The organism is Kitasatospora sp. NPDC057198 (genome assembly GCF_042670125.1).
Classification (GTDB): Bacteria; Actinomycetota; Actinomycetes; order Streptomycetales; family Streptomycetaceae; genus Kitasatospora.
The window spans coordinates 1-46,233 of the sequence record NZ_JBHUWH010000011.1 but is presented as its reverse complement, the minus strand read 5'-3'; the positions used below and the strand labels follow the sequence as shown (position 1 = coordinate 46,233).

The window sequence follows — 46,233 nt, the reverse complement described above, 5'->3', positions numbered from 1 at the left end:
TCCCACGCCTCCCGCTCCTCCGCCCGGCCGTCCACGGGCCGCCTCAGTAGCCGCCGCCGGAGGGCATGCTGGGCATGCCGCCGTTGACCGGCATCGCCTTCGCCCCGCTCGGGGTGGCCGCGAACCAGGTGCCGTCCACGCCCTGGCCCTTGGTGTCGCCGGGCTTGGTGTCGGGGCTGTAGCGGTACAACGGCCAGCCGTCGAGGGTGAGTTGGTGGCTGCCGTCGGGGCGGGTGACGGTGGAGACGAGTTTGCCGTCGATGCCCTTGAGGTCGGCGCTGCCGCTGCCGTTGGCGAGTTCGGGCGGCCACAGGGAGGCACAGGCGTCGGTGCAGTGGGTGGCGGAGGGGTGGTTGGTGTCCTGGTCGAAGCGGTACAGGGTGTGACCCTGGCCGTCGGTGACCAGGGTGCCGAGGGTGGCGTCGTGCGCGGTCGCCAGGGTGCCCTGGCTCTGTCCCGGGTTGCCGGTGCGGGCCGCCGAGGTGCTGCTGCTTCCGCTGCCGCCGCTGCTTCCGCAGCCGGCGACCAGGGCCGCGGCGGCGAGGGTACCGGCGGCGAGCAGGGTGAGGCGGCGGCCGCGGGGGGCCGTCCGGCCGGTGGTGGTCATCGGGGTGCTCCCGTCCGGGAGGTGGCGTTCCGGTCCTGGTTCGACCGGTTCGTCCGGGGGTACGTACGGCAGGTCCCGGGTGTTCACCGCCCACGGCCGCCGGAATAGTTCCGCAGGTGGCGGGGTTGTGCCGGGCGAAGGGCCCGAACGGCGGGGCCGGAGCTGCGAGAGGCAGGTGGCGATGATGAGCACGGTGGAATTGACCAAGGACAACTTCGACGAGGTGGTCCAGGGTGAGGACGGCAAGGGTTTCGTTCTGATCGACTTCTGGGCGGCCTGGTGCGGCCCCTGCCGCCAGTTCGCGCCGGTCTTCGAGCGGGCGTCCGACAAGCACGAGGACATCACCTTCGCGAAGGTCGACACCGAGGCCCAGCAGGAGCTCGCCGCGGCGTTCGACATCCGGTCGATTCCGACCCTGGCGATCATCCGCGAGGGCGTCCTGGTCTTCGCCCAGCCCGGCGCGCTCCCCGAAGCCGCCCTGGAAGACCTGATCGGCCAGGCCCGGAAGCTCGACATGGCCGAGGTCCACGCCGGCGTGGCGGCCCAGAAGGCCGCCCAGAACTGACTGCCCCGGCCCGGCCGGGCAGCGTCGAGGCCCCCGACCACTGCGGTGGTCGGGGGCCTTTTCGGGGTGTCGTCGGCGCGGGGGCCGGCGCGGGGGCCGGCGCGGTCAGTGGAGGGCGGCGGTCATCTCCCACTGGAGGAGTTCGGCGCCCTCGGGGCCGGCGGTGACGCGTTGGCCCTCGGCGGCGGTGATGCGCAGGGCGTCTCCCTGGTGGAGGAGGCCGGCGCCTTCGACGGCGGCCTCGCCGCGGGCGGCGTAGAGGTGGACGAAGGGGGCGGTGGCGAGTTCGAGGGTCTCGTCGGGGCGCAGGCGGGTGACGTGCAGGGCGGCGTGCTTCTGCCGGATGCCGATGGCGCGCTGGTTGGCGTGCTTGGCCATGCCGGACGCGAGGGTGGTCCAACCGCCCCGGGAGAGCTGGTCGTTGATGTCGAGCTGCTCGTAGCCGGGGGCGATGCCCGCGGTGTCGGGGATGGTCCACATCTGGATGAAGTGGACCGGGTCCCGGTGGGCGGGCTCGCCGGTGAGCGTCCAGGAGTCGTTCTTCTCGCTGTGCAGACTCGTGCCGTTTTAAGCGCTCCGCGCCGGGCCCCTCCCGGCGCTCATCCGCTGGGCGAGGCCGGGGTAGATGACGCCGTTGTGGCCCTCGGAGTCCTGGTGGACCAGGCCGCCGTCGAGCACCCAGGTGATGATCTCCATGTCCCGGTGGGGGTGGGTGTCGAAGCCGGTGCCGGGGGCGACGGTGTCGTCGTTGGAGACCAGCAGCAGGCCGAAGTGGGTGTTGGCCGGGTCCCAGTGGTGGGAGAAGGAGAAGGAGTGCTTGGAGTCCAGCCAGCCGGCCCGGGTGCGGAAGCGCTCGTCGGCGCGGCGCAGGTCGGTCGTGGATGCCATCGGGTCCTCCTCCGTCGGGTGCCGGGGGCGTTCGCGGTGTCCCGCTCCCGGTATTGTTGAATTGTAAACCACCCGTGGGGCCGCCGGCGTTCCCCGGCCCCCGGCCCCCGACTCCCGGCGTGCTGGCGTGCGACTGTCAGTGGTGCGGAGCACACTGCTGCGGGACCGTGTTACACCGAGTCTCCGGATGGGTTCGACGATGAGCGACGTACGGAACGGGCAGGGTTTCCTGCTGGCTGTCGGCACCAAGAAGGGCCTGTTCCTGGGCCGCAGCACGGACCGCGAGAAGTGGGAGTTCAGCGGCCCGCACTTCCCGATGAACGGGGTCTACGCGGTGGGCATCGACCGCCGCGGCGGCCGGACCCGGCTGCTGGTCGGGGCGGACAGCAGCCACTGGGGCCCGTCGGTGTGGTGGTCGGACGACCTGGGCGCGAGCTGGCAGGAGCCCGCGCAGCCCGCGGTGAAGTTCCCGGAGCGGACGGGCACCGCGCTGGAGCGGGTGTGGCAGCTGCAGCCGGCCGGCGACGAGGCCCCGGGCGTGGTGTACGCGGGCACCGAGCCCGCCGCGCTGTTCCGCTCCACCGACGGCGGCGAGAGCTTCACCCTGGTCGACGGGCTGTGGGACCACCCGCAGCGCGAGCACTGGGGCGCGGGCTACGGCGGCCAGGGCATGCACACCGTCCTCACCGACCCGCGCGACCCGGACGCGCTGCTGGTGGCGGTCTCCTCCGGCGGCGCCTACCGCACCGCCGACGGCGGCCTGAGCTGGCGGCCGTCCAACCTCGGCGTGCGGGCCGACTTCCTGCCCGACCGGTTCCCCGAGTTCGGCCAGTGCGTGCACAAGATCGCCCGGGACGCCGGCGACCCGGACCGGCTCTACCTGCAGAACCACGGCGGGGTCTACCGCAGCGACGACGCCGGGCGGACGTGGAAGTCGATCGCCGGCGACCTGCCCGCCGACTTCGGCTTCGGCGTCGCCGCGCACCCGCACACCCCCGGCACCGCCTACCTGTTCCCGCTGGAGGCCGACTACGCCCGGCTGCCCGTGGACCGCCGCTGCCGGGTCTTCCGCACCACCGACGCGGGCGAGACCTGGCAGCCGCTGACCACCGGCCTGCCCGCCGAGGAGCACTACGGCGTCGTCCTGCGCGACGCGCTGTGCACCGACGACGGCGACCCGGCGGGCGTCTACTTCGGCAACCGCAACGGCGAGGTGTACGGCTCCCCCGACGGCGGCGACCACTGGTCGCTGCTCACCTCCCACCTGCCGGACGTGCTGTGCGTCCGGGCGACGGCGCTCGGGTAGGCCGGGCCGGCCTCAGGAGTCGGCGGCGCGCAGGCGGTCGCTGACGGTGCCGAGGCTGTCGGCGAGGGCGGCGAGCTGGGCCGGGGTGAGCACGTCGATCAGCGCCTCGCGGACGGCGGCGACGTGGCCGGGGGCGGCGGCGCGCAGCGCCTCCCAGCCCCGGCCGGTGATCTCGGCGAAGACGCCGCGCACGTCGCTGGGGCAGGAGCGGCGGGCCACCAGGCCCGCCTTCTCCAGCTGGGTGACCTGGTAGGTGAGGCCGCTCTTGGAGGTGACCAGGCGGTCGGCCAGGTCGGTCATCCGCAGCGAGCCGCCGGGGGCGGCGGAGAGCTGGACCAGGATCTCGTACTGGGTGTGGGAGAGCCCCGCGTCCTCCTTGAGCTGGCGCTCCAGGCGGCGGGCGACCAGGTTGGTGGCCGCGACGAACCCGCGCCAGGCGGCCATCTCGGTCTCGTCGAGCCAGCGGGGTTCGTCCATGCCCCGGAGTCTACTCCGGTTGTTCAAATTCGAACTGAGGTGTACCTTCGGAGCCACGAGGTTCAAATTTGAACTACAGGCCGACCGCAGGAGGACGGATCCATGAGCACCCCCGCCACCGGGCGCATGCCCGCCCTCTACCTCTCGCACGGCGCGCCCCCGCTCGCCGACGACGCCCTCTGGCCCGGCCAGCTCGCCGCCTGGTCCGCCGACCTGCCCCGCCCCTCGGCGATCCTGATGGTCTCCGCGCACTGGGAGGAGGCCCCGCTGGCGATCGGCGCGGTCGACACCCGGCCGCTGGTGTACGACTTCTGGGGCTTCCCCGAGCACTACTACCGGGTCCAGTACGCCGCCCCCGGCGCGCCCGGACTCGCCGCCTCCGTCCGCAAGCTGCTGAGCGCCCCCGGCACCCCCGTCCAGGACGTGCCGGACCGCGGGCTGGACCACGGCGCGTACGTCCCGCTGGTCGAGATGTACCCGGACGCGGACATCCCCGTCCTCCAGGTCTCGCTGCCCACCCTGGACCCGCGCAGGCTGATGGAGGTCGGCCGCAGGCTCGCCCCGCTGCGCGACGAGGGCGTGCTGATCGTCGGCTCCGGCTTCTTCACCCACAACCTGCGCGCGCTCTCCCCCGACGGCCGGGTCACCTCCGTGATGGCCGAGTTCGACGACTGGGGCCGCCGCGCCCTGGAGGCCCGCGACCTCGACGCCCTGCTCGACTTCGAGCACAAGGCCCCCGCCGGACGCCTCGCCCACCCGCGCACCGAGCACTTCGCCCCGCTCTTCGTCACCCTCGGCGCCGCCGAGGCCGACCTCGGCGAGCAGCGCAGCGTCATCGACGGCTTCTGGATGGGCCTGGCCAAGCGCTCCGTCCAGTTCGGCTGAGCCGGCCTCAACTCCCCCGGCCGGAGCCGCCTTTGCCCGTCCTTTCCCCAGCGTTCGACAGAATGCCCGGTGACCGGGAGACCGGAGGAGGGGGCGGCGAGAGGTGTCGGAGACAACACGGGGGACGGCGCCGGGGACGGCGCCGGGGCGAGGACGGGGGCGGGGCCGGGACGGGCGCTGCGGGGCCGGTACTGCCTGGCCGCGATGGCCGCCGGGTGGGGGGCCGGCTGGCCGGCGGTCCAGAGCTCGGACAGCGTCCGGGAGTTGATGGAACGCTGCCTGGACGGCCCCGGCACACCCGCGTACGTGCTGCTGCTGGCCTGGGGCGGGCTGGTGCTGAACGCGGCGGCGATCTGCTGGGCGGCCCTGCTGACCGTCCGGACGCTGCGGGAGCGGGACCGCCCGGTCGGCCCCGGCGGCTTCCTGCTGTTCGCGGCCCTGCCCGCGGCCCTGCTGGCCGCCGTCCTCCAGTACGGCCTCCTGGAGGACGCCCGCGCGCACAGCGGGCCGCAGCGCAGCCCCTGCGAGGGCGCGCCACTGGCCCCCGGCCGGACCGTCGGCAACCTTCCGGGGCCGGACGGCGTCCGGAGCTGACAGGAGGACAGCCGGAGCGGGACGGGGTGGGACGGGCTTGGACGAGGACCGGGTGCGCTGGTGGTTCCGGACGCGCTACAGCCTGCTGGCGACCGGAGCCGGCTGGGCCTGCACCGTCGCGGCGGCGTGGGCCATGGCCGCGTTCCAGGCCGAACTCGGCCGGCACTGCTTCGGCACCCTCCGACTCCCCGGGTACGCGTTCGCGCTCGCCCTCGGCGGCCTGCTGGTGGGCACCGCCGCCTTCTGCTGGGCGGCCTGGCAGATCGTCCACGCCCTGTTCCACCGACCGGAACGGGAACGGGCCGGACACACCGTGCTGGCCGCCGTGGTGCCGCTGGTCCTCTTCGGCCTGCTGGGGCAGGGGGCCGCGCTGTACGGGGCCGAACGGTACCGCAGCCCGCACTCGACCTGGTGCCCCATGGGCGCACCGCTGCGGGACCCCGCCCCGAGCGGGGTTCAGTAGCCGCAGGTGAAGCGTTCGCCGTGGTGGACGGGGTGTTCGAGCTCGTCCACCAGAGCGGCGGCGAGATCCGGCAACGAGAGGCTGGACAGGCCGTCCGGGGTCGTCACCAGCTCGTCGGCGGCAGTGCGGTAGGTGCCGGTGCGCTCGCCCGGCAGCAGGTTCTGCGGCGGGCTGAGCACCGTCCAGTCCAGGTCGCGGACGGTCCGCAGGTAGTCCAGGGCCCGACCGTGCGCCCGCATCAGCTCGAACTGGCGGGGCGTCACCGCCGGGTCGTCCCACAGCGGCGCGCCCGACGCGGTGAGCAGGCTGCCGGCGCTGCCGACCACCAGCAGGCGCGGCGCCCCGTCCGCGAGCCCCCGCAACCCCGCGACCAGCGCGTGCGCGGCAGGCTCCACCAGCCGGCCCCGCCCCGGACCGTCCCCGCCGCCGACCGCGCTCACCATCACCTGCCGCCCCGCCGCGACCCGCGCCACGTCCGCCGGATCCAGCACGTCCCCGCGCTCCACGCTGATCGCCAGCCCCTGGTACTCCTCGGGCCGCCGCACCACCGCCGTCACCCGGTGCCCCCGGGCCAACGCCTCGGTCACCACACACCGGCCGATCGCGCCGTTCGCCCCGATGACCGCGATCTGCATGCCCGACCAGCCTCGCTCTCCACGCCCGCGACCCTGACGTTTCATCAGACCATGTGAACGCCCCGGCGCCCGGCAACCCGCTGCGCGGGGCGGAGGGGCGAAGGCGCGGAGGGGCGGGAGAGCGGGAAGCCGGGAAGCCGCCGCGCGCGGCGGAGGGGACGGCAGGACCGGGGCAGCCGCCGCGTGGGGCGGGAGGGTGTGTCGCCCTCGGGTCGGCTGCCCTGGCCGGGCGCGGCGGGGTTTCAGCGGCCGGGCGTCACTTCGTCCAGGACGCCTGGAACTTGAGCAGGTCGGTCAGGTCGGTGTAGCCGACCTGGGCCGGGGCGTTGTTGGTGCCGGAGAGCCCGATGATGCTGCAGCCCTTGACCTCCATGCCCTTCTTGACGCCCTGGAACTTCGGGCCGGGGCACTTGGGCACCGTGATCGAGGCGGGCGGGTCCATGAAGATCCCGTTGTGGCCCGCGGTGTCGACCACCACGAACTTCGAGCTCGGCGCGGTGAAGGAGAGGCTGGCGTCGCCGAGGTTCTTGATGGTGTAGCTGACGTAGACCAGGGTGTGGCCCTCGGCGTTGGCGGTGGACGCCTTGGCGTCCTGGAGGTCCTTGATCGAGCCGATCTCGACCCCGGTGACGGTGATCTGGAGCTTGGTGGTGACGTTGGCCTGCTTGTCGGCGAAGTCGACCGTGGCGGACTGGCCGATCTTCACCGACTGGGCGGCCGGCTTCAGCTTGCCGCCGCCCGCGGCGTCGCCGCCCCCGGTACCGCCCCCGGCACCGCTCCCGGCCGCACCCGCCGACGAGGTCGCCCCGCCGCTCGTCCCCCCGGCCGCCTTGCCCGTCGGGGTGGCTCCGCCACCACCCGTGCCGCCGCCCGTACCGCCGCCCGTGGCCGGGGCGGTGGCCGCCGCCGTGCCGCCGGCCGCACCCGCCTCGTCGCCGGAGCCGCTGCCGTCCGGCTCGCAGGCCGTCAGCGAGAGGGCGGCGGCCGCGGCCACGGCGGCGACGGTCATTCTCATGGTCTTCGTACGCATGGTGCGCCAGTTCTTGGGCGCGCTCCCGCGGAACCGTTGCCGGCCTGCCCATGCGGTGGCGCCCGATCCAAAGTGGTTCGGAGACATGGGTACAGCGGGCAAGAAGCCGTCCCCCCCGATCTGGCTTGTCGCCAGGGACCTTACCAGCCATCCGAATTGACGAACGGCGCTCTCCGGTATTCCCGTCGGGACCGGTGGGCACAGGCATGGGACGTGCACGGCATACGGGGTGATAATCGGACGGAAAATCAGTTCCCCCGACACCGGATATCCGGTGCGGAAAACGGAATTTCCGGACTTCCGGTGCGCACGGCAATGAGTGACGAACGCCACCCTGCCAGGGCGCGCAGGAGCGCGGGGGCGCGGGGGCCGCTCCGGTGGAGCAACCGGGGTGGCGGGCGGCCCGGCCGAGGCGGGGTCAGCGGATCTCGTCCGGCAGCGGCTTCGTCCAGCCGCCCAGCCAGGTCTGCGCGGGGCTCGGCTCCGCGCCGCAGGCGGGTCCGGGCTGCTCGGCGGCGGGCGCGGGAGCGGCTCCGGTGCGGCGGTCGGCTCCGGAGCCAGGAGCGGGGGTGGAATCGGGGCCGGGAGCGGGGGCGCAGCCGGTGAGGGCGAGGGCCGCGATCGCTGCTGCGGCAAGGATTCCGACGGGGCGTGCGGACACGGAAGCACCCTGGTTCGTCCACACCGGAGCGGCCCGGTCGAACGCCCGCCCGCCCGTTCCGGCACTTCGCCGGGCCGGCTGCGGCCGCCCCGTCGGGAACGGCGGCCGTGCGGTGCGGCGGGCCGGGCGAGGGCGGAGCTTTGCCCTAGATTGCCCGGTTATGGGAGACAGTGGCGTGATCGGTCGACGGGTGCTGCTCAAGGGGGCCGCCGCGGCCGGTCTGGCGGTGGCGGCGGGCAGCGGGACAGCGGCAGCAGTTGCGGCGGCAGCGACAGCGGCGGGGCCGGGCGGCTTCCCGCAGCCGGTGACGGTCCGGCGGCGGGCCGCACCGGGGCGGGTGCCATCGGTGCTGGAGCAGGTGCTGGACGTCCGGTACGCGGAGGTCGGGGTGCCCGGGTACGGGCGGGTCACCGTGCGGGCCTACAACGGGGGGTTCCCGGGGCCGACGCTGCGGGTGCGGGCCGGGGACACCCTGCTGCTGACGCACGTCAACGGGCTGCCGCCGAACCCGGCCGGCGGCATGCGCGGGGCCCGGATGCCGCACCGGCCCAACAGCTTCAACCTGCACGCGCACGGGATGCACGTCTCGCCGTCCGGCCTGGCCGACAACGTGCTGCGGGAGTTCGCGCCGCGCGCCGCGCCCGGCGACCCGGAGCCTCGCTACCGCACGGTGCTGCACGTCCCGGCCGACCACCCGGCCGGGACGTACTGGTACCACCCGCACCTGCACGGCTCCACCGCCGAGCAGCTGGCCGGGGGCATGGCGGGGGTGCTGGTGGTGGAGGGGGACGTGGACGAGGTGCCGCAGGTGCGGGCCGCCGCGGACGTGGTGGTGTGCGTCAACGAGCTGAAGCTGCGCGGCGGCCGGGTGCCGCCGTTCACCTCGGGGTCCTGGACGGCGGGGGTGCCGTCGGTGTTCACCGTCAACGGCGCGGTCAACCCGGTGCTGGCGCTGCGGCCCGGCGAGGTGCAGCGCTGGCGGCTGGTCGGGGCCACCGCCTTCACCGCGCTCGACCTGCAACTGTCAGGGGTGGGAGGCGAGTTGACCATGCACCGGATCGCCCAGGACGGAATCACGCTGCCCGCCCCGGTGCCCGCGCGGACGGTGCCGCTGGCGATGGGCAACCGGGTGGACGTGCTGGTCCGCGGCGGGGCGCCCGGACGGTACGAGCTGCGGGCGGCGCGGGTGCCGGTGCCGCTGCTGACCGTCGAGGTGGCGGGCGAGCCGGTCGACCCGCCGATGGGCCTGCCGGACGCGCTGCCGCCCGGCCGCCCGTTCCTCGACGAGCGGGAGGTCACCGGCCCCCACCGGGAGGTGCTCTTCCACGTCGACCCGGGCGTCTTCCCGCAGCCCTTCCCGGACGCCTTCCGGGTGCTGGGCAGCGGCGCGACCCCGCCCGCCGCCCCGGCCGGCGACCCGCACCGCGACCCGGCGTACGGCCTGTACGACCCCGACCACGTCAACCACGTGCTCCCACTGGGCCGCACCGAACGCTGGACGGTGCGCAACGGAGAGACCGCCCCCGGCTTCAACCACCCCTTCCACCTGCACACCAATCCGTTCCTGGTCACCCACCGGGACGGCGTCCGACTGGACCCGCCGGTCTGGCACGACACCGTCGGCCTGGCCGGCGGCACGCCCGGTGAGTCGGTGACCTTCCTGGTCCGCTACGAGGACTTCACCGGCCGCGCCATCGCGCACTGCCACCAGCTGCACCACGAGGACCTCGGCATGATGCAGACCGTGGAGTACGTGGAGCACGCGGCACCCGGCGCGCCCACCGGCTGACGGCCGCGTCCGCGCCCGCCGCCGCTCCCGCCGCTACTCCCGCTCCGGCCGCGCGCCCCGTCCGATCTCGGCCAGGGACTGCTCCATCGCCGCCCTGGCCCGGGTGAACCAGTCGGCGATCACGGCGGTCTCGTCGGGCGTGTAGTCGGCGAGCAGGGCGCCGATGCGCGCGTAGAACGGGCCGTACACCTGGAGGATGCGGGCCTGCGCGTCCTCGGCCATCAGGACGCGGACCCGCCGCCGGTCGTCGGGGTCGGCCTCGCGGACGGCGTAGCCGGCCTTCTCCAGGCGGTTGAGCACCCCGGTCACCGCGCCCGTCGTCAGCCGGGCGCGCTCGGCGAGGTCGCCGGCCGCCAGCGGCTCGCCGGCCATCGCCGCCTCGATGACGAAGCCGAGGCAGGTCAGGTCCGTGACGTTGAGCCCGAGCCGGGCGGCGATGTCCTGCTGGCCGAACTGGGCCAGCGCGATCATCCGGTCCATCGCGTACTGCGCCTGTTCGGGCGTCGCCGGGGGGCGCGGCTTGCCGTTCACGCCGGATCTCCTTAGCATCTAAGTAACTTAGTTCGCGAGATAAGCTGATTCTTCAGTCGTGCGGCACCACCCGCCCACCCATCACATCAAACGGAGAGACATGAGCGCACACGGCGACCACGACATGGGGCACACCGTCGCGGGCTGGACCGGGTCCCTCCTCGGCATCCTCGGCTTCACCGCGGCGGGCGCGGCGTTCGTCCTCGGCTCGGCCGCCGGGCTCTGCGGCGGCGGACTGCTCATGGCCCTCGGCGCGGTGGCGAGTTGGCTCCTGCACCTGGCCGGCTGGGGCAAACCCGCCGGACCGCGCCCGCCGCACCACCGGCACTGGCGCACCCGCGACCCCGGCGCCCGCCACGGCCACCCCGACTGCCTCGGCTGCCGCCTCGCCGGCCGCCGCGGCCCGGCCCACCTCCCGGCCCGGCGCCCCGACAGCACCCCCGGCCGGAGAACCGGTGGCCGCCAAGGCGGGGTGACCCGAGGACGCCGGGATGCCGCCGCACCCGAGGCGCAGGGGCGGCCGACCCGATCGGCGCCGCTCCTGCCACCCGGTACGGGCATCGACCTCCGCGTGCCCGCACTCCCCCGACGAACCACGAGGCGGCAGGAGTTCACCCCCGAGCAGTCACATCGGGTGCGGTTCCTCCGAAGGGAAGCGCACGCCCTCGGCCTGCTGGTGGCTGGTCGCGGAACCTGTCAGAGTGCCGACGTGACCGTACTTCTGGGGGACAGGAACGGGCTCGCCGCCGAGCTGGGCGAGTGGGAGCACTCGTTGCGCCGGGTGGACCTGTGGGCCGCGGGACAGTGGCTGACCTGTGATGACAACATGGCGTTCGTCGGACAGTTCCGCTCCGATGTGATGGACACCGTGGCGTGGCTGCGCTCCGATGCAGGCTCGCCGCTGCCGTTCGACGGGCTGTCCCCGGAAGCCACCCACCGGCGTCTCACGGACCGGGCCGGCGCTGACGACGAGACCGCGGAGGAGTACGAGTTCCGCAGCCGGTTCCGGGTCTTGAACTGGGGACCCACCACCGACAACGTGATCGCCCACCTCTTCCGCGACTCGGACCGCTTGGTGATCACTCTTCAGTTCTGGCGCGAGGAACATCTGGTCAGGAATCCAGAGCAGGCGGGCAAGGTCTTCGTTGCGGAGGTCCCGTTCGAGGAGTTCGTCGGGATCCTCGAGGGACTTGCGGCCGTGCTCGACGACGGCCCGGCCCCGGGACGGGCTTGAACGTCCGCGCCACGGCGTTCGGAGCAGCCCGGGAGCGCGCCGTCCCGCACCACCGGTACGGAGTCCGCGGAAGCGGACGGGGGCCGGCCGGCCCGGTGGAAATCCGCTGGTACCGGGTCGGCGGGGAGACTGCCGGGATGTTGCTGCACCAGGACGAGGTTCCGGCCGATGGGGCGCTCGTGCGCGGGCTGTTGGCGGCGCAGTGCCCGCAGTGGGCCGGGTTGCCGGTAGTGGCGGCGGGGGCGGGCGGCGTGCGGGACTGGGCCGGGTTCGGGGCCGATCTGGCGGATTTCGTACGGGAGTTGCACGGGGCCGGGCTGCAAGGGGCGCGGCGGGCGGGCGAGTTGAGCTGGTACCGCGGGGGTGGGCTGCGGGAGGTCGGGGAGGCGGTCGGCGCCCGCTTCGACGAGTGCCGGGCCTTGCTGGGACGGGAGTTGGACGTCGACGCGCTGGAGGGATTGTGGCGGTCCGGGCTCGCGCTGCCCGAGCCGTCGGGGCCGCACGGGTGGCTGCACGGGGACCTCGGGCCGAGCAACCTGCTGGTGCGGGAAGGGCGGTTGAGCGCCGTGATTGACGTCGGCTGCCGGTCGGTCGGCCACCCGGACCCCGAACACGCCGCCGTCTGGGACCTACCGCCCGAGGTCCAGCGGGCCTGGCCGGGCGGGGCGGTGACGGCTTTCCCGTAAGTCGTCGGCGGCGCCCGGCCGGGCGGGTCAGAGCTGCTCGAACCGGAAGGTGCGGATGAAGCAGTCCCGGGGCTGGGAGATCGCGAACAGCACGCAGTCGGTGACCGACCGGGCGGTGAGCGGGTCGGCGGCGGTGCGCGGGGTGGTGTCCCAGGACGGGTCGAGCGGGTCGGCGTCGGTGAAGTCCGGCGGGTAGAGCGAGATCACCCGGATCCCCTCGGGGCGAAGCCGGGCGGAGAGGACGTCGGCGAAGCCGGCCTGGGCGGCCTTGGCGGCGTAGAAGGCCGGGTGGGAGTCGGAGCGGTGGTTGCGGGGTTCGGCGACCGCGGAGACCAGGTTGACCACGTCGGCGGCGGCCGAGGCGCGCAGCAGGGGCAGCAGGTGGCGGGTGATCAGGACGGTACCGGTGGCGCCGGAGGCGATGGTGTCGGCGATGGCCTCGTCGTCGGCGTCCAGCAGGTCGGTGCCGGGCAGGTAGCGGGCGCCGTTGTTGACCAGGACGTCGACCCGGTCGGTGCGGGCGGCCACCGCGGCGGCGAACTCGCGGACGGAGGCGGGGTCGGCGAGGTCGCAGGGCAGGCCCTCGGCGGGGGCGCCGCTGTCGGCGGTGACTTCGGCGGCGACGGTGCGGGCCGTCTCGGCGGAGCGGGCGGAGAGCAGCACCCGGGCGCCGAGGCGTCCGGCCCGCAGGGCGAGGGCGCGGCCGGTGCCGCGGCCCGCACCGGTGACGACCAGGACGCGGTCGGTCAGTTCCATCGGGGGTCCTCCGTCGGTGCCGGGTGCGCTGCCTGCGAAGATACCGGCACGAACGGGAAGGGAACCGGGGTGCGCAGTCACAGCTGGGGTGCGGAGGCCGACGTGCCGTGCGCGTGCGGGGCGGTGCTGCGCTGGGGTGTGGGGCAGTTCGTCCAGGACGGGGAGTTGGGCTGGGACGGCGAGTCCTGGTGCCCGGCGTGCGACGGCGGCGGCTGCCTGGGCTTCGGCTTCGACGAGGCGCCGGCGTGGGTGCGCGGGCCGGTGCTGGAGCGGTACGGGCCGGTGCGGGTACGGCTGGTGGACCCGGCGGCGGGGCGGGGTGCGGCGCTGCGGGTACTGCGCCGGGCCCTGCCGGGGACAACACTGGCGCACGCGGTCGCCCTGGCCGAGCTGCTGGCCGGCGCGGGCCTGCCGGGGACGCCCGCGGAGGCCGGCTGGCTGTGCGGGCTGCTGGCGGAACAGGGGCTGGCGGCCGAGACCGTCCCGGCGCTGGAGCCGGAGGCCCTCGGGACCGGGACCGGGACCGGGACGGGAACGCGGAAGGCGGTCGGGACGGCGCCGGGCCCGGAGGCGGACGCGGCGGCGGCCGCCTGGCCGTGGCCACCGCACGCGTGAACACCCGCCCCGGCCCCGGGGCTCAGCCCTCGCGGCAGGCACCTTGCCACCCGGCCCCGACCCGCCCGGACCCGCCCGGACCCGCCACGACCGGACCCGAAGCCGGACCTCGCCGACGGCGACCCGCCCGCCCGGCCCGGCCCCCGGGTTCAGTCCTTGTGGTCGGCGGCCTGCCGCCGGGTCGCGGCGCGGCTGAACTCGCCGGCGCCGACCCGGGCGGCCAGGGTGTCGTCCGGGCCGGAGAGCAGCGAGCCGTAGCCGGTGGCGGCCCACAGGCTGCGTTCGGCCGGGACCTCGAAGTACGGGACGGTGCGGCCGTGGTCGCGGACGGCGAGCACCTGCGGGGAGCGGCGGGCCTTGAGGGCCTGGCCGCAGTCCGTGCAGACGGCGACGTCGACGCGGTCGCGGCGGCCGAGCGGGCGCCAGGTGGTGCGGCGGGCGGCGGTGCCGTGCCGGGGGTCGAAGAAGCAGAGCGGGAGCCGGGGTTCGGCGGCGAGCGCGGCGCGTCCCTCGGCGGCGAGGGCGAGCACGCCGGCCAGGTCGGGGAGGCCGTCGGCGCGGTCGAGGACCCGGCCGGCCGCGTCGTAGGCGTCCAGGGCGCGGCCGAGGCCGGGGGTGGTGGAGCCGTCGGCGCCGTCCAGGGCGGTGCCGAGGGCGAGCACCTCGTCGGCGGCCTGGCGGCGCAGTCCGGCCTCGTCGGCGGCCCGGTCGGCGGCGAACACCGCGTCGGGGAAGGTGAAGGCGGTGTGCCGGGGCCTGCGGCGGTTGCGGACCAGCAGGGCGGAGCCGATGACCAGGGCGAGCACCAGGACGGCGACGATCGCGAACGGGCCGGTGGCGGAGGAGGAGGACGGGGAGGACGGGTCGGCGTGGTCCTCGGTGCCGGCGCGGGCCGCGTGCTCCCGGTCGACGCGGTCGGCCTCGGCCTTGTACACCTCGGTGCCCTTGCCGGTGCTGATCAGTTCGATCGCCCGGCCGATCTTGGCGGCCAGGCCGGCGTCCTTGAGCTCCTTGATCAGGGCGACGGCGTTGGCCGCGTCGCGGGCCTGGTGGGCGTTGTCGGCGGGCCACTCGTAGCCGTTGAGCCAGCTCCCGTAGTCGTCGCTGGTGATCATGATCAGCGGGGACTGGCCGAGGCGTTCCTGCACCACGGCGGCCATCGCCTTGGCCCGGCCGTCGAAGGCGTCGCCCTTCTGCAGCGGCACCAGCACCACCTTGATGGGCAGTCCGGTCGCGGCGATCTGCTCGGCGATCTGCTGCTGCTGGGCGGGGGTGACGGCGGCGGCGAAGGCCGGGTCGACGTACACCGGGGCGGTCTTGAGCGCCTCGGCGATGCTCGCGCCGGTCGCCGTGGTGGCGGGGGTGGCGTCGGCGGCGCGGGCCGGGGCGGCGAACCCGAGGCCGGAACCGGTGCCGCCGCCGGTGCCGAGCAGGACGGCGCAGGCCAGCAGCAGTACGGCCAGCAGGCGGGGCAGCGGGCGGGCGGCGGCCGGGCCGGTCAGCGGGCGGCGGCCGGATGCGGTGGTGGGGCGGTCACTGGACACTGGCGGACTCCCGGGCCCTGAGGATGAGTGCGTCGAGGCCATCGAGTGCGGCCGGAAGGACATGCCCGGCGAGGGGGCGGACGGCAAGGGGGCGGACGGCGCGAACAGCACGGACGGCACGGACAGCACGGACGGTGCGGAGGGTGCCGGCAGGAAGGTCACTGGACACTGGCGGACTCCCGGGCTCCCCGGACCAGCGCGTCCACGCCGTCGAGCGCGGCCGGGAGCACCTCCCCGGCCTCGGTCCAGGCGACGGGGGCGCCGCCGTCGACGAGGGGCAGGCGCAGCAGCCGCCTGTCGGTCTCCGTGCGGCGGGCGGCCGGGTCGGCGGCGTACCGGTTGGCGCCGCCGAACTGCAGGAGGTCCCTGCACTCGACGCACAGGTGGGCCGAGCCCGGGGCGAGGTCCACGGTGGCGAACCAGGACGGGACCTTGCCGCCGTCGGCGACGCCGTGCAGCGGGCTGAGGCGGCACAGCTTCGGCCCCTGCCGCCCGTCCAGGGTGTCGGCCCCGGCGCGGGCCAGGGCGACGGCGGCGGCCAGGTCGGCCGGGGTGGCGTCGCTGCCGCCGTTGCCGCCGAGCAGGAGTTCGGCGGCGTCCAGGCAGTCCCAGGCGCGGATCCGGCGGGGGTCGTCCTGGGCCGCGGCGGCCAGTCGGACGGCGAGGGCGCGGGTGTCCTCGGTGGCCCAGCCGCGCAGCTGGCGGGCCGAGGGCCGGGTGGCGGTGCGCCGGGGGCCGGTGCCGGTGCGCCGGGCGGGGGCGGTGGTGGCGGCCCGCAGCTGCCGGGAGCGGAACACGGCGCGGGCGGTGGCGACGGCGGCCCAGGCGAGCAGCAGCAGGACGGCGAGCAGCATGGCGCCGAGGACGACGCCGCCGCCGAAGTCGTTGCTGAACAGCGGCGGGAGCTTGTTGCTGTCCAGTTCGGGCAGCTTCTCGTCGTCGGCGCTCCGGCCCTCGTCACCGGTGGGCCGGGCGGCGGCGACCTCGTCCAGGACGGTGTTCAGCCGCTCGGGGATCTTGAGGTCGTCGGAGGTGCCCTCGCGGTCGGGGTAGCGCAGGTCGGCCTTCCGGAACCGGCTCGCCAGGTCGGTCTCGGCGGCGCCGTACTCCTCCACCTGCAGGTAGCCGCTCACCGGGTCGATCTGCACGTAGACGCCGTCCAGGCCGGTGCGCTGGCGGACCTGCCCGAGCAGGACGGAGCTGTTGCCGGCGCTCTCGTCGTCGCCGGCGGAGGCGGTGAACAGCAGGAACACCGGTGTCTTGGTGGCGAGTTCGGCCATCCGCTGGCGGACGGCGGCGAGCTGCCCGGCGGTCAGCGGGGTCGGGGCGGAGGCGTCCTGGTAGATGCCGCCGTCGGCGGTGAGCGCGGCGGCGGCCTCGGTGGTGCGGGCCTCCAGGTCGGCGCGGGTGACGGTGATGTCGGGGTCGTCGAGGGTCTGCGGGAAGACCTTGGGCGCGGCGAGCACCACGCCGAGCACGGAGGCCACCGTGGCCAGCAGGGTGACCGCCAGGACGCCGCGGCGCAGCGGCGCGGGGGCGAGCGCGGCGGGCTGCGGGCGTCCGACGCCCTTCCCGCCCGCGCCGTTGCCGCCCTTCTTGACCTGGGCCTTGGTGGTCTTGGTGGTGGTCTTGGTGGTGCCCTTGGTCAGGGCGACGGACGGCTTCTTGCCCAGGTCGACGGCCGGGCGGCCGCCCCCGGTGGTGCGGGCGGCCGTGGCGGGGCGCAGCGGGCGGCGGCGGGAGAACCACAGGCCGAGGGAGAGCAGCAGGCCGGGGATGACCACCACGGCCAGGCCCAGCAGCAGGTTCTGGTTGTGCCGGTCGGTGGAGGAGAGGTACGCCCGGGGCAGGTCGTCGTCGTGGTCCCGGTACACCGCCTCGGACTCGGCGTTGACCTGGCCCTCGTCCTGGACGACCTTGTCGACGAAGGCGGTGAACTTGGCGAGCGCCCCGGCGTCGTAGGGGACCTTGTGGTTGGCGATCCGGGCGGCCTGCTCCGCGGGGAGGTCGACGCCGAACGCGGAGACGGTGACGCCGCCGTACTTCTCGACCAGCACGTACAGGCCGTCGGCGCCGAGCCGGTCGTGCACCTGGGCGAGCAGCGTCCGGTCGGAGTCGGGCAGCACCAGCACGTAGGTGGGCACGCCGGTGCGCTTGGCGGCCTCGGCGAACGCGGGGGCCAGCGAGCGGGGCACCTCGCGCGGCAGGTCGGCGGAGACGTAGACCGGGCTCTTGCGCAGCTCGGCGGCCAGCCGCTCGGACTGGGACGCCTCGGCGGGCAGCTGCCCGGACGCGGCGGCGGACGCGGAAGCCGTGGCGGACGCGGAAGCCGTGGGAGACGCGGAGACCGTGGCGGACGCGGACGCGGCGGGCGACGGGTCTGCCGCGGCGGACGGGGCGGTGGGGCCCAGCAGCACCAGCGCGGCCAGCGCGGCGGTGAGCGCGGCGGCCCCCGGGGCCGTCCGCGTCATCGACCGTTTCCGGTCCGGTATCCGCCGTTGTGTCCGCATGGGTGCCTCCCGGGTGGTTCGGCCGGTCACTTTACCCGCGCTTGGTGGGGACGAGAACCGGCTGCCGACGGTTCCGGATGGTTGGATCGGGGCGGCGGCGCTGCCACGGGCGCCGCCGGACGGAGGGACGAGGACGATGAGCGGCGCGGCACGGGCGGGGTCACCGGCGGACGGCGGGGACGGGCGGCACGCGGCGGACGGGCACGACCTGATCCGGGTGCACGGGGCCCGGGTGAACAACCTGAAGGACGTCAGCGTGGAGCTGCCCAAGCGCCGGCTGACGGTGTTCACCGGGGTGTCCGGCTCGGGCAAGAGCTCGCTGGTGTTCGGGACGGTCGCGGCCGAGTCGCAGCGGCTGATCAACGAGACGTACAGCGCCTTCGTCCAGGGCTTCATGCCCTCCCTGAGCCGCCCCGAGGTGGACGTGCTGGAGGGCCTGACCACGGCGATCGTCGTCGACCAGCAGCGGATGGGCGCCGACCCGCGCTCGACGGTGGGCACCGCGACGGACGCCAACGCGATGCTGCGGATCCTGTTCAGCCGGCTCGGCGACCCGTACGCGGGCCCGCCGCCCGCGTTCTCCTTCAACGTGCCGACGGTGCACGGCGCGGGGGCGATCACGGTGGAGCGCGGCGAGGGCACGACGACCGAGAAGCGGACGTTCGGGCGGGCCGGCGGGATGTGTCCGCGCTGCGAGGGGCGGGGCAGCGTCTCGGACATCGACCTGGGGCAGCTGTACGACGGCTCGAAGTCGCTGAACGAGGGCGCGCTGACCATCCCCGGCTACAAGTCGGGCGGCTGGAACTACCGGCTGTACACCGAGTCCGGCCTGGTCGACCCGGACAAGGCGATCGACGCGTACACCGAGCGGGAGCGGCACGACTTCCTCTACCGGGAGCCGGTCCGGATGAAGATCGCCGGCATCAACATGACCTACGAGGGCCTGGTGCTGCGGGTCCGGAAGTCGATGCTCAGCAAGGACCGGGCCGCCCTGCAGCCGCACGTCCGCGAGTTCGTGGACCGGGCGGTGGCCTTCACCACCTGCCCGGAGTGCGACGGCACCCGGCTGAGCGCGGACGCCCGCGCCTCGAAGATCAAGGGCATCTCGATCGCCGACGCCTGCGCCCTGCAGATCAGCGACCTGGCCGACTGGGTACGGGAGTTGGACGAGCCGTCGGTGGCCCCGCTGCTGGTCTCGCTGGGCCAGCTGCTGGACTCCTTCACCGCGATCGGCCTCGGCTACCTCTCGCTGGACCGCCCCGCCGGGACGCTCTCCGGCGGCGAGGCGCAGCGGGTGAAGATGATCCGGCACCTGGGCTCCTCGCTGACCGACGTCACGTACGTCTTCGACGAGCCGACCACCGGCCTGCACCCGCACGACATCCAGCGGATGAACGCGCTGCTGCGGCAGCTGCGCGACAAGGGCAACACGGTGCTGGTGGTGGAGCACAAGCCGGAGACCATCGAGATCGCCGACCACGTGGTCGACCTCGGCCCCGGGGCCGGCGCGGCGGGCGGCGAGGTGTGCTTCGAGGGCAGCGTGGCCGGACTGCGCGCCAGCGGCACCGTCACCGGCCGGCACTTCGACGACCGGGCCGCGCTCAAGCCCGAAGTACGCACCCCCACCGGCGTGTTGGAGATCCGCGGGGCGGACGCGCACAACCTGCGCAAGGTCGACGTGGACGTGCCGCTGGGCGTGCTGACGGTGGTGACGGGCGTGGCGGGCTCCGGGAAGAGCTCGCTGGTGCACGGCTCGCTGGTGAGCGGGAAGGCGCTGGCGGGCGGGGCGCCGGAGGGCGTGGTGGCGATCGACCAGAGCCCGATCCGGGGCTCGCGGCGCTCCAACCCGGCGACGTACTCGGGCCTGCTGGAGCCGATCCGCAAGGCGTTCGCGAAGGCCAACGGCGTCAAGCCGGCCCTGTTCAGCGCCAACTCCGAGGGCGCCTGCCCGACCTGCAACGGCGCCGGCGTGGTCTACACCGACCTGGGCATGATGGCCGGCGTCGCCACGGTCTGCGAGGAGTGCGAGGGCCGGCGGTTCCAGGCCGCGGTGCTGGAGTACCGGCTCGGCGGCCGGGACATCGCCGAGGTGCTGGCGATGCCCGTCGACGCGGCCGAGGAGTTCTTCGCCGCCGGCGAGGCCCGCACACCCGCCGCGCACGCCGTCCTGAAGCGGCTCTCCGACGTCGGCCTCGGCTACCTGACGCTCGGCCAGCCGCTCACCACGCTCTCCGGCGGCGAACGCCAGCGCCTCAAGCTGGCCGCCCGGATGGCCGAGAAGGGCGGCGTGTACGTGCTGGACGAGCCGACCGCCGGGCTGCACCTGGCCGACGTCGAACAACTGCTGGGCCTGCTCGACCGGTTGGTCGACTCCGGCATCTCGGTGATCGTGGTCGAGCACCACCAGGCGGTGATGGCCCACGCCGACTGGATCATCGACCTCGGCCCCGGCGCCGGCCACGACGGCGGCCGGATCGTCTTCGAGGGCACCCCCGCCGCCCTGGTCGCCGACCGCACCACCCTGACCGGCCGGCACCTGGCACAGTACGTGGGCGCCGCCCCGTCCGCCCAGGACTGACGGGCTGTCCACACGGGGGGGCTGACGGGCCGTCCACACACAGGCTGACGGCCCGTCACCGACCGTCGCCGACCGTCGCCGCGAGCCGCGTCCTGGGGGCCGGGCGGCGACGGTCGGCCACCGTGCCGATCCCTTCCGTGACCCCTCATCACTCCCCCGCATCGCCTCGGCAAAGTTTTCGTCCCGGGCCCGAAATCCACACGACAGCACGGCGGTCCCCGCCGAGAATGACAGCCGATCTTCACGGGGAACGACTTCACTGAGCACCACGGAGTACGGGGGAGCGCATGACCACCGAAATACCGCTGACCGCGCTGGACGACGCGCTGTGGGAGGGCCTGGAGACCGCGCACTGGTCGAGCCCGGCGACGATGGTGCCGCGGGTGCTGCACCGCCTGTCGCTGGCCGGACCGGACGCCCGGCCCGAGGACTGCGAACTGCTGCACTGCCTCGTCCCCGAGCCCGGCCGGCCCGCGCCGTCCGCCGCCCACGCCGCGCTGCCGCTGCTGCTCGCGCTGACCGCCGACCCGGAGATGGGCCGCACCCGCGTCCCGCTGACCGTGCTGCTGGCGCGCCTGCTGCCCGCCGACCCCGCGCTGGCCGAGCGGCACCGCTCCGGCTCCCTCCCGCTGCTCGCCGACCCGGACCCGGCGGTCCGCCGCGCCGCTCTCCCGCTCGCCCCCGACCCGGCGACCCTGCTCGGCCTGTGGCGCACCGAGACCGAGCCCTCCGTCCGGCTCGCCCTGCTGCGCGCGCTCGCCCTCACCGGCACCACCGGCGCCCGCGCCGTCCTCGCCGAGACGCTCACCGAGGACCACCCGGCGCTGTACGTCGCCGCCGTGCACGCCTCCGCCGCGTTCGACCCCGACCTGCCGGTGCGCCACCTGCGCCGGATGCTCACCCTGCTCACCGACCCGGCCCTGCGCCCCCGCTTCGAGCACGTCTGGTACGCCCCGCACCGCCCCGACCCGCTCACCCGCGAGCACCTGCTCTGGGCCACCTACGGGCTGCTCGCCCACCGCCCCGACCTGCAGGACGCCTTCCCCGGCGAGCTGCTCGCCGCGGCCGACCGCACCGGCGACGAGGCGCTGCGCCGGGAGGCCGTCCTGCTGGCCCGGCACCACGCGGGCTGAGGACCGGACAGGGCCGGCTAGCCCGGCCCGGGGCGCAGCGCGGCGGCGGCCAGCGCAGCGCGCAGCCTGGTCAGCCGGGCGATCTCGGCGTCCAGTACGGCCAGCCGGTGCCGGACGACCGGGCCGCCGCTGTTGTTCGCGCAGCGGCGGCCCGGGTCGGCGGCCAGCAGGTCGAAGGACTCGGCGTGGCCGCGCAGGTCCTCGATGGTGAGGCCGAGACCGAGCAGCGTGCGGATCACCCGGACCCGGGCCACGTCGGTGCCGTCGTAGACCCGCTGGCCGCTGGAGGTGCGGGCGGGCGGCGGCAGCAGGCCGCGCTGCTCGTACAGGCGCAGCGCCCTGGGCGTGGTGCCGGCGGCGGCCGCCGCGTCCCCGATCCGCATGTCCGTCAGGCCCTCCCCGGTGGCCGTTGACCGGTGGTCCGGTCGTCCGGTCGTCCGATGGTCCGGTCGTCCGGTCATCCGGTCGTCCACCGGTCGAACCAGCGCGGGGGTCCGGGCATTCCGGCCGCCGGGCCGCTCGCCGCCGCCGGACTACAGCTCCACCAGGACGGTGCCGAAGTGCCGTCCCTCGGTCATCTCCTGGAACGCCCGCGGGGCCTGCTCCAGGCCCTTCACCCTGGCGTGCGGGAAGGTGATCGCGCCGGAGCGCAGCCACCCGCCGAAGCGGGGCAGCCACTCGGCCTCCACCTCGGCGTGCCCGGCGTTCGAGTGACCGGCCAACTGCAGGCCCCTGACGATGAGTTGGAAGGCGTCCAGGCGCAGCGGGGTCGCGGCGGCCGGGGCGGTCCCGGCATCGCCGAGCTGGTCGGCAAGCACGCCGACCAGGGCGGCGCGGGCGCCGGGGCGGGCCGCGGCAAGGGCGGCCTCGGCCTGGTGGCCGCCGACCGTGTCGATCAGCAGGTCGATGCCGTCGGGGGCGGCCTCGGCGAGCTGCCGGGCGAAGCGCTCGGCGCGGGCGGGGCCGTCCGCGCCGCCGGTGCGCTCGTCCACCAGGACGGCGTCGTAGCCGAGTTCGCGCAGCCGCCCGGCCTTGGCCGGCGAGCCGGTGGTGCCCAGGACGGTGCCCGCGCCGAGCAGTCTGGCGGTCTGCCCGGCCAGCGTGCCGACGCCGCCGGCCGCGCCGGTGACCAGCACGGTGTCGCCGGGCCGCAGCGGCGCGGTGCGCGTCAGCACGCCGTAGCCGACCGCGCCGGAGGTCAGGCGGGCCGCTGGGTCGGGCAGTTGACCGTCCAGCGGGGCGAGCGCGGCCGGGTCGGCCACCGCGTACTCCCGCCAGCCCTGGAAGTGGAAGACCAGGTCGCCGGGGCGCAGCCCGCTGCCCTCCGGGGCCAGCACCACCTCGCCGACGGCGGGCCCGAACAGGGTGCCGCCGGCCTCGATCGACGGGAGGGGCGCGTTCGGCGGGGTCTCGCCGAGCAGCGAGGCCAGGCCCGCGAAGACCTGGAACCACCGGTTGCGCAGCAGCACCTGCCCCTCGGCCGGTTCGGGCACCGGCACCTCGACCACGGCCAGGTCGGCGGCCACCGGACGGCCCTGCGGGCGACGGGCGAGCCTGATCTCGCGGACGGTTGCGGGCAGACCTCCGGACGCGTTTGCGGGCACACTCATGACGGCTCCTCGGCTCATCGGGGGCGCCGGGCACGGCCGGTGGGCGGCGCCCGGCGGGAAGTGCCGGAACGCTAGCCCCTGACCCGCGGGTCAGGGTCAAGGCCGGACAGACGAACGGGGTCGGGGATGGACACGGGCACGGACACGGGCACGGGCACGGGCACGGGAGTACGGGTGCGGACGGGGGTGGCGCAGGACGCCGCCGGGCTGGTGCGGCTGGCCGGGCAGGTCGAGCACTGGTTCGGGCCGATGGTCGACGACCCCGGTTTCCATGCCGCCGTGGCGGACCAACTCGCCCGCGGCAGCGCCCTGGTGGCGGACGACGGCGACACCCTGCTGGGCGGTCTGCTGGTCGGCCAGCACCCGCCGGTGTGCCACCTGCACTGGCTGGTGGTGGACGCCGGGGCCCGCGGCCTGGGCCTGGGGCGGGCACTGGTCGCCGAGGCACTGGCCCGCTGCCCGGCCGACGTGCGGACGGTCGAGGTGGTGACCTTCGGAGCGGACCACCCGGGCGCGGTGGCCAGTGGCGCCCGGGTCTTCTACGAGCGCCTGGGCTTCTCCCCCGCCGAGCCCGCCGACCCGGGCCCGGAGGGCGGCTCCCGCCAGGTGTACCGGCGCGCTGTGCCGGCGCACCGCCTCCGGCCGTCCGGTGCGTGACCGGATTGCCCGCCGGGCGGCCGGGTAGCCGGGAGGCCGGGACCGCACGCCCCGAGGCCGAGGAGGCTCCGATGACCGCACACCGCGACCCCGCGCCCGAGGACCCCGACCGGGAGCGCCCGGACGCCGAGGGCGACCGCCGCTACGGGGACCGGGCCGCCGGCGTCCGGCCCGCCCGCGAGCCCGACCCGGACGTCCGCGGCCCGCAGGAGAGTTACGACGCCACCGCCGACGCCAGCGCCGAGACCACCCACCGCCCCGGCGCGGACGGCACGGGTAGCGCGGACGATCAGGGCGCGCCCCCGGACTCGCGCCCGGAACGGCGGTGAACGCCGCCGCGTAGGCGTGCGGTCGCGCAGTCCGGCACCGCCGCGTCCGTCGGGAGCGGCGTCGTCCCCCTCCCTGTCGCCGGCTGCCGTTCGGGCCCACTCGCTCTCCGCCCGCCCGTCTCCTCCGGGCGCAGCCGGCCTCCCCCGCGCGCGGCGGGGAGAGTACGCTCCCCGGCGGAAGAGGGAGGGCTCGTGTCGATCGCGGGTGTGGCGGTGGCGGCGGTACAGGTCGCGTTCGGGGGCGGCATGGTCCGGTCCGGTTTGCGCCTGGAGCAGTCGATGCACCGCCAGGGCATCGAGTTCTCCGACCTGCGGCTGTTCCGGCGGATGCGGCTGCTACTGGTGGTGCTGGGGTCGGCCATCGCCTGCCTGGGCGTCTCCTTCCCGGTGCCGTCGCCGTGGGACTGGCCGTTCGCCGTCCTGGCCTTGCTGCTGGCCCTGACGGGGCTGACGGTGGTCGTGACCGAAGCCGTCCGCGGCCGCCGCGCGGAGCGCTGACCGCGGCGGCCCGACGACCGTCCGGCGGCACGGTCAGCGTCCGGCGGCCGCGCCGGAGAGCAGGAGGGCAATGCCGTCGCCGATGAGTGCCTCGCCCAGGTCGGCCGGGATCCGGCGGGAGGTGACGAGCGCCGAGACGCCCTGGACGGTCGCGGACAGCAGCAGGGTGAGCCGTTCGACCTCGGAGGCCGGGTAGGCGCCCGCCGCGACGCCCGCGTCCATCAGGCCGCTCATGGTGCCGAACAGGCGTCCGGCGGCGGCGCGGACCGCCTCCGGGGGTTCGTCGGTCTTGGTCGCGAACATCAGGTCGAGCAGGGCGGGCTCCCGGACGGCGAACCCCAGGTAGGCCGAGGCCGCGGCGTGCAGGGTGCGGGCGTGGTCGTCCCGCGCACGGCCGTCCTGCGCAGCGGCCCCGGTCGCGGCCCGGCGGATCTCCTCGTCGAGCCGGAGGAAGCCGCGTTCCGCGAGCGCGTCGAGCAGGGCGCCGCGGTCGGGGAAGTGGCTGCGCGGGGCGCCGTGGCTGACGCCGGTCTCGCGGGCGAGTTCGCGCAGGGAGAGGGCGTCCAGGCCGCGTTCGCGGAGCACCGCCTCCGCCTGTTCGAGCAGGGCGGCCCGGAGGTTGCCGTGGTGGAAGGGCCGGTGGGACATGCGCCCCATCCTATCCGCAAGTAGGCATTGACTACTTTCTAGGCACTGCCTACTCTCGGGAGCCGGACACTCACGCACCCAGGGAAGAGGCCCGGAGATGACGCACCCGAACACCGCACTGTGGCTGCCGAAGCCGGGCGCGCCCTTCGAGGTGGGGCCCGCGCCCTACACCCCGCCGGCGGCGGGCGAGGTCGTCGTCCGGGTGCGGGCGGTCGCCGTCAACCCGATCGACGGGCTGCCGGGTTTCCTCTACCGCCCGGCCCTGCCCTGGCTGGCCTTCCCCGCCGTCGTGGGCTCGGACGTCGCGGGCGAGGTCGTCGAGACGGGCCCCGGGGTGACCCGGCTGCGCCCGGGGGACCGCGTCCTCGGGCACGCGTTCGGGGTCGACCGGTCCCGCAACCGTCCGGCCGAGAGCGCCTTCCAGCACTACGCCGTCCTGCTGGAGCACATGGTCGCCCCCGTCCCCGACGCGCTGCCCCTCCCCCGGGCGGCCGTGCTGCCGCTGGCCCTGTCGACCGCCGCCACCGGCCTGTTCCAGCAGGACCACCTCGGCCTCGCGCTGCCCGGCCCCGACCCGGCCGACCGCGGGGAGACGGTGCTCGTCTGGGGCGGCTCGACCAGCGTCGGGAGCAACGCGGTCCAGCTCGCCCGCAACGCCGGCTACCGGGTGCTGGCCACCTCGTCCCCGCACAACTTCGACCACCTGCGCTCCCTGGGCGCGGCCCACGCCGTCGACCGCAACAGCCCGACCGCCGTCGCGGAACTCCTCGAACTGATCGGCGACCAGCCGCTCGCGGGCACCCTGGCGATCGGCGCCGGCTCGCTCCGCCGGACGGTGCCGGTCGCCGCCCGGGCCGCGGGCAGCGGGCGGATCGCCTCGGCCCGGCCCGCACTGCTCACCCGCGTCCCCGGGTGGCTGGCGCGGCGGCGCGGGGTGCGGGTCAGCAGCATCTGGGGCGGCACCCTGAAGGACAACGAGGTCGGACCGGCCGTCTACGCCGACTTCCTGCCGGCCGCGCTCGCCTCCGGCGCCTACCGGACGGCCCCGGACGCCGTCGTCGTCGGCCACGGCCTGGCCGCCGTCCCCGACGCGCTGCGGGAGTTGCGGAAGGGCGTCTCCGCGAAGAAGCTCGTCGTCACCCTGTGAGCCCCCGTCCCGCCGCGACCGTCCCGCCGGGCACCCGCTCCCGTCCCCATCTCCCGCGTGGGGCCCGCCCGTTGTCGGTGACGGCTGGCAGGCTGGGGCGATGAGCGACCGACCCGTCCACGAACCCGCCGACCGGCCCACCACCGCGCCGCAGACCTTCTCCCCCGCCTGGGCCGACGCCGCGGGCCGCACCGATCCGCCGTTGGTCGGCGACGAGCGGGAGGTCCTGCTGTCGTACCTGGAGTTCCACCGCGAGACCTTCGCGCTGAAGTGCGCGGGCGTCCCGGCCGGGCGGCTCTCGGAGTTCCTGGTGCCGCCGTCCGGGCTGACCCTGCACGGCCTGGTGCGGCACCTGGCCGGGGTCGAGCAGTGGTGGCTGCAGATCCAGTTCGCCGGGGACGAGTCCCGGCCGGTGCTGTACTACTCGGACGACGACCCCGACCAGGACTTCGAGCGCCTCGACGGGGACTTCGACGAGGCGTTCGCCACCTGGCGCGCCCAGGTCGAGATCTCCCGCCGGATCGTCGCCGACACCCCCTCGCTGGAGGCCACCGGCGTCCACAAGGCCACCGGGCAGCCGGTCTCGCTGCGCCGGATCCTGGTGCACATGCTCGCCGAGTACGCCCGCCACAACGGCCACGCCGACCTGCTGCGCGAGCGCATCGACGGCGCCACCGGCTACTGAGCCGCAGCGCCACCGGGCCCGCGCAACCGGGCCCCGCGCCACCGGCCCCCGTCCGGGGCTTTCCGGGCGGCGCTTTCCGTCGGGGGCTTTCCGGGCGGGGGCGGTAGCCTTGGTGGGGTGCCCCTTCTCGTCAGCCGTCGCCACGTGGACCTGCTCCGCGTCACGAGCGCGTCCTGCCGTCGCTCCGCCTGACCCCATCCCGTCTCCCGGCCCCGCCCCCGTTCCTCCCGTTCGGAGGCGCGGGCCCCCGTTCTCCCCCGGCCGTCCGGCGCGATCCGCCGTCCCCGGGGTCCCAGCACCGCGGACGCACCCCCATGACGCAGCAGCACCCCACCTCCCTCCCCGTGATCGACCTCTCGCTCGCCGACGGCACCCCGGCCGACCGGGCCCGCCTGCACGCAGGACTGCGCGGGGCCGCGACCGGCGTCGGCTTCTTCCAGCTGACCGGCCACGGCGTCACCCCCGCCGAGACCGCCGCGCTGACCTCGGCGATGCGGGCCTTCTTCGCCCTCCCCGAGGCCGACCGGCTGGCGGTCAGCAACCTCAACTCCCCGCACTTCCGCGGCTACACCCGCACCGGCGACGAGCACACCGGCGGCCGCCGCGACTGGCGCGACCAGCTCGACATCGGCCCCGAACTGCCCCCGCACGTCCCGGCCCCGGGCGAGCCCGCGTACTGGTGGCTGGAGGGCCCCAACCAGTGGCCCGCCGCGCTCCCCGAACTGCGCACCGCCGCCCTGCACTGGATCGACCGGCTCGGCGCGGTCGCCCACCGCCTGCTGCACGAACTGCTCGCCTCGATCGGCGCCCGCCCCGACTTCTACGACGACGCCTTCGCCCCGCACCCCCACCTGCACCTCAAGCTGGTCCGCTACCCCGGCAGCGCCCCCGCCGGGCCCCCGCAGGGCGTCGGCACCCACAAGGACTACGGCTTCGTCACCCTGCTGCTGCAGGACACCGTCGGCGGCCTCCAGGTCGAGCGCCCGGACGGCACCTTCCTCGACGTCCCCCCGCTGGAGGGCGCCTTCGTGGTCAACCTCGGCGAACTCCTCGAGGTCGCCACCGACGGCTACCTCCGGGCCACCTCGCACCGCGTGCTCTCCCCGCCCGGCGCCCGCGAGCGCTTCTCCGTCCCGTTCTTCTACAACCCCCGCCTCGACGCCCACATCGCCCCGCTCGACTTCCCGCACGCCCACCACGCCCCCGGCATCACCCAGGACCCTTCGAATCCGCTCTACTCCGACTTCGGCGCAAACGAATTGAAGGGCTATTCCCGAGCCCACCCTGCGGTCACCAGGCGCCACCACCCCGAACTGCTCCCGCTGGGCTGACCCCGGGGCCGATGGACCGCCCACCCCGGCCGGTGCGACACTGCTGCTGTCACAGTTGCTGTCACAGTGGGGCCGGGGCGAGGGAGCGGGCGTGGCGAACGGGCCGCGGTGGACGGTGGAGGAACTCGCGGACCGGGCCGGGGTGACGGTGCGGACGCTGCGGTTCTACGCGGCGAAGGGGCTGCTGCCGCCGCCGGAGCTGGGCGCCCGGCGGGTGGGCTGGTACGGGGCCGAGCACCTGGGGCGGCTGGAGCTGATCGAGGAGCTCCAGCGGCAGGGGCTGACGCTGGCCGCGATCGATCGCTACCTGACCCAACTCCCGCAGGACATCGGCGAGTTGGACTTGGCGATCCACCGCGCCCTGGTCGCCTCCTGGACGCCGGAGTCGGCCGAGGAGGCCCACCGCGACCAGATCGAACGCCGGGCCGGCCGCCCGCTCTCGGACGCCGACCTGGACTCGCTCGCCGCGATGGGCGCCCTGCACCGCACCGCCGACCCGGACGTGTTCAAGCTCGACCCGGGCCTGCTCCCGCTGGGGGTGCGGGTGCTGGACGTGCCGATCCCGCTGGAGACCCTGCTCGCCGCCCGCGCCGTGGTCCGCCTGCACAGCCGGGCCACCGCCCACGACCTGCACCGCCTCTTCCGGGACACCGTCTGGCGCCCGTACCGGGAGAGCGACCCGCCCCCCGAGGAACTGGACCGGATGCGGGAACTCGCCGACCGGATCCAGCCGGTGGTGGTCCAGGCCCTGGTGACGGCCTTCCAACGCTCCCTGGCCGAGGAGCTGGCCCGCCCGCAGGCCGAGGACAGGCAGACCGAGGGCGGGCAGGGCGAGGACGGGCGGGGCGAGGACGGACCGGGCCGGGACGGCCGCTGACCGGGCCGGGGCCCGGCGGCGCGGAACGACGGGACGGTGCTCAGCCCTCCGCCCGCTGCCGGCCGTACCCGACCGGGCCCAGGCCGGACGGCAGGTGGCGCACCGCCAGTGCCACCGCCTCGCGCGCGGTGGCGAACCGGCCGAGGTCCGGGGCGCCGAAGCCCCGGCCCACCCCGAAGACGCCGTCGCCGTCCACCGACAGGCCCGGTCCGACGTGGGCGAGGAACGGGCCGGTGGTGGTCGAGAAGCGCAGCGTCCAGTGGCTCGTGAACGGGTGGAGCGCGCGCAGCGCCGGTTCGGCGTACGCCGCCTCGACCAGGGCCAGGAACCCGTCCCGCCAGGGGAGTTCCAGCGCGGCGGCCGCCCGGCGCATCCGCTGCCACTCGGACTCGACCAGTTCCGCCGGAGCGGGGCCCGGCTCCTCGAACCGCCCGGAGCGCCGGAGGAACGGCGCCGCCCGCTCGACCTCCGCCAGCCCGTCCCCCTCGTACCAGGCCCGGACCGCCCGGGCGACCGCCGCCAGGTCGTCCGTGCCGCCCCGGAGCAGCATCCCGCCCGGGAACGGCTCGGCGCTCCGGACGTCCCACCGCCGCTCGTGCGTCCGCGCGTCGATCGTCAGCAGCCCGCGGTACGGCAGCACGCTCCCCACGGTGGCGGAGAGCAGCGGCACGGAACCCGACGGCCGGACGGGAACGCCGTCGAGGCCGCCCCGCGCGGCGGCCCGGAGGGCGGCGGCGAGGCTGCCGCGGGCCGCGACCTCGGGGTAGCGGAGGGCGGGATCGGAAGGTGCGGAAGGCGTGGTCACGACCCCGATCATGCCGCCCCGGGCCGCGCCGCCGACCCCGGCCCTGTCACCAGTGCGTTTCGCCGCGCTCCCGGTGGAGCCGCTCCAGCGCCCCGGCCTGCTCCCAGAGCGTGGTCAGCGCGTCGGTGTGCTCCCACTCCCGGGGCCGGGGGACGATCGGGCGTTCGCCCGCCAGCAGTTGCCGCACGACGGCGGCGACGTCCTCGGGGTGGGCGAACAGCGGCAGCGACAGCGGCTCGCGCACGTCCCCGCTCCACCCGGACCAGTTCTCGTACGGGCCCTGGAACCAGCCCTTCCGGTCGTCCGTCCAGCCCACTTCCACCCCGTCCCGGCCGTCCTCCCCCGGGGCGGGGACGAAGACGACCGGTGGGCCGTCGCCGCGGAGCGAGTCCGGCTCGCGGGCCTCGAAGAGGAAGTGCGGGCGCCCCACCGCCTCCCCGGTCGGCTCCAGCCCCGCCGCGGTGCAGGCCGCGCGGACGGCGCGGTCGTACTGCGCCAGCACGTACGCCTCGGCCCGGCGCAGGTCGTCGAACGCCTCGCCGCCGACCGGAACGGCCGTCCGGGCCGCCGGCCACGGGTACGTCCGGACGGCGGGCGGCGCGTGCGGGTCCGGATCCGGGTCCGGATCCGGGTCCGGGTCGAGGCCGTACCCCAGGGCTTCCAACTCCCGGCGGAGCAGCAGTCGGGCCCGCCGTTCGTCCTCCGCCGCGGCGTCGGCCAACGGGCGCAGGTCGTCCTCCGGGTGCTCCGGGTCGAAGGTGTCCAGGTAGAGGTCGAGCACGGCCCCGTCCGGCAGTCGGGCGTCCGCCTGCCGGCTCCGCCGCTCCGACTCCAGCCGGTCGAGCTGCGGCTCCAGCAGCCCGGCCAGGCTCGCGGGGGCACCTGCGACCAGCATCCGCGGTGAGGCGATCCGCCTCCCGTAGTACCCGTCGGCCGCGGTCCGCACGGTTGCCGTCGGCCACTGCCTCATCATGCCTCGGGGCCTTTCGACGGGAACGGACGGCGCCGCCCACCATGGTGCGCGGCGGCTCCCGCTGCCGCACCCCGTTTACCGGCGGACCGGGCGGCGGGCGGCGAAAGCCGCCGTGGGAGCGCTCCCATATTTGGTCGCGGGCGTGTACGATCACGCCGCGACGGCGGTCCGGCCTGCGTCGTCGCAGCACCGTCCGAGCACCGAAGCCTGGGGAGCGACCCTTGTCCGACGCCGCATTCACCGTGATCGACCTCGGCGGCACCACGCTGCGCACCGCCCGCTACGGGGTGGACGAGGACACCGTCACCGACGTCCGGCGGGTGCCGACCGACGGCATCGGCGAGCACCCCGACCTGCCGGTGGCGGAGGTGCAGACCCGGGTCATGGAGCAGGTCGCCGCGCTCGCCGCCGAGGCCGTCGAGCGGCACGGCAGCAGCGCCGTCGCCGTCGCCTTCGCCGGGCCGGTCACCGCGGACGGCCGGGCGCTGGCCGCGCCGACCGTCTGGGGCGGGCCGGGCGAGCAGGTGGCGGTGCGGCAGTGGCTGGAGGAGCGGCTGGGCCTGCCGGTCGTCGTGGTCAACGACCTGACGGCGGCGGTGTGGCGGTACGTGGAGCCCGCGGACGAGCGGCCGTTCTGCCTGATCACGGTGAGCTCCGGGATAGGCAACAAGGTCTTCCGGGACGGGGAGGTGCTGCTCGACAGCGAGGGGCACGGCGGCGAGATCGGCCACTGGACGGTCGACCCGTCGCCCGACGCGGCCCCCTGCGACTGCGGCGGCCGCGGCCACCTGGGCGCCCTGGCCTCCGGGCGCGGCGCGCTGGCCGCCGCCCGCCGCGCCGCGCTCGCCGACCCGGACGGCTACGCCCGCTCCGCCCTGGCGGCGGCCGCCCCCGACCCCGGACTGCTCGACAACCGCGCCGTGGTGGCCGCCGTCCGGGCCGGGGACGGCTTCGCGACCGAGGCGCTGCGCGGCGGGTTCACCGCGCTGGCCTCGGCGATCACCGCGATGTTCACCTCGATCGGCATCCGCCGCTACCTGCTGATCGGCGGTTTCGCGCTGGCCGTCGGGCCGCGCTACGCCGAACTGCTGACCGCCGAGCTGGAGCGGCTCGGCTGCTTCGGCCTGAGCTCCGAGGAGATCCGCCGGATGGTGGTGCTCGGCGTCGCGGACGACGACTCCGGCCTGATCGGCGCCGGCCGCCTGCTGGCCGCGCGCGGCGCCGGGGCGGACCGGGGCTGAGCGCCGGCCGCCCGGCCCTCGCGGCCCCGCGCCGGGCCACGGTCAGGGCCGGGGCGGCGCCGGGTGGGCGGGGTCCGCAGGCGGAGCGGCGCCGGGCGGTCGGCGGCGGCGGGGGGTGCGCAGGGTGGTCCAGCTGCTCGCGAGGGCGGTGAGGACGACGGCGGCGACCCCGGCGAGCGCGGCGAGGAGGTAGGGGAGGCCGCTGTCGAGGCGGTCGTCGTTGATGCGCAGGTAGGCGGCGCCGACCGTGCCGGAGGCGAGGGTGGCCAGGGCGGCGGTGACCGTCGAGGTGAGGGCGGATTCGGCGAGGTGGACGGCGGTCAGCCGGGTGCGCGGGACGCCCAGCGCCCGCAGGCCGAACCACTCGCGGCGGCGGCCGCCGTCCTCGGCGACGGACAGCACGGCGCCGAGCAGGGTGATCGCGGCCGCGGTGGCCAGTCCGAGCAGGACCCAGCTGCCGGTGCTGTCGACCGTCTCCGACATCTGGTAGGAGTTCTCCAGCCGGTGCGCGGGCGAGGAGGACACGACCCAGGCCCGTACGTCCTCCCAGGCCGCCGGGTCCACCGCGACCCGCAGGTAGGCGGTGTGCTGGAAGGGCTCGCCCAGTGCGGTGAGCGCGGGGTCGTCGGGCGGCAGCACCATGGCGGCCTCCACCGGGGCGTCCTGCCCGTCCGGGACGGTCAGTGCCGCGGTGGCGGGCGGGAGGGTCTGCGCGCGGGTGAGGTCGGCGGAGCGGACCAGCAGCGGCCCGGCCGTCCCGGTGTCCGCCGGGGCGGGGACGTCGTCGCGGCGCAGCGCCATCCGGCCGCCGGTGCAGTCGGGCAGCGGCCGGGCGAAGAGGGCTTCCAGCTGCGGGCAGGTGGCGACGAGCGCGGTGGCGGCGGGGCGGGCGGCGGTGTCCTGCCCGGGTTCCCACAGGGCGACGGCGGGGACGAGGGAGCGGACGGCGGACGGGGGCTCGTCCAGGTGGAGCGGGACGGATTCGAGGGTCTCGGCCCGGGTCAGCAGGTCGGCGTGCCCGGCGGCGCGGGCCTGGACGGTCCAGGGCAGGTTCGGCTGGGCGAGGACCTGGGCGACGGGCTGGGCCGCGCCGACCGCGAACACCGCGACCCCGACCATCCCGGCCACCCGGAACCTCGACTGGGCGTCGGCGGCGACCCGACGGGTGGTCAGCAACCAGACGGTGCCCGCCTCGATCCGTCCCAGCAGCCGGGCCAGTCGCTGGCCGCTCCAGGCCGCGGCACTGGGCAGGCCGGCGCCGAGGAGGACGACGGCCGTCCACAGCAGCGGGTCGCGGGCCTTGTGGCGCCAGTACGCGACCGCGACGAGCAGCAGGCCGGCGCCGAACAGCAGCGCCACCCACGGGCTGGTGAGGCGTACCGGCCTGAGGAAGCCCACACCGCGCGCGGTGCGGGCGGAGCCGGCGGCGGTGGCCGCGCCCAGCACCCCGGCGAGGACGGCCGGCACCGCGACGGCGAGCGCGGACCGAGCGGCCGTGACCCGCAGGTCGGCGCCGAAGAGTTCCCGGCCGGTCACCGGTAGGGCGAGGGCGTCCGGCAGCAGCCACGGCCAGGCGAGCACGGCGAGCAGTGCCCCCGCCGCGACGGGCAGCGCGGTTTCCACCGCACCCCCCAGCCGGGCGCAGGAGGCGGGCAGGCCGAGCAGCCGCAGCGCCTGGTGGCGGACAGTGCGGACCTGGCGGCCGAAGCGGCTGGCGGTGAGCACGAGGGCGAAGCCGGGCAGGACGAGGAAGAGCATGCAGCCCAGCGCCGGGTACCAGCCGAATCCGGGGCCGCCCTCGCCGCCGAACCCGATCAGCGGGCCCTGGCCGGTCCGCAGTTCCTCGGGCGCGACCCCCACGTAGGCCAGCAGTTGGCCCGCGCTGCCGACGGCCGCGGGCGGCAGCACGGCGACGTCCCGGCCGGCGAACCAGCGCCCGATCGGCCCGCCGGAGTCGCGCAGCAGCCTCCCCAGCGCCGGGCTGACCAGCACCTGTCCCGGGTGCGGCCAGGCGGTGATGCCGGGCGCGAGCGGACCGCGGCCGGACGGGTCGGCCACCCGCACGACCTTCACCCGGTGGCCCCGGTAGTCCTGCTCCAGTTCGCTCCACCCGGTCTCCGCGACTCCGGGGCGGCTGAACACGGGGGCGCCGCCCTGCCCCGGCTGGGGCCCGAGCACCGGCACCATCGCCGCCGCGCGGGCGTTCTCGCGCCCCTGCATCGCCGCGGTGCCGAAGGCGGCCAGCACGCCCAGCGCGGCCACCGCGCCGACCAGGGCGAGCAGCACGACCCGGCGCCGCCCCTGGCGTGAGACGACGGTCCGCCAGGCGACCGCGAGCGCGGTCCGCAACGACGCGCTCATCCGGCCCCGGTCCCCGTCCCGGCCCCGGTTCCGGCCTCCGTTCCGGTTCCGACCTCCCGGCCGCCGGCCAGGACCACGGTGCGGTCGGCGCGGGCGGCCAGGTGCCGGTCGTGGGTGACCAGGACCACCGCCGCGCCGTGCGTGCGGGCCTGCTGGAGCAGCAGGTCGAACACCGCCTCGGAGTTGCGGTCGTCCAGGGCGCCCGTCGGCTCGTCCGCGAACACCACGTCCGGACGGTGCACCACCGCCCGTGCGATCGCCGCCCGCTGCAGTTCCCCGCCGGACACCTCCCCGACCGTGCGCGGCCCCAGGTGCCCGACACCGAGCGCGTCCAGTTGCTCGGCCGCCCGCTCCCGGGCCCGCGCCGCCCGGACCCCCTGCAGGCGCAGCGGCAGCGAGACGTTCTCCACCAGCGTCAACTCCGGGACGAGGTCGCCGAACTGGAAGACGAACCCGAAGTGGGAGCGGCGCAGTTCGTCGCGTTGGCGCTCCGTCATGGTCTCGACCGGCCGGTCCCGGAAGAGGACGCTGCCGCTGTCGGGGGCCAGCAGCCCGGAGAGGCAGTGCAGGAGGGTGGTCTTGCCCGATCCGGACGCACCCACCACCCCCACCACCTCTCCGGGGCCGATGCTCAGGTCCACGCCCGCCACTGCGGCGGTCGGGCCGTAGTTGACGTGCAGGGCCCTGGCCCGCAGGACGGGTGTCACGCGTGCGCTCCTTGCGTCGGCCGGCGAAGTCGAACGAGCGGTCGACGCAACAGTAGCCACTGCGGCCGCCGCCGGTGGCCGGATTCCCCAACCGTTCGTCCCCTGACGGCTGTTGGCCCTTGCACCGGAGCGGCGGCCGTTCCTGGTAGCGGCAGCCGTTCCTAGTAGCGGCCGCCGCTCTCGGCGAGGGCGACCAGCGAGGCGGGCGGGGTGAAGCGTTCGCCGTAGGCGGCGGCGAGTTCGCGGGCGCGGGCGGTGAAGCCGGCCGGGCCGCCGGGGTAGCCGTTGACGTACTGGAGGACGCCGCCGGTCCAGGCGGGGAAGCCGATGCCGAGGATGGAGCCGATGTTGGCGTCGGCGACCGAGGTGAGGACGTTCTCGTCGAGGCAGCGGATCGAGTCGAGCGCCTCGCTGAACAGCATCCGCTCCTTCATGTCCTCGAACGGGATCTCCGCGCCGGACTGCACGAAGTGCTCGCGCAGGCCGGGCCAGAGCCGGGTGCGGCGGCCGTCGGCGTACTCGTAGAAGCCGGCGCCGCCGCTGCGGCCGGGGCGGTCGAACTCGTCGAGCATCCGGTCCAGGACGGCTTCGCCGGGGTGGCCGGTCCAGCTGCCGCCGGCCTCCTCGACGGCGCGGCGGGCCTCGTTGCGGATCTTGCGGGGCAGGGTGAGGGTGAGTTCGTCGAGCAGCGCGAGGACCTTGGCGGGGTAGCCGGCCTGGGCGGCGGCCTGTTCGACGGAGGACGGGTCGAGGCCCTCTCCGATCATCGCGACGCCCTCGTTGAGGAACTGGCCGATGACCCGGGAGGTGAAGAATCCGCGGGAGTCGTTGACCACGATCGGGGTCTTGCGGATCTGCCGGACCAGGTCGAAGGCCCGGGCGAGCGCCTCGTCGCCGGTGCGCGGGCCGCGGATGATCTCGACCAGCGGCATCTTGTCGACGGGCGAGAAGAAGTGCAGGCCGATGAAGTCGGCGCTCCGTTCGACGCCTTCGGCGAGCAGGCCGATCGGCAGGGTGGAGGTGTTGGAGCAGAGCAGCGCGTCGGGCGCGACGACGTGCTGGACCTCCTGGAACACCTTGTGCTTGAGCTCGGGGTTCTCGAAGACCGCCTCGATGACGGTGTCGCAGCCGGCCAGGTCGGCGGCGTCCGCGGTGGGGGTGATCCGGGCCAGGAACGCGGCGCGCTCGTCGGCGGTCATCCGGCCGCGGGCCACCTGCTTGTCCAACAGGCCCGCGCTGTACGCCTTTCCGCGTTCGGCGGCCTCGGCGGTGACGTCCTTGAGCAGGACGTCGAGGCCCGCCGCGGCGCAGGAGTACGCGATGCCCGCGCCCATCATGCCCGCGCCCAGCACCGCGACCTTCGCGGCCTTCCGTTCGGGCACCGAACTCGGGCGGGAGGCGCCGGAGTTGACGGCCTGCATGTCGAAGAAGAACGCCTTGATCATGTTCTTCGAGGTGGGCCCGCAGGCGAGTTCGGTGAAGTACCGGGCCTCGACGGCGAACGCGGTGTCCACGTCGACCTGGCTGCTCTCCACCGCCGCGGCCAGGATGTTGCGCGGCGCCGGGTAGGGCGCGCCGTTGAGCTGCTTGCGCAGGTTGGCGGGGAAGGCGGGCAGGTTGGCGGCGAGCGCGGGGGTGCTGGGCGTGCCGCCGGGGATCTTGTACCCCTTGGCGTCCCAGGGCTGCAGGCTGGTCGGGTGGGCGGCGAGGAAGGCGCGCGCCTTGGCGTCCATCTCCTCGGCGGTGGCGGCGAGTTCGTGCACCAGGCCGTGCTCGAGGGCCTGCGCCGGGCGGTACCGCTGACCTTGCAGGAGCACCTTGAGCAGGGCGTCGGCGATGCCGAGCATCCGCACGGTGCGCACCACTCCGCCGCCGCCGGGCAGCAGGCCGAGGGTGACCTCGGGCAGGCCGATCCTGCTGCCGGGGGCGTCCAGGGCGATCCGGTGGTGGCAGGCGAGGGCGATCTCCAGGCCGCCGCCGAGCGCGGCGCCGTTGATCGCGGCGACCACCGGCTTGCCGAGCGTCTCCAGCCGGCGCAGCGCCCGCTTGATCCGCATCGAGTCGGTGAACACCCGCTCGGCGTCCTCGGGCCCGGCCGCGGAGAGCAGGGTGAGGTCGCCGCCGGCGAAGAAGGTCTTCTTCGCGGAGGTGACGATGACGCCGGTCAACTCCGGTGTGGCGGACAGCCGTTCGACGGTGGCTTCGAGCGCGTCGGTGAACGCGGCGTTCATGGTGTTGGCGGACTGGGCGGGGTCGTCGAGGACGAGGGTGACCACGCCGTCCTGGTCCTGCTCCCAGCGGATGGGGCTGCTCACGTCGGTCATGTCTGTGAAGTCCTTGGGTGTGTACGTGAGTTGACGGATGGTCAGGAGTTGACGCGTTCGATGACGGTGGCGATGCCCATGCCGCCGCCGACGCACAGGGTGGCCAGGCCGTAGCGCAGGTCGCGGCGCTCCAGTTCGTCGACCAGGGTGCCGATCAGCATGGCGCCGGTCGCGCCGAGCGGGTGGCCGAGCGCGATGGCGCCGCCGTTGACGTTCACCTGGTCGTGCCGGAAGCCGAGTTCGCGCATGAAGCGCAGGGCAACGGCGGCGAACGCCTCGTTGATCTCGACCAGGTCGATGTCGGCGGCGCTCAGCCCGGCCTTGGCGAGCGCCTTGCGGGTGGCGGGGGCGGGGCCGGTGAGCATGATGGTGGGTTCGGAGCCGGAGACCGCGGCGGAGACGATCCGGGCCCGCGGGGTGAGGCCGTAGCGCTCGCCGATCTCCCGCGAGCCGATCGCGACCAGCGCGGCGCCGTCCACGATGCCGGAGGAGTTGCCCGCGTGGTGGACGTGGTCGATGGACTCCACCCAGTGGTACTTCTGCAGCGCGACGGCGTCGAAGCCGCCGAGTTCGCCGATGTCGGCGAAGGACGGCTTGAGCCCGGCCAGCGACTCGACGGTGGTGCCGGGGCGGATGAACTCGTCGCGGCCCAGCACCACCAGCCCGTTGCGGTCGCGCACCGGCACCACCGAGCGGTCGAACAGGCCGTCGGCCTGCGCCTTCGCCGCGCGGGCCTGCGACTCGGCGGCGAACGCGTCCACGTCGGTGCGGCTCAGGCCCTCGACGGTGGCGATCAGGTCGGCGCCGATGCCCTGCGGGACGAAGCCGGTCTCGTACGCGGTCATCGGGTCGGCGAACCAGGCACCGCCGTCCGAGCCCATCTTGACCCGGGACATCGACTCGACGCCGCCGGCCAGGATCAGGTCCTCCCAGCCCGAACGGACCTTCGCCGCAGCCAGGTTGACCGCCTCCAGGCCGGACGCGCAGAAGCGGTTCTCCTGCACGCCCGCGACGGTGTCGGGCAGCCCGGCGGCGATCGCCGCGACCCGGGCGATGTCGGAGCCCTGGTCGCCGATCGGGCTGACCACGCCGAGCACGATGTCGTCGATCGCCGCCGGGTCCAACGACGGGAAGCGGCGCCGGAGTTCGTGGATCAGGCCGACCACCAGGTCGATCGGCTTGGTGCCGTGCAGGGAGCCGTTCTGCTTGCCGCGCCCGCGCGGGGTGCGGATCGCGTCGTAGACGTACGCTTCGGTGGTCACGGTGTGGGTGCCTTTCGGACGGTTTCGGTCGGTCGGCGGGGCGGGCTCAGGAGAGCAGGGAGCGGCCGACGATCTCTTTCATGATCTCGGTGGTGCCGCCGTAGATGGTCTGGACACGCCCGTCGGTGAACGCCCGAGCAACCGCGCTGTCGCTCATGTAGCCGGAGCCGCCGTGCAGTTGCAGACAGCGGTCGGCGGTGCGCTTCTGCAGTTCGGTGGCCCACCACTTGGCCATCGAGGCGTCCACTGGGGTCAGCGCGTACCGGTTGTGCTCGGTGACGCAGCGGTCCACGAAGGCCCGGGTGACGGCGCACTCGGTGGCCAGTTCGGCGATCTCGAACCGGACGTGCTGGAGCTTGGCCAGCGGCCGGCCGAACGCGGTGCGCCGCTTGACGTACCCGATGGTCTCCTCCAGGACGGACTCGGCGGCGGCGATCGCGGCCACCGCGATCGCCAGCCGCTCCTGGGCCAGGTTGCGCATCAGGTGGAGGAAGCCCTGGTTCTCCTCCCCCAGCAGGTCGGCCTTCGGGACGCGCACGTCGTGGAAGAACAACTCGGCGGTGTCCTGCGCGTGCTGGCCGATCTTGTCGAGGTTGCGGCCGCGCTCGAAGCCCGGCGCGCCGCGCTCGACCACCAGCAGGCTCAGGCCGTGCGCGCCGCCCTCGGCGGTGGTCTTCGCGACCACCACGACCAGGTCGGCCAGGATGCCGTTGGAGATGAAGGTCTTGGCGCCGTTCAGCAGGTAGTGGTCGCCCGCGTCGACCGCGGTGGTGCGGATCGCCTGCAGGTCGGAGCCGGTCTCCGGTTCGGTCATCGCGATCGCGGTGACCAGCTCGCCGGAGCAGAAGCCGGGCAGCCAGCGCCGCTTCTGCTCCTCGGTGCCCAGGCCGGTCAGGTACGGGCCGACGATGTCGTTGTGCAGGCCGACGGCCAGGCCGCTGGCCCCGGCCCGGACGAACTCCTCGGCCAGCACGGCGGCGAACCGGAAGTCGGCGCTGCCCCCGCCCCCGTACCGCTCCTCCACCGCCAGGCCGAGCAGCCCGGCCTTCCCGGCGGCCAGCCAGGCGGAGCGGTCGACGACGCCCTGCCGCTCCCAGCGGGCGTGGTGCGGGACGACCTCCCGCTCCAGGAAGGCCCGGACGGTGGTGCGGAAGTCCTCGTGCTCCTCGGTGTAGAGCTCGCGCTGCACGGGCTGGTCCCTTCAGGAGGCGGGCGGGGCAGGGGGGTTCGGGTTCGGGTTCGGGGCGGAACTTGTTGCGGGGCTCGATGCGGGGCTCGATGCGGGGCTCGTTGCCGGGGCCAGGGCGGGGACGGCCCAGTCGCGGGCCACCTCGGCGGTGTGCTCGCCGGGCCGGGCGGGCGGGGTGCGCAGCGCGCCGGGGGTGGCGGAGAAGCGCGGGGCGGGGGCGGGCTGGCGGGTGCCGCCGTGTTCGGGGTAGCTGCCGCGGGCCGCCAGGTGCGGGTGCTCGGCGGCCTGACCGAGCGTCAACACCGGTGCCACGCAGGCGTCGTGGCCCTCGAACAGGGCCGTCCACTCGGCCTGGGTACGGGTGGCGAACCGGGCCGCCAGGATCTCCCGCAGTTCGGGCCAGCGCGCCGGGTCGTACTGGTCGGGGGCGTCCGGGCCGAGCTCCAGCAGACGGGCGAACTCGGCGTAGAAGCGCGGCTCCAGCGGGCCGACCGCCATCCAGCGGCCGTCCGAGGTGCGGTACGTGCCGTACCAGGGGGCGCCGCCGTCCAGCAGGTTGGTGCCGCGCCGGTCCTGCCAGAGCCCGGCGTCCAGCAGGCCCCACAGCATGGTGGACAGGTGCGCGGCGCCGTCCACGATCGCGGCGTCCACCACCTGGCCGGTGCCGGTGGCGCGGGCGTGGTGCAGCGCGGCGAGCAGGCCGACCACCAGGTAGAGCGAGCCGCCCGCGTAGTCGCCGAGCAGGTTGGCGGGGATCGCCGGGGGCCCGTCGGGCGGGCCGATCAGCCCGAGCAGGCCGGAGGTCGCCAGATAGGTGACGTCGTGCCCGGCGCGCTCGGCCAGCGGCCCGTCCTGCCCCCAGCCGGTCATCCGGCCGTACACCAGCGCCGGATTGCGGGCCAGGCAGTCGTCCGGACCGACACCGAGGCGTTCGGCGACACCGGGACGCCAGCCCTCCACCAGCAGGTCGGCGCGGGCCGCCAGGTCGCGGACGGCGGCGGCGCCCGCGTCCGTCTTCAGGTCGACCAGGACGGAGCGCTTGTTGCGGTTGGTCAGGTCCCGCGCCGGGTCCGGCCCGAGGCCCTGCCCACCGGGCCGGTCGACCCGCACCACGTCCGCCCCCAGGTCGGCGAGCAGCATCGCGGCGAACGGACCGGGCCCGATGCCCGCCAGCTCCAGCACCCGAACCCCCACCAGGGGGCCGGAGGGGGGTGTTGCGGAGGTCATCGGCGACCGCCTCCCAGGTTTGACAGTGAAGCTGTCACAGTGGCGATGATAGGGACGTGACTCGCCGGTAACAAGAGCCCGGCAACGCCGACGGCGGGGCACCGAGCAGAGCAGGCGGCCCGGCGGTTGGGCACAGCCGGGCACAGCGGCGCCGGGCAGGGCGCGCGTCGGGCAGGCGCGCGTCGACCGGGCGGGCTGGCTGGACGCGCCCCGAGCGCGTCGGTGACCGCAGTGCGCGGGATCCGCGACGGGCGTGTCCGATCATGGAGGGTGGACCGATCGACCGGGAGGGATCCGCGGACATGGGCACACCTGACACCGCCGTACTGGACGACCCCGTGGGCGCCTCGCTGCACGGCGCTCACGCGCACCTGGCCCGGCGGCACGGGCGGGCGGTGCGCTACGACCCGGAGGTGGCGAGCTTCAGCAGCGTCGGCACCGCTCCCGGGCCCGGGGACTGGGACGACTTGGCCGGGCTGCTCGGGGCTGGGGAGTTCGCGGACCTGTTCAGCTGCCCGGCGCTGCCGCCCGCCCACTGGAAGCCCGAATTCGTGCTGGACGGGCACCAGTTGGTGCAGCGGGAGCCGATCCGTCCGGCCGCTCCCGCCGGGTTGCGGGTGGTCGAGCTGGGGGCCGCCGACGTGCCCGAGATGCTGGCCCTGGTGGAGCGCACCCGCCCCGGCCCGTTCCGGCCGCGCACCCGCGAACTCGGGACCTACCTGGGCGTCCGCGACCCCGGCGACCCGGACGGTCCCCTGCTCGCGATGGCCGGCGAACGGCTGCGGCCGCCCGGCTTCACCGAGGTCTCCGCCGTCTGCACCGCCCCCGAGGCCCGCGGCCGCGGCCTGGCCGCCCACCTGGTCGGCGAACTCGCCGCCCGGATCACCGCCCGCGGCGAACGCCCGTTCCTGCACGTGGCCGCCACCAACACCGGCGCGCTCGCCCTCTACGAGCGGCTCGGCTTCGTCCGCCACGCCGACGTGGTCTTCCGCGGCTTCCGCACCCCCTGACCACCGACCGACCGCCACCGACCCGACCACCACCGACCCGACCACCACCGACCCGACCACCACCGACCCGACCACCGCCGTCCCGGCCGCCGCCGTCGCGGCCGCCGCCGTCGCGCGTTGACGCCCGGCGGACCGCGGCGGAGGCTGGAAGGGAACGAAGCCGGGAAGGTGAACCGCCATGCAGAACCACTGGGTCGTCGACCTGAACTTCGACGAGGACGAGTCCCGCACCACCTGCACCGCCGCGCTCAGCGGCTTCAGCGCCCCCGGCGCCCGCGGCACCGGCACGGCCCGGCGCAATCCGGGTGACGACGCCGACGCCGCGATCGGCGAGGAACTGGCCGCCGCCCGCGCCTGCAACGACCTCGCCCAGCAGCTGATCGGGCGCGCCGCGTCCGGCATCGAGGGCCACACCCACACCCCCGCGCAGCTGTCCTTCTGAGCCCGGACGGACGCGCGGGCGGGTGCGCACCACCCCCGACCGGTGATCTTTTCCGACCGTCGAACCGGCGGGTAGAGTGCGGCGACCTGTCGTGCCCACGGGGGGCACCGCCGAAACGAACGACCGGTGACCGCATGACCGTCTGGGCCCGACCCGCCACCTGGTGGCGCAGCGCCATCGTCCTGTCCGCGTTCCTGGGGATCTTCCTCAGCAACAGCTCGCTGGTGTACTTCACCATCCAGAGCAACGTGATCGTGCTCGGCTACTTCCTGGCCGCGATCTACTGGATGGCCAGGCGCGACACCGCCGACGCCCCGGCGCCCCGGCTGCGCGGCGCCGCCGTCCTGTACATCACCATCACCGGCATCGTCGCGCACGTGCTGCTCAACCACGGCGAGAACCCGATCCCCGGCCTGTTCTCCGGCCCCGAGCGGCTCCAGCACTGGTCCAGCTTCTTCCTGCACTACACCACTCCGGTGCTGGTCCTGGCCGAGTGGCTGGTGTTCTCCCCGCGCAACGCCTCCCGCTGGCGCGACCTGCCGCTGTGGCTCTCCTACCCCCTCGGCTACGCCGTGCTCACCGAGACCCGGGCGATCCTCTTCCCGGACTTCCCCGTCCGCTACCCGTACTTCTTCCTCGACCCGACCGAGAAGGGCTACGCCTGGGTCGGCCTCCAGATGGTCGAGTTGGTCGCCGAGTTCGCCGTCCTCGGCGCCCTGGTCATCGGCCTGGACCGCCTCGGCACCAGGCTCCGCCGCACCCCGGCCGCCGGAGCCGCCGAAGCGGTCAGGACCACCGGGAACGCCGAGAGCGCCGAGACCACCAAGGCCGGCTGAGGGTTCGCCCGCCCGGCCCGGCGCCCCGTCCACCCGCCGGTGGGCGGGGCGGCGCCGTCAGCGCGTCGAGCCCATCCGCCGGGAGACGCGGGCCGCGGTGGCGGCGACGACGGGGCCGAGTTCGCGGGCGCGGGCGGCGGTGATGCGGGAGGTGAGGGCGGAGGTGGAGATGGCGCCGATGACGGTGTTGTTGTGGTCGAAGACGGGGGCGGCGATGCAGCGGACCTCGGGTTCGTTCTCGCGGTCGTCGACGGCGTAGCCGCGGGTGCGGATCCGGGTGAGGTCGGCGCGCAGGGCGGCGGCCGAGGTGAGGGTGCGGGTGGTGATGGCGGGCAGGCCGTCGGCGACGACGGCGGCGAAGGCGTCCTCGGGCATCCAGGCGAGCATGGCCTTGCCGACGGCGGTGCAGTACATGGGGGCGCGGCTGCCGATCCGGGAGGCCATCCGGACGGCGGTCTCGTTCTCGACCTTGTCGACGTAGACCACGTACGGGGTGTCGGGGACGCACAGGTGGACGGTGCCGCCGACCTCGCGCATCAGCTGGTGGGCCTCCTCGGAGGCGGCGGTGCGCAGGTCGAGGGTGGCGAGGTACGCCTGGCCGAGCTGGAGGGCGCCGGGGCCGAGCCGGAAGTGGCCGGTGTCGCGGTCGCGGGTGAGGAGTTGGGCGTCGACCAGCGGGGCGGCCAGCCGCAGCACGGTGGACTTGGACATCTCCAGGCCGTCGGCGAGCGCGGTGAGGCTGAGGTCGGTGCCGGCCGCCGCGTGGTCCCGGACGTGTTCGAGCACCGCGAGGGCGCGGCGCAGCGACGCGGACTGGTTGCGTTCCGGCCGGCCCTCGGCGGGCCGGCTCTCGGCGGCGGTGCTGGTCATGGGGTGTGACGCTACGGCGCGCACCGGCCGGGTGCCAGTTCCGCAGCACATCGTTTTGCAGTGCAGAACTTTCGCGGTCTGCTCTTGTCGCCGTGCCCGGCGGGTTTCTAACGTCCCGCTCACACCGATCCCCCCACTGCATGTCCCGGTTCGCCCCGGGGCGCGCAGGTGCGTCCCGCTGCGGCGAGGAGATGACGTTGAGCATGAAGAAGCTGGCCCGTGGTGCCGCCCTTGCCGTGCTGGCCGGCACCGTGGCCACGGCCTGTGCGCCGGGCACCGCGAAGAACACCGTCTCCGCGGACAAGCAGACCGGCACCGTGAAGGTGTGGCTGTACGACGAGGCGAACCGGGCGCCGAAGGAGCAGGTGGTGGCGCAGGCCGTCGCCGACTTCAAGGCGAAGCACGCGGGCGTCGAGGTCGAGGTGTCGTACATCCCGACCGACGCCGGTCCGCGCGCCGAGAAGATGAAGGGCGCGTTCAACGACCCGTCCTCGGCGCCGGACGTGGTGGAGTTCGGCAACACCGACCTGTTCGGCTACACCGCCTCGGGCGGCCTGGCCGACATCACCTCCGACCTGGCCGGCTGGGAGGAGGGCAAGGACCTGCCGCAGGACCTGAAGGACACCGCGGTGGTGGACGGCAAGACGTACGGCCTGCCCTGGTGGCTGGGCGTGCGGGCGCTGTATTACCGCACCGACGTGTTCACCGAGCTGGGCCTGCAGGCGCCGACCACCTACGACGGGCTGAAGTCGGCGGCGGAGAAGGTGCGGGCCGCGCACGGCGACATGCTGGGCATCGCGGTCGGCGGCAAGTACACCTTCGGCGCGCTGCCGTTCGTGTGGGCCAACGGCGGCGACCTGGCGACGCAGGGCGGTTCGGCATACACCTCGGCGATCGACTCGGCGCAGTCGCAGGCGGGCGTGAAGGCGTACACCGACCTGTTCACGGACGCGATCTGCCCGGCGCAGCAGTGCGCCGACCTGACCGGCGGCAAGACCGTGGAGGCGTTCGCGGCGGGCAAGGCCGGCATGGCGATCCTGCCGAACTCCTCGCGCAGCGCGGTGGAGGCGGGCGCGGCGAAGGACAAGTACGCGATCGTGCCGCTGCCGGGCACCACGGCCGGGACGATCGCCCCGGCGTTCTCCGGCGGCAACGACCTGGGCGTGATGAAGTCGACCCAGCACCGCAGCCTGGCGGCCGACTTCATCAAGGAACTGGCGTCGAAGAAGAACCAGCTGGCGCTGTTCGACGCGATGGGCAACCTGCCGACGCTGTCCTCGGCGCGCGCCGAGGTGGTGCAGAAGCAGCCGTGGCTGAAGCCGTTCACCGACACCATCGCGGCGGGCACCAAGTTCGTCCCGAAGGACGCCGCCTGGGCCAAGATCGACGCCCAGAACGTGGTGCCGACGATGCTGCAGAAGGTCATCACCGGCAAGTCCGACGTGGCCGGTGCCACCAAGGAGGCCGCGGCCGCGATGAACACCTCGTTCAGCGGCAAGTAGCCACCGGCCCGTAGAGAAGCGGAAGTTGTCGATGCCTGCCACGACCGTCACCGCCCCGGCGGACCGGGGTGACTCCCCGGTCCGCCCGGCGGGCGGCGCCCCCCCCCGGGGCCGCGGCCGCTCGCGGGCCCGCGCCCGGGGGCCCGTAGCCCCGTGTGAGGCTGGCGCCGCCCGCCGGGGGGTGGAGCGCGTTGTTGGCGGCCCGCGGGAACAGC

Annotated in this window: 45 protein-coding genes and 1 pseudogene; 24 read left to right on the top strand and 22 right to left on the bottom strand. The window is 75.1% G+C overall.

Features of this window, described 5'->3' with window-relative positions; all coding sequences use genetic code 11:
• Positions 1–43: 43 nt before the first annotated feature.
• On the bottom strand, positions 44–607 hold the full coding sequence (locus ACFUEL_RS02850) for a hypothetical protein (protein ID WP_380234125.1): 564 nt from the start codon (positions 605–607) through the stop codon (positions 44–46).
• A 175-nt stretch (positions 608–782) separates the two neighbouring features.
• Between ACFUEL_RS02850 and trxA the strand changes: the two genes are divergently transcribed.
• Complete coding sequence (gene trxA, locus ACFUEL_RS02845; protein WP_380234124.1) at positions 783–1,172, top strand: thioredoxin; 390 nt, start codon at positions 783–785, stop codon at positions 1,170–1,172.
• A gap of 105 nt (positions 1,173–1,277) precedes the next feature.
• On the opposite strand, the pseudogene ACFUEL_RS02840 reads toward trxA, so the two are convergent.
• Positions 1,278–2,060: pseudogene (locus ACFUEL_RS02840) on the bottom strand (pirin family protein).
• A 199-nt stretch (positions 2,061–2,259) separates the two neighbouring features.
• Between ACFUEL_RS02840 and ACFUEL_RS02835 the strand changes: the two are divergent.
• The gene (locus tag ACFUEL_RS02835) at positions 2,260–3,366 is read left to right on the top strand and encodes a WD40/YVTN/BNR-like repeat-containing protein (protein WP_380234123.1); all 1,107 of its coding nucleotides are present in this window, start codon (positions 2,260–2,262) and stop codon (positions 3,364–3,366) included.
• A gap of 12 nt (positions 3,367–3,378) precedes the next feature.
• Here the strand turns inward: ACFUEL_RS02835 and ACFUEL_RS02830 are convergent, their stop codons facing one another.
• Positions 3,379–3,843, bottom strand: a complete 465-nt coding sequence (locus ACFUEL_RS02830) for a MarR family winged helix-turn-helix transcriptional regulator (protein ID WP_380234121.1) — start codon at positions 3,841–3,843, stop codon at positions 3,379–3,381.
• A 102-nt stretch (positions 3,844–3,945) separates the two neighbouring features.
• Between ACFUEL_RS02830 and ACFUEL_RS02825 the strand changes: the two genes are divergently transcribed.
• The 3 genes from ACFUEL_RS02825 (at position 3,946) to ACFUEL_RS02815 (ending at position 5,785) form a co-directional block, all read left to right on the top strand.
• Positions 3,946–4,728 carry a dioxygenase gene (locus ACFUEL_RS02825; protein ID WP_380234120.1) on the top strand — a complete coding sequence of 261 codons (783 nt, stop codon included), beginning with the start codon at positions 3,946–3,948 and terminating at the stop codon, positions 4,726–4,728.
• A 204-nt stretch (positions 4,729–4,932) separates the two neighbouring features.
• Positions 4,933–5,322 (top strand): hypothetical protein, encoded by a 390-nt coding sequence (locus ACFUEL_RS02820; protein WP_380234119.1) that lies wholly within the window; start codon positions 4,933–4,935, stop codon positions 5,320–5,322.
• Between the two features lie 37 nt (positions 5,323–5,359).
• Positions 5,360–5,785: a hypothetical protein gene (locus ACFUEL_RS02815; RefSeq protein ID WP_380234118.1), complete on the top strand. Its 426-nt coding sequence runs from the start codon at positions 5,360–5,362 to the stop codon at positions 5,783–5,785.
• Here ACFUEL_RS02815 and ACFUEL_RS02810 read toward each other — a convergent pair.
• The 3 genes from ACFUEL_RS02810 to ACFUEL_RS02800 form a co-directional block, all read right to left on the bottom strand.
• Positions 5,779–6,420 (bottom strand): NAD(P)-dependent oxidoreductase, encoded by a 642-nt coding sequence (locus ACFUEL_RS02810; RefSeq protein ID WP_380234117.1) that lies wholly within the window; start codon positions 6,418–6,420, stop codon positions 5,779–5,781. The genes ACFUEL_RS02815 and ACFUEL_RS02810 overlap by 7 nt on opposite strands.
• A gap of 256 nt (positions 6,421–6,676) precedes the next feature.
• Positions 6,677–7,435 carry a hypothetical protein gene (locus ACFUEL_RS02805; protein ID WP_380234116.1) on the bottom strand — a complete coding sequence of 253 codons (759 nt, stop codon included), beginning with the start codon at positions 7,433–7,435 and terminating at the stop codon, positions 6,677–6,679.
• Positions 7,436–7,868: 433 nt separating this feature from the next.
• Positions 7,869–8,111: a hypothetical protein gene (locus tag ACFUEL_RS02800; RefSeq protein ID WP_380234115.1), complete on the bottom strand. Its 243-nt coding sequence runs from the start codon at positions 8,109–8,111 to the stop codon at positions 7,869–7,871.
• A gap of 175 nt (positions 8,112–8,286) precedes the next feature.
• Between ACFUEL_RS02800 and ACFUEL_RS02795 the strand changes: the two genes are divergently transcribed.
• Positions 8,287–9,900: a multicopper oxidase family protein gene (locus tag ACFUEL_RS02795; protein ID WP_380234114.1), complete on the top strand. Its 1,614-nt coding sequence runs from the start codon at positions 8,287–8,289 to the stop codon at positions 9,898–9,900.
• Between the two features lie 33 nt (positions 9,901–9,933).
• On the opposite strand, the gene ACFUEL_RS02790 is transcribed toward ACFUEL_RS02795, so the two are convergent.
• Positions 9,934–10,431 carry a MarR family transcriptional regulator gene (locus ACFUEL_RS02790; RefSeq protein WP_380234113.1) on the bottom strand — a complete coding sequence of 166 codons (498 nt, stop codon included), beginning with the start codon at positions 10,429–10,431 and terminating at the stop codon, positions 9,934–9,936.
• A 58-nt stretch (positions 10,432–10,489) separates the two neighbouring features.
• On the opposite strand from ACFUEL_RS02790, the gene ACFUEL_RS02785 reads away from it, so the two are divergent.
• The gene (locus ACFUEL_RS02785; protein WP_380234112.1) at positions 10,490–11,665 is read left to right on the top strand and encodes an HGxxPAAW family protein; all 1,176 of its coding nucleotides are present in this window, start codon (positions 10,490–10,492) and stop codon (positions 11,663–11,665) included.
• A gap of 137 nt (positions 11,666–11,802) precedes the next feature.
• On the top strand, positions 11,803–12,351 hold the full coding sequence (locus ACFUEL_RS02780) for a phosphotransferase (protein ID WP_380234111.1): 549 nt from the start codon (positions 11,803–11,805) through the stop codon (positions 12,349–12,351).
• Positions 12,352–12,378: 27 nt separating this feature from the next.
• On the opposite strand, the gene ACFUEL_RS02775 is transcribed toward ACFUEL_RS02780, so the two are convergent.
• Positions 12,379–13,107, bottom strand: coding sequence for an SDR family oxidoreductase (locus ACFUEL_RS02775; protein ID WP_380234110.1), 729 nt, complete (start codon positions 13,105–13,107; stop codon positions 12,379–12,381).
• A 69-nt stretch (positions 13,108–13,176) separates the two neighbouring features.
• Between ACFUEL_RS02775 and ACFUEL_RS02770 the strand changes: the two genes are divergently transcribed.
• A complete protein-coding gene (locus ACFUEL_RS02770) occupies positions 13,177–13,722 on the top strand; it encodes a hypothetical protein (RefSeq protein ID WP_380234109.1) in 546 nt (181 codons plus the stop codon).
• Between the two features lie 149 nt (positions 13,723–13,871).
• Here ACFUEL_RS02770 and ACFUEL_RS02765 read toward each other — a convergent pair whose 3' ends face one another.
• Positions 13,872–15,266, bottom strand: a complete 1,395-nt coding sequence (locus tag ACFUEL_RS02765) for a hypothetical protein (protein ID WP_380234108.1) — start codon at positions 15,264–15,266, stop codon at positions 13,872–13,874.
• Positions 15,267–15,424: 158 nt separating this feature from the next.
• Complete coding sequence (locus ACFUEL_RS02760; RefSeq protein WP_380234107.1) at positions 15,425–17,737, bottom strand: hypothetical protein; 2,313 nt, start codon at positions 17,735–17,737, stop codon at positions 15,425–15,427.
• A gap of 175 nt (positions 17,738–17,912) precedes the next feature.
• On the opposite strand from ACFUEL_RS02760, the gene ACFUEL_RS02755 reads away from it, so the two are divergent.
• Together ACFUEL_RS02755 and ACFUEL_RS02750 are read left to right on the top strand one after the other, a co-directional pair.
• Positions 17,913–20,354, top strand: coding sequence for an ATP-binding cassette domain-containing protein (locus ACFUEL_RS02755; protein WP_380234106.1), 2,442 nt, complete (start codon positions 17,913–17,915; stop codon positions 20,352–20,354).
• Positions 20,355–20,641: 287 nt separating this feature from the next.
• Positions 20,642–21,487, top strand: coding sequence for a hypothetical protein (locus ACFUEL_RS02750; RefSeq protein WP_380234105.1), 846 nt, complete (start codon positions 20,642–20,644; stop codon positions 21,485–21,487).
• Between the two features lie 17 nt (positions 21,488–21,504).
• Here ACFUEL_RS02750 and ACFUEL_RS02745 read toward each other — a convergent pair whose 3' ends face one another.
• Together ACFUEL_RS02745 and ACFUEL_RS02740 are read right to left on the bottom strand one after the other, a co-directional pair.
• Positions 21,505–21,870: a MerR family transcriptional regulator gene (locus ACFUEL_RS02745; protein ID WP_380234104.1), complete on the bottom strand. Its 366-nt coding sequence runs from the start codon at positions 21,868–21,870 to the stop codon at positions 21,505–21,507.
• 150 nt (positions 21,871–22,020) lie between these two features.
• The gene (locus ACFUEL_RS02740) at positions 22,021–23,097 is read right to left on the bottom strand and encodes a zinc-binding dehydrogenase (RefSeq protein WP_380234103.1); all 1,077 of its coding nucleotides are present in this window, start codon (positions 23,095–23,097) and stop codon (positions 22,021–22,023) included.
• Positions 23,098–23,223: 126 nt separating this feature from the next.
• Between ACFUEL_RS02740 and ACFUEL_RS02735 the strand changes: the two genes are divergently transcribed.
• The 3 genes from ACFUEL_RS02735 (at position 23,224) to ACFUEL_RS02725 (ending at position 24,581) form a co-directional block, all read left to right on the top strand.
• Entirely contained in the window at positions 23,224–23,754 is a 531-nt protein-coding gene (locus tag ACFUEL_RS02735) for a GNAT family N-acetyltransferase (RefSeq protein WP_380234102.1), read from the top strand.
• Positions 23,755–23,825: 71 nt separating this feature from the next.
• A complete protein-coding gene (locus ACFUEL_RS02730) occupies positions 23,826–24,083 on the top strand; it encodes a hypothetical protein (RefSeq protein WP_380234101.1) in 258 nt (85 codons plus the stop codon).
• A gap of 192 nt (positions 24,084–24,275) precedes the next feature.
• Positions 24,276–24,581 (top strand): hypothetical protein, encoded by a 306-nt coding sequence (locus ACFUEL_RS02725; protein WP_380234100.1) that lies wholly within the window; start codon positions 24,276–24,278, stop codon positions 24,579–24,581.
• Positions 24,582–24,614: 33 nt separating this feature from the next.
• Here ACFUEL_RS02725 and ACFUEL_RS02720 read toward each other — a convergent pair whose 3' ends face one another.
• Complete coding sequence (locus ACFUEL_RS02720; RefSeq protein WP_380234099.1) at positions 24,615–25,229, bottom strand: TetR/AcrR family transcriptional regulator; 615 nt, start codon at positions 25,227–25,229, stop codon at positions 24,615–24,617.
• A 97-nt stretch (positions 25,230–25,326) separates the two neighbouring features.
• Between ACFUEL_RS02720 and ACFUEL_RS02715 the strand changes: the two genes are divergently transcribed.
• The 5 genes from ACFUEL_RS02715 (at position 25,327) to ACFUEL_RS02695 (ending at position 29,269) form a co-directional block, all read left to right on the top strand.
• The gene (locus ACFUEL_RS02715) at positions 25,327–26,376 is read left to right on the top strand and encodes a zinc-binding alcohol dehydrogenase family protein (protein WP_380234098.1); all 1,050 of its coding nucleotides are present in this window, start codon (positions 25,327–25,329) and stop codon (positions 26,374–26,376) included.
• Between the two features lie 100 nt (positions 26,377–26,476).
• Complete coding sequence (locus tag ACFUEL_RS02710) at positions 26,477–27,061, top strand: DinB family protein (protein ID WP_380234097.1); 585 nt, start codon at positions 26,477–26,479, stop codon at positions 27,059–27,061.
• A 117-nt stretch (positions 27,062–27,178) separates the two neighbouring features.
• A complete protein-coding gene (locus ACFUEL_RS02705; RefSeq protein WP_380234127.1) occupies positions 27,179–27,253 on the top strand; it encodes a putative leader peptide in 75 nt (24 codons plus the stop codon).
• 122 nt (positions 27,254–27,375) lie between these two features.
• On the top strand, positions 27,376–28,392 hold the full coding sequence (locus ACFUEL_RS02700) for an isopenicillin N synthase family dioxygenase (protein ID WP_380234096.1): 1,017 nt from the start codon (positions 27,376–27,378) through the stop codon (positions 28,390–28,392).
• A 91-nt stretch (positions 28,393–28,483) separates the two neighbouring features.
• Positions 28,484–29,269 carry a MerR family transcriptional regulator gene (locus tag ACFUEL_RS02695; RefSeq protein WP_380234095.1) on the top strand — a complete coding sequence of 262 codons (786 nt, stop codon included), beginning with the start codon at positions 28,484–28,486 and terminating at the stop codon, positions 29,267–29,269.
• Positions 29,270–29,309: 40 nt separating this feature from the next.
• Here the strand turns inward: ACFUEL_RS02695 and ACFUEL_RS02690 are convergent, their stop codons facing one another.
• Together ACFUEL_RS02690 and ACFUEL_RS02685 are read right to left on the bottom strand one after the other, a co-directional pair.
• Complete coding sequence (locus tag ACFUEL_RS02690; protein WP_380234094.1) at positions 29,310–30,074, bottom strand: DUF6193 family natural product biosynthesis protein; 765 nt, start codon at positions 30,072–30,074, stop codon at positions 29,310–29,312.
• 46 nt (positions 30,075–30,120) lie between these two features.
• Positions 30,121–30,969, bottom strand: a complete 849-nt coding sequence (locus ACFUEL_RS02685; protein ID WP_380234092.1) for a hypothetical protein — start codon at positions 30,967–30,969, stop codon at positions 30,121–30,123.
• A 299-nt stretch (positions 30,970–31,268) separates the two neighbouring features.
• On the opposite strand from ACFUEL_RS02685, the gene ACFUEL_RS02680 reads away from it, so the two are divergent.
• Positions 31,269–32,288 carry an ROK family protein gene (locus ACFUEL_RS02680; protein ID WP_380234091.1) on the top strand — a complete coding sequence of 340 codons (1,020 nt, stop codon included), beginning with the start codon at positions 31,269–31,271 and terminating at the stop codon, positions 32,286–32,288.
• A gap of 42 nt (positions 32,289–32,330) precedes the next feature.
• Here ACFUEL_RS02680 and ACFUEL_RS02675 read toward each other — a convergent pair whose 3' ends face one another.
• The 6 genes from ACFUEL_RS02675 to ACFUEL_RS02650 form a co-directional block, all read right to left on the bottom strand.
• Positions 32,331–34,649: a hypothetical protein gene (locus ACFUEL_RS02675; protein WP_380234090.1), complete on the bottom strand. Its 2,319-nt coding sequence runs from the start codon at positions 34,647–34,649 to the stop codon at positions 32,331–32,333.
• Positions 34,646–35,356: an ABC transporter ATP-binding protein gene (locus ACFUEL_RS02670; protein WP_380234089.1), complete on the bottom strand. Its 711-nt coding sequence runs from the start codon at positions 35,354–35,356 to the stop codon at positions 34,646–34,648. The genes ACFUEL_RS02675 and ACFUEL_RS02670 overlap by 4 nt, the downstream gene beginning before the upstream one ends.
• 161 nt (positions 35,357–35,517) lie before the next feature.
• Positions 35,518–37,680, bottom strand: coding sequence for a 3-hydroxyacyl-CoA dehydrogenase NAD-binding domain-containing protein (locus tag ACFUEL_RS02665; RefSeq protein ID WP_380234088.1), 2,163 nt, complete (start codon positions 37,678–37,680; stop codon positions 35,518–35,520).
• A 41-nt stretch (positions 37,681–37,721) separates the two neighbouring features.
• Positions 37,722–38,942: an acetyl-CoA C-acetyltransferase gene (locus ACFUEL_RS02660; protein WP_380234087.1), complete on the bottom strand. Its 1,221-nt coding sequence runs from the start codon at positions 38,940–38,942 to the stop codon at positions 37,722–37,724.
• A 46-nt stretch (positions 38,943–38,988) separates the two neighbouring features.
• Positions 38,989–40,131: an acyl-CoA dehydrogenase family protein gene (locus tag ACFUEL_RS02655; RefSeq protein ID WP_380234086.1), complete on the bottom strand. Its 1,143-nt coding sequence runs from the start codon at positions 40,129–40,131 to the stop codon at positions 38,989–38,991.
• A gap of 12 nt (positions 40,132–40,143) precedes the next feature.
• Complete coding sequence (locus tag ACFUEL_RS02650; RefSeq protein ID WP_380234085.1) at positions 40,144–41,358, bottom strand: CaiB/BaiF CoA transferase family protein; 1,215 nt, start codon at positions 41,356–41,358, stop codon at positions 40,144–40,146.
• Between the two features lie 302 nt (positions 41,359–41,660).
• Between ACFUEL_RS02650 and ACFUEL_RS02645 the strand changes: the two genes are divergently transcribed.
• The 3 genes from ACFUEL_RS02645 to ACFUEL_RS02635 all read left to right on the top strand — a co-directional run bounded on the left by ACFUEL_RS02645 (position 41,661) and on the right by ACFUEL_RS02635 (position 43,646).
• Positions 41,661–42,368 (top strand): GNAT family N-acetyltransferase, encoded by a 708-nt coding sequence (locus tag ACFUEL_RS02645; protein WP_380234084.1) that lies wholly within the window; start codon positions 41,661–41,663, stop codon positions 42,366–42,368.
• A 178-nt stretch (positions 42,369–42,546) separates the two neighbouring features.
• Entirely contained in the window at positions 42,547–42,810 is a 264-nt protein-coding gene (locus tag ACFUEL_RS02640; RefSeq protein WP_380234083.1) for a DUF1876 domain-containing protein, read from the top strand.
• 134 nt (positions 42,811–42,944) lie between these two features.
• Positions 42,945–43,646, top strand: coding sequence for a Pr6Pr family membrane protein (locus ACFUEL_RS02635; RefSeq protein ID WP_380234082.1), 702 nt, complete (start codon positions 42,945–42,947; stop codon positions 43,644–43,646).
• 57 nt (positions 43,647–43,703) lie between these two features.
• On the opposite strand, the gene ACFUEL_RS02630 is transcribed toward ACFUEL_RS02635, so the two are convergent.
• Positions 43,704–44,516: an IclR family transcriptional regulator gene (locus ACFUEL_RS02630; protein ID WP_380234080.1), complete on the bottom strand. Its 813-nt coding sequence runs from the start codon at positions 44,514–44,516 to the stop codon at positions 43,704–43,706.
• Between the two features lie 203 nt (positions 44,517–44,719).
• Here ACFUEL_RS02630 and ACFUEL_RS02625 point away from each other — a divergent pair, with 203 nt between their 5' ends.
• Positions 44,720–46,018, top strand: a complete 1,299-nt coding sequence (locus tag ACFUEL_RS02625) for a sugar ABC transporter substrate-binding protein (protein WP_380234126.1) — start codon at positions 44,720–44,722, stop codon at positions 46,016–46,018.
• Positions 46,019–46,233 lie beyond the last annotated feature (215 nt).

Coding starts and splice junctions, on each gene's coding strand:
- ACFUEL_RS02850 (WP_380234125.1), bottom strand. CDS start 607: ATGACCACCACCGGCCGGACGGCCCCCCGCGGCCGCCGCCTCACCCTG.
- ACFUEL_RS02835 (WP_380234123.1), top strand. CDS start 2,260: ATGAGCGACGTACGGAACGGGCAGGGTTTCCTGCTGGCTGTCGGCACC.
- ACFUEL_RS02830 (WP_380234121.1), bottom strand. CDS start 3,843: ATGGACGAACCCCGCTGGCTCGACGAGACCGAGATGGCCGCCTGGCGC.
- ACFUEL_RS02825 (WP_380234120.1), top strand. CDS start 3,946: ATGAGCACCCCCGCCACCGGGCGCATGCCCGCCCTCTACCTCTCGCAC.
- ACFUEL_RS02820 (WP_380234119.1), top strand. CDS start 4,933: ATGGCCGCCGGGTGGGGGGCCGGCTGGCCGGCGGTCCAGAGCTCGGAC.
- ACFUEL_RS02810 (WP_380234117.1), bottom strand. CDS start 6,420: ATGCAGATCGCGGTCATCGGGGCGAACGGCGCGATCGGCCGGTGTGTG.
- ACFUEL_RS02805 (WP_380234116.1), bottom strand. CDS start 7,435: ATGAGAATGACCGTCGCCGCCGTGGCCGCGGCCGCCGCCCTCTCGCTG.
- ACFUEL_RS02780 (WP_380234111.1), top strand. CDS start 11,803: ATGTTGCTGCACCAGGACGAGGTTCCGGCCGATGGGGCGCTCGTGCGC.
- ACFUEL_RS02775 (WP_380234110.1), bottom strand. CDS start 13,107: ATGGAACTGACCGACCGCGTCCTGGTCGTCACCGGTGCGGGCCGCGGC.
- ACFUEL_RS02760 (WP_380234107.1), bottom strand. CDS start 17,737: ATGACGCGGACGGCCCCGGGGGCCGCCGCGCTCACCGCCGCGCTGGCC.
- ACFUEL_RS02755 (WP_380234106.1), top strand. CDS start 17,913: ATGAGCGGCGCGGCACGGGCGGGGTCACCGGCGGACGGCGGGGACGGG.
- ACFUEL_RS02750 (WP_380234105.1), top strand. CDS start 20,642: ATGACCACCGAAATACCGCTGACCGCGCTGGACGACGCGCTGTGGGAG.
- ACFUEL_RS02745 (WP_380234104.1), bottom strand. CDS start 21,870: ATGCGGATCGGGGACGCGGCGGCCGCCGCCGGCACCACGCCCAGGGCG.
- ACFUEL_RS02740 (WP_380234103.1), bottom strand. CDS start 23,097: ATGAGTGTGCCCGCAAACGCGTCCGGAGGTCTGCCCGCAACCGTCCGC.
- ACFUEL_RS02735 (WP_380234102.1), top strand. CDS start 23,224: ATGGACACGGGCACGGACACGGGCACGGGCACGGGCACGGGAGTACGG.
- ACFUEL_RS02730 (WP_380234101.1), top strand. CDS start 23,826: ATGACCGCACACCGCGACCCCGCGCCCGAGGACCCCGACCGGGAGCGC.
- ACFUEL_RS02720 (WP_380234099.1), bottom strand. CDS start 25,229: ATGTCCCACCGGCCCTTCCACCACGGCAACCTCCGGGCCGCCCTGCTC.
- ACFUEL_RS02715 (WP_380234098.1), top strand. CDS start 25,327: ATGACGCACCCGAACACCGCACTGTGGCTGCCGAAGCCGGGCGCGCCC.
- ACFUEL_RS02710 (WP_380234097.1), top strand. CDS start 26,477: ATGAGCGACCGACCCGTCCACGAACCCGCCGACCGGCCCACCACCGCG.
- ACFUEL_RS02700 (WP_380234096.1), top strand. CDS start 27,376: ATGACGCAGCAGCACCCCACCTCCCTCCCCGTGATCGACCTCTCGCTC.
- ACFUEL_RS02685 (WP_380234092.1), bottom strand. CDS start 30,969: ATGCTGGTCGCAGGTGCCCCCGCGAGCCTGGCCGGGCTGCTGGAGCCG.
- ACFUEL_RS02675 (WP_380234090.1), bottom strand. CDS start 34,649: ATGAGCGCGTCGTTGCGGACCGCGCTCGCGGTCGCCTGGCGGACCGTC.
- ACFUEL_RS02665 (WP_380234088.1), bottom strand. CDS start 37,680: ATGACCGACGTGAGCAGCCCCATCCGCTGGGAGCAGGACCAGGACGGC.
- ACFUEL_RS02650 (WP_380234085.1), bottom strand. CDS start 41,358: ATGACCTCCGCAACACCCCCCTCCGGCCCCCTGGTGGGGGTTCGGGTG.
- ACFUEL_RS02645 (WP_380234084.1), top strand. CDS start 41,661: ATGGGCACACCTGACACCGCCGTACTGGACGACCCCGTGGGCGCCTCG.
- ACFUEL_RS02640 (WP_380234083.1), top strand. CDS start 42,547: ATGCAGAACCACTGGGTCGTCGACCTGAACTTCGACGAGGACGAGTCC.
- ACFUEL_RS02635 (WP_380234082.1), top strand. CDS start 42,945: ATGACCGTCTGGGCCCGACCCGCCACCTGGTGGCGCAGCGCCATCGTC.
- ACFUEL_RS02630 (WP_380234080.1), bottom strand. CDS start 44,516: ATGACCAGCACCGCCGCCGAGAGCCGGCCCGCCGAGGGCCGGCCGGAA.
- ACFUEL_RS02625 (WP_380234126.1), top strand. CDS start 44,720: ATGAAGAAGCTGGCCCGTGGTGCCGCCCTTGCCGTGCTGGCCGGCACC.